Raw genomic sequence first — 57,671 nt, 5'->3', positions numbered from 1 at the left:
GGGAAGATTCAAAGGTGCACCTACCGCTTATCACATACCTAAACGGTGAGTTATTTGGCCGCCCGAATGCGGGTGTGGATATGACCTTTAACTTCAGTCAGTTAGTTTCTCATGTTGCTAAAACCCGTCCATTGGGTGCGGGCGCAATTATCGGTTCTGGTACGATTTCTAACTATGACCGCAGTGCCGGCTCAAGCTGCTTAGCTGAAAAACGTATGCTCGAAGTCATTGCCGATGGTAAAGCTAGCACACCGTTTATGCGTTTTGGCGACACAGTGCGTATTGAAATGCTTGATGACAAGGGAATGTCAATTTTTGGCTCTATCGATCAAAAAGTGGTTGAGTACAAGGCGTAAGGCTTTTTTATTTGAAAAGTGATAGATAATATCGACGGGGCTATTTAGCCCCGTTTTTCAGCATGACAAAAGGACAGCGTGAGATGAAACTATACGGTTATTGGCGCTCTAGCGCCGCCTATCGTGTGCGTATTGCCCTCAATCTTAAAGGTGTGAGCGCCGAGCAGTTATCGGTGCATTTAGTGCGTGATGGTGGTGAGCAGCACAAGGCGGACTATATCGCGCTAAACCCGCAGGAGCTAGTCCCCACTTTGGTGGTGGATGATGAGCAGGATGGGGATGCGTTATCCCAATCTTTAGCCATTATTGAGTATCTAGATGAACTCTATCCAAAGACACCGCTATTACCCGCATCAGCCCTTGAGCGTGCCCATGTTCGCGCCATGGCATTAACCATCGCCTGTGAAATTCATCCACTCAATAACCTGCGGGTATTGCAGTATTTAACTCAGAAGCTGAACGTTGACGAAGAAGCTAAAACCGCTTGGTATCACCATTGGGTGGCAACGGGATTTGCGGCACTTGAGACCCAACTGGCGCGCCATAGTGGCCGATATTGCTTTGGGGATAAGGTGACTATCGCAGATTTGTGTTTAGTGCCGCAGGTGTACAACGCGCAGCGTTTTAATGTGGATTTAACGCCGTACCCCAATATTATGCGAGTATGGGCTGAATGTAATTTATTGCCAGCCTTTGCGGATGCGGCGCCAGAGCGCCAAGCCGATGCAGTTTAACCTATCATTAACTGCTTATTAAGTGCGATGAAATCGATGATGAAGTGGCGTGAGTCGATGTCACTTCTGTGTTTCTAACTTATTAAAGCGGATATTGGCCATGACTGAAGCCGAATTAAATGCATTGTTATGCGCATGGCTAAGCCAAGATAAACAGCGGTTAAGGGCACTTGAATTAGCGCAGCAATGTGCCCAAGTGTATGATATTCCGCAGTGGTGCTTGGCGGCGGGGTTTGTCCGTAATCTGGTGTGGGACAAATTGCACGATATTAAGCCGCGTCCGTTAAACGATATCGATCTGATTTACTATTGTCCCTTGGATACTCTTCCTGAGCGAGATAGGGCGATAGAAGCCTACCTACAAACACTGGCGCCAGACTTACCTTGGTCAGTAAAAAATCAGGCGCGAATGCACCTTAAGCATCTCGACAATCCCTATCAATCGACACTGGATGCAATGTGTTATTGGCCCGAAATCGAAACTGCTGTCGGTGTGTCGCTTGAACAGACGCTTAAGTTTTCTGCTCCAGCCAATAAAGGCTTACATATTATCGCCCCCTTTGGCTTAGCCTCATTATTTGCCTTACAACTAACGCCCAATCCTCGGCGTCCTTTAGCGTTATTTCATCAACGGTTAGCCGCAAAGTCTTGGCTTAAACAATATCCGCGACTAGCTATAGCCTATTGAGCCATTTGGTTAAGATGAGTTTAGAGGCTTATTCTTTTATTCGCAGATGAGTGAGTGTAAACCGAAATAAGCACCTTCTAGGTCGATTCTTAATTCCTGTCTTTGCCTGCTTTTGGATTCTTTCGCGTTTTTTCTACTGAATATCGTCGAATTTCATCGGATTTTAATTTCAATTTATGTTGATTAAATGTAAATGGCGAAATTGGCAATTTTCCTCCTATTACCTCTTCGGGAGGTGATTAGTGATGGCTAATTAATGCGGTTGGTCACAAAAAATGAACCGGTATTGTCAATAAATGTTTAGATAACGTGACTTGTATCTCATGATTTATACCTCGAAATAAGTATCGCCGCCTAATCTTGATTTAGATCAATAAGGTGAATAATTTTATCTGGCAGTGTAGGCGTCAATTGTTAAGGATGTAATGTAAAACAAAAACCTATGTTGTACATATGGAGTATGATGATGAATAAAACTACTGTTTCTACACTGATCGCTGCCACCCTGTTAGCCGCTGGTTTCTCTGCTTCTGTTTCTGCCCATCAAGCGGGCGATATCATTGTTCGTGCCGGTGCTGTGGTTGTTGCGCCAAATGAATCGAGTGATGATGTTGCGGGCAATGGTGAATTCCAAATCAGCAATAACACTCAACTAGGCTTGAACTTTGGTTATATGCTGACCGATAACTTCGGGGTAGAGTTATTAGCTGCGACTCCATTTAGCCATGATGTCTCTTTAGGTGGTAATAAGATTGCTGAAACCAAACATTTGCCACCAACTCTAGTGGCACAGTACTATTTTGGTAATGCTCAATCTGCATTACGTCCATATGTAGGCGTGGGTGTGAACTACACTAACTTCTTCGACAATGAATTCACCAACGATTTAAATGGTGCCTTAACTGACTTAAGCATGAGCACCTCCTGGGGCCTAGCGGCGCAAGCGGGTATCGATTATCAAGTCAATAAAAACTGGTTAGTTAACGCCTCTGTGTGGTATGCGCAAATTAGCACCGATGTGAAGTTTAAGTTAGCGGGTGATACTAAAGTAATTGATACTGACATTAACCCATGGGTTTATATGGTCAGCGTGGGTTACACTTTCTAATCATCTGATTTTAAAGTAACAAAAAAAGGAGCCAGCGGCTCCTTTTTTGTTTTCGCAGTGTAATAAAGCTAAACGCGGAACAACACTACTTTTTAGCCTTTTTCGGCTTCCAGTGGCGAGTGTTATAGATAAACTCAGGCAGTAATTTAGTCAGCCAAGCCACTAAGCGCCAACGCTTGGTCACATAGACACGACGTTTACCCTGCTGCATGGCCTTAATGATCTGCGCCGCCACTTGCGGGAGCGGGGCAAGCCATAGGGTGCTTTGCTGCATGGCGGCCTTATCCAGTAAACCAAGTTGAATATCGGTAATAGTAATAGGCAACTTAAGCCGCTGGGCATGCATGCTTAAGCCTTCCAAATAGTTTTGCGCAAAGGCTTTAGAGGCATGATAAGCCACACTCGGGCCGCCGCGCAGACCAGCAATCGAGTTAATGGTGGCAAGCTGGCCGTAACCCTGTTCGCGAAATAATCTAAAAGCGGTATTACAGATAGCGGCAAAGCCCCGCACATTGACGTCGATAATGTCTTGCTCAGGTAACCATGGCAGCTCAGGGTCGTAGCTATTGAGTCCGGTATTCACCAAGACTAAATGAGCACCGCCGAGACTTTGCCAGACGTTTTCGAGTTGCTTGATGATGGCACTTGGCTGTTCAATTTGCAGTGAAAATACTTGTACTTTGGTAGGTAAGGTCGAGGCGAACTCGCGCAGCGATTCAACATCCTGTGCAAAAAGTGCTAATTCAACTTGCTGTTCGGCCAATTGTTTGGCAAGTTCGCGGCTTAAATGTGAGCTAGCGCCCACAATTATCGCAGTTGCTTGGGTCATAAATTTTTCGGCAACGAAATGGTGGCTTATCATAGGAAGATATGCCCAGCATGACAAGATTTATAGCTTGGGCGTATAGACATCCAGAAGTCTTTATGTATGATTAGGAGAAATGAAATGACACATGGGTTAAGGATTAGCGGACTGACATCTGCATGGCAAAAATGGGCGGCAATGGTATTACTCACTGTGACGACGATGATGACAGGTTGTGCCACACCAAATGCGGTTGTTGAGATTAAAGGTGAGGCCATGTATCGCGAACGTATCGCACTGCCTGCCGATGCCAAGTTGATTGTGCAGTTGCTTGATGTCTCTAAGATGGATGTACCTGCTGTGGTGATGGCAGAGCGTGAGAGTCAAGGCGCTAAAACCCCTACGCCATTTAGTTTTACTATAGGGCGCGATCAGTTTGAAGCAGGGCATACCTATGCCATTGGTGCAAGGATTATGCTCGGTGATAAGTTATTGTTTATTAATACTCAAGCCTATCATGTCGATCTCAATTCGACTGAGCCTATGACGATACTGCTTGAGAAAGTCGGCCGCTAATTTGTTTGCTCTTTGCTGAGTGGCATACGCGCGCCGGAACCCTTGATTGTTTGAACAGAAGAGGCGCGGTATGCCAGTTAAAATTCCAGATCATCTGCCAGCAGCAGGGATTTTAGAATCTGAAAATATTTTCGTAATGTCCGAAACTCGGGCCGCCAATCAGGATATCAGACCGATGAAGGTACTGATCCTGAACTTGATGCCCAATAAAATTGAGACCGAAACCCAGCTTCTACGCCTTTTAGGCAACACGCCCTTGCAGGTGGATGTGGATTTACTGCGTATTCACGATAAAGAGTCGAAGCACACTTCTATCGATCATATGAACACCTTCTACCGTGATTTTGAGGATGTGCGCCATAAAAACTACGACGGCCTAATCATCACTGGCGCGCCGTTAGGGCAAATTGATTTTGAAGATGTGACTTATTGGGACCATATCCGTGAAATTATCGATTGGTCACAGCAGCATGTTACCTCGGTGCTCTTCCTCTGCTGGGCGGCGCACGCTGGGCTTTACCATCTCTATGGATTAAATCGTAAAATCCTTGAGCAAAAGCGCTCAGGGGTGTTTGTCCATCGCCGCACCTGCCTGCATTTCCCGCTGCTGCGCGGATTTGATGATGAGTTCTTTGCACCGCATTCCCGCTTTGCCGAGATGGATATTGAGGAGCTTAAGCGACATCCTGAACTACAAGTGCTGGCAGAGTCCGAGGAAGCAGGAGCCTATTTGGTCCTCAGTCGCAATAATCGCAACCTGTTTGTCATGGGTCACCCTGAGTATCAAAAATCCACCCTAAACGATGAATATCATCGGGATTTGGCGCAGGGCTTAAACCCAAATGTGCCACAAAACTATTACCGTAACGATGATCCTAAGGCCGATGCCATTGCCCGTTGGCACAGCCATGGTAGCCTGCTAGTTAGCAACTGGCTTAACTATTACGTTTACCAATTAACGCCTTACGACCTGAGTGATATGACAGCGATGACACCATGGGAATCGCAGTAGGGACGTTGTTTTAGTTTGTCAGGCATTGACGGTTTCTTAAGCTCAATGCCTGTTGAATCACCTCGCTATGCTGTTTCTGTTTGCTTGAATTTTTTGAACTGACTAGGGCGTGTTGACGTTTCAGGGTTATTTTTGCAGCAATTAGGCTGGCTTTTATGCAAGGCAAAGTCCGTGCAGTGTAGTTATTCTACATAAACGGACGATAACGCAGCAGAAAAGCCAGCCAAATGCTGCCCGAAGGGTTCGTCTGGCAAGCCCTTGCTCTTTGTCGCTCGTCATTTGAGTAGAATAACTACACATCATTCCTCGTTTCGCGAGCACGAACTTGCCAGAACGAACAAAATCTAATCTCGAAACGTCAACACGCCCTAATAAATTTACCATTCGCTTAGCCACTGTTTGCTCGCCTGTTAACCTCATTTGTCTTTAGCGCTGTTCATCATCTGCTGGTAAGGTTTTGTTCCTGCTGCAAGGCAAGCGCTTTTATTGAGTCACTTCCTCCTTGTTACCATTTCAAATGCCGTTAAGGCCTCTCGACTGTAAATTCTGACTGACAATCTGACGTGGATAAAATCGATACATTAGACCAAGGAATACTTGCTTTACGTTCGCGTAAACGTCAGAGTGGTTTCATTGTTACTATTTATCCGCCGCTGGCGTGTGTTACCGCCAAGGCACATTTAGCTTGGAGTCCCCATGAGTACTGAACAATTTAACCAAGAGATCGTTATTGTTGCCGCTAAACGCACCCCAATGGGTGGCTTTCAAGGCAGTTTGTCTGGCGTAACGTCTCCGAGCTTAGCGGCCACCGCCATCAAAGCCCTGTTAGCTGATACCCAAGTTGCGGGTGATAAGGTTGATGAAGTGTTAATGGGCTGCGTATTGCCAGCGGGTCTGGGTCAAGCACCTGCGCGTCAGGCAACCTTAGGTGCAGGTTTACCCCTGTCTGTTGGCGCTACGACCGTAAACAAAGTCTGTGGCTCTGGGATGAAAACCGTGATGCTTGCCCACGATTTACTCAAAGCGGGCAGTGCTAAGTTGGTGGTTGCTGGTGGTATGGAAAGCATGAGCCAAGCTCCTTACTTGCTAGATAAAGCGCGCGCTGGCATGCGTATGGGCCATGGCAAGGTCTTAGATCATATGTTCCTCGACGGTTTAGAAGATGCCTACACTGGCGGCGCTATGGGCACATTCGCCCAGAAAACTGCCGATGAATACGGCTTAACCCGCGAGCAAATGGATGCCTTTGCCCTAAGCTCACTGGAAAAAGCCAATGCGGCTATTACTTCTGGCGCCTTCAAGGCGGAAATTGTACCTGTGACTGTGAGCGATCGCCGTGGTGATGTGACTATCGATACCGATGAGCAGCCTGGTAACGCTCGCCCTGAAAAAATCCCTGCACTGCGCCCAGCATTTGCCAAAGACGGCACTATTACGGCGGCAAACTCAAGCTCTATTTCCGATGGCGCGGCAGCGCTGATGCTAACCACCCGCGCCAATGCCGAGCAGTTAGGCTTAACTGTGCTGGCCACCATCAAGGGCCACACCACCCATGCCCAGGAGCCATCACTCTTTACCACTGCGCCCGTTGGCGCGATGGCAAAACTGTTGAGCAATGTCGGCTGGTCTAAGGACGAGGTTGACCTGTTCGAAATCAACGAAGCCTTTGCCATGGTGACTATGCTGGCCGTTTCTGAATTAGGTTTAGATATGGCCAAAGTGAACGTGAATGGCGGTGCCTGTGCCTTAGGTCATCCTATCGGTTGCTCGGGCGCACGTTTGCTGGTGACCTTAATTCATGCACTTAAAGCCCGTGGGCTTAAGCGCGGCGTAGCCTCACTCTGTATCGGTGGCGGTGAAGCGACCGCTATGGCAATCGAAGTCTAATCAAAGGCTTAATCGGGAATAACTGCTAAATCAACAAGACCAAGACTGAGCTGGCAAGGGCAAACATCCCACTGAGGATAAACATAATATCGCACCGCCAGCTCGACCCTAAACAAGGAAAAGGATTGCAACATGACCACACAAGTTAAGCATTACATCGATGGCGAATTCACCACAGGCACAGGAACATCACACGTGGTGACTAATCCTGCCAATAACGCGCCGATTGCCGTTATCAATAGCGCCACGACCGATGAAGTCCATGCGGCCATTGCTAGTGCTAAGGCGGCTTTTAAGACGTGGAAAGAAGTACCTGTGTCTGAGCGTGCCCGTGTCATGTTGCGCTACCAACACTTACTTAAAGAACACCACGACGAACTGGCGACTATCCTTGCCAAAGAAACCGGCAAAACCTTTGAAGATGCCAAGGGCGATGTGTGGCGTGGAATTGAAGTGGCCGAACATGCCTGCAACATTGCTTCATTACTGATGGGCGAAACCGTTGAGAATGTCGCGCGTTCAATCGATACCTACAGCTACACTCAGCCTCTGGGTGTGTGTGCGGGCATCACGCCGTTTAACTTCCCAGCAATGATCCCCCTGTGGATGTTCCCTCTGGCGATTGCCTGTGGTAACACTTTTATCCTTAAGCCATCAGAGCAAGACCCAATGACGCCGCAGCGCTTAGTTGAGCTGTTTGTCGAAGCGGGCGCGCCAAAGGGCGTATTGCAACTGATCCATGGTGATAAAACGGCGGTGGATATCCTGCTGGCCGATCCTGCGGTTAAGGCTATTTCCTTCGTCGGCTCTGTGGCTGTAGGTCAATACATCTACAAAACTGGTACCGATAACTTAAAACGCGTGCAAGCCTTTGCTGGGGCGAAAAACCACTGTGTGATTATGCCTGATGCGAATAAGCAGCAAGTGATCAACAACCTAGTGGGCGCATCGGTCGGCGCGGCGGGGCAGCGTTGTATGGCGATTTCTGTCGCGGTATTTGTCGGCGCGGCTAAAGAGTGGATCCCTGAACTCAAAGAAGCACTGGCGAAGGTTCGCCCAGGTTTATGGGACGATAAAGAAGCCGGCTACGGCCCGCTGATCAGCCCTGCCGCTAAAGCGCGCGTGCTCAAACTTATCGCCCAAGGTAAGCAAGAGGGCGCAGAGTGTTTACTCGATGGCAGCGATTTTACTGTGGCGGGCTATGAGTCAGGTAACTGGGTCGGGCCAACCATGTTCACTAAGGTCACGACCGATATGAGCATCTATAAAGAAGAAATCTTTGGCCCTGTACTGTGTTGCATGGAATCAGACTCCTTAGAAGCGGCCATCGAACTGGTTAACGCCAGCCCATACGGCAATGGTACCTCTATCTTTACCGCAAGTGGCGCCGCAGCCCGTAAATATCAACACGAAATCGAAGTTGGCCAAGTCGGTATTAACGTGCCTATCCCAGTGCCATTACCTTTCTTCTCGTTCACGGGTTGGAAGGGCAGTTTCTATGGTGACCAACACGCCTACGGTAAGCAAGCGGTACGTTTCTACACTGAAACTAAAACCATTACTTCCCGCTGGTTCGAGTCGGACATTGCGGTGGCAGCTGGCCCTAATATGAGCATTAACTTGCGCTAAGCGGTTTAAAAAACAGTTTAAACGCATTGTGAAACAGCAGGTGATTCAGTCTAAACGTGGCGCAGTTGGCGTCCATTGATGAAAGCCTGCTGATAAATTCACTGTGTATTACACAAAAGATATTGACGAAAGAAATGGCCAAAGAGTCATAGGAGAGCCAAATGGATTTTAATTTCAACGAAGACCAACGCCAATTTGCCGATCTAGCCCGCCAGTTCGCGGCGGATGAACTCGCCCCCTTTGCCGCCAAATGGGACGAAGAACATCATTTCCCGAAGGATGTGATCCAAAAAGCCGGTGAGCTGGGTTTCTGCTCCTTGTATTCCCCCGAGTCGGAAGGTGGCATGGGCTTATCACGCTTAGATGCCTCGATTATTTTTGAGGAGCTGGCAAAGGGCTGTACAGCCACAACGGCCATGCTGACGATTCACAATATGGCCACTTGGATGGTCACCACTTGGGGTACTGATACTCTGCGTCAAACTTGGTCTGAGCCTTTGACCACGGGTCAAATGCTCGCCTCTTACTGCTTAACAGAACCCGGCGCAGGCTCGGATGCGGCTTCACTGCAAACCAAAGCGGTGCGTGAGGGTGATGAATACGTGGTATCTGGCTCTAAGATGTTTATCTCGGGTGCAGGTTCAACTGAATTGCTGGTGGTGATGTGCCGCACGGGTCAAGCCGGGCCAAAGGGGATTTCGGCTATTGCCATTCCTGCTGACAGTGAAGGCATTATCTACGGTAAAGCTGAAGATAAAATGGGCTGGAACGCGCAGCCGACGCGCTTAGTCACCTTTGATAACGTGCGCGTGCCGGTTGCAAACCTACTCGGTGAAGAAGGCCAAGGTTTTACCTTTGCGATGAAAGGCTTAGACGGTGGCCGTATCAATATCGCTACTTGCTCTGTCGGTACGGCGCAGGCGGCTCTAGAGCGTGCAACCCAGTATATGAACGAGCGTCAGCAATTCGGTAAGCCGCTGGCAGCCTTCCAAGCGCTGCAATTTAAGCTTGCCGATATGGCGACCGAATTAGTGGCCGCGCGTCAAATGGTGCGTCTGGCCGCCTTTAAACTCGACAGTGGCGATCCAGAAGCGACCGCCTATTGTGCGATGGCGAAGCGCTTTGCTACTGATGTGGGTTTTCAAGTTTGCGATGCGGCGCTGCAAATTCATGGCGGATATGGTTATATCAGGGAGTATCCGTTAGAGCGTCACTTCCGTGATGTTCGTGTACACCAGATTTTAGAGGGCACTAACGAGATTATGCGCCTCATTATCGCCCGTCGTTTACTCGACGAAAATGCCGGACAAATCCTTTAAGCTGCCCTAATTGGACTGTAGGATTTGGCGATAACAGATTGGAAATATAAGGGAGCCGAAACAGATGGACTATTTAGTTGAGCGTATTGAAGGCCACACGGCCATTCTGACCATGAACAATCCGCCGGCCAATACTTGGACCGCCCAGAGTTTACAGGCGCTCAAGGCCAAAGTGCTGGAGCTTAATGCTAACAAGGACATTTACGCGCTGGTGTTAACTGGCGAGGGCAACAAGTTTTTCTCCGCGGGTGCCGATTTAAAACTGTTTAGCGACGGTGATAAGGGCAATGCGGCGAGCATGGCAAAACACTTTGGCGAAGCATTTGAAACCTTAAGCCAGTTCCGCGGCGTGTCGATTGCCGCCATTAACGGTTATGCCATGGGCGGCGGCTTAGAAGTCGCGCTGGCCTGTGATATTCGTATCGCCGAAACCCAAGCCGTGATGGCATTGCCTGAAGCGACCGTTGGCCTGCTGCCCTGTGCGGGCGGTACCCAAAACCTCACTGCTTTAGTGGGCGAAGGTTGGGCAAAACGCATGATCCTCTGCGGTGAGCGGGTGAATGCCGCCCAAGCGCTGAATTTGCGTTTAGTCGAGGAAGTGGTTGAAACGGGTGAGGCCTTAAATGCGGCGATTGCACTGGCCGCCAAAGTGGCGAATCAGAGCCCAAGCAGCGTCACCGCCTGTAAGACACTCATCCAAGCGGGGCGCCAAATGCCGCGTAGCCAAGCCTTACCGATAGAGCGTGAACTGTTTGTCGGTTTGTTCGATACTGAAGATCAGGCCGAAGGCGTGAACGCGTTTTTGGAAAAACGTAAAGCTGATTGGAAGAACCGCTAATGACAAATTTAGTAGATAAGGCTGCACACACGTCCACCACACAAAATGTGGTTTTTCAAACCTTAGCCACCGCCTCAGGTAAATTAGTTGGGGTGGTGACGCTCAATGTTGAAAAAGCCCTCAACGCCTTGGATCTCGATATGGTTCGAGCCATGACGGTGCAGCTCAATTTGTGGAAAAAAGATCCGTTAATCGCCTGTGTGGTACTCGATGGCAGCGGAGAAAAGGCGTTCTGTGCGGGTGGCGATGTGCGGGCGTTATATCACGCCTCAGTTGCTGCTAAGGGACAGGTGACTGAGGTCGCAAAAGTATTCTTTGAAGAAGAATATCGTCTCGATTATCTACTACATACCTTTGGCAAACCTGTGCTGGTATGGGGTGATGGCATAGTGATGGGCGGTGGTCTCGGCCTGATGGCGGGCGCGAGTCATAGAGTGGTGACAGAAACCTCTCGTATCGCTATGCCTGAAGTCACCATCGGGCTTTATCCCGATGTGGGCGGCAGTTATTTCCTCAACCGCATGCCGGGCAAAATGGGGCTGTTTTTAGGCTTAACGGCCTATCAAATGAACGCCGCCGATGCCTGTTACGTTGGCCTTGCCGATCATTATCTAAATCGTGACGACAAAGAGCTGATGTTCGATGCCATGGCGACTCTAGATTGGAGCGACACGCCAGCGCTGAACCATCAACGACTCGACTCGATGATCAACGAACTGTCGAACCAAGTTGATATTCCTAAAGGCGATAGTTTACTGGCCGAGAGCCAAGAGATTATCGATAGGCTGATGGCGGGCAGTTTAACCGATATCGTCAGCCGTATGTCGACCTTAAGCACCGATGAAGCATGGTTAAATAAAGCCTGCGCGACTATGTTGGCGGGCAGCCCTATCAGTTGGCATTTGGCGTATATTCAAACCCAACTCGGCACCAAACTGAGCCTAGCACAATGTTTTAAATGGGAATTAACCGTCAGCGTTAACACTTGTGCTAAGGGTGATTTCTGTGAAGGCGTGCGGGCACTGCTGATTGATAAAGACAGACAGCCCAAATGGCAATTTGCCGATGTGCAATCTGTGCCAAACAGCGTTATCGAGGACATTTTGACCTCACCTTGGGGAGAGGAACATCCCTTAAGCCAATTAAGCTAAGCCAATCGATGGCAGGTAAAGCTAGCACTTTGCCTGCCATTTTTATCTGGAATAACAACTATCTGGAATAATAAACACACCAGAACACAGGAGTGATGGCATGAGTACAGTAGCATTTATCGGTTTAGGTAATATGGGCGGCCCAATGGCGGCCAATTTATTAAAAGCGGGCATGACGGTACGTGTCTTCGACCTAGTGCCTGCCGCCATGCAAGCCTTGGCCGACCAAGGCGCTTTAGTATCGAGCACGGCATGCGGCGCCGCGGCGGGAGCTAATGTGGTGATCACTATGTTGCCCGCGGGCAAGCATGTCAGAAACTTATACTTAGGCAATGGTAGTGAGAAGGGGCTACTCGACGTAGTCGCTGGCGATACCTTGCTGATTGATTGCTCGACCATTGATGCCCAAAGCGCTCAATTGGTGGCAGCCGAAGCGGCTAAGAGTGGTATCGAATTTATCGATGCGCCAGTATCGGGCGGCACGGCGGGGGCTGCGGCGGGAACCTTAACCTTTATTTGTGGCGGTTCGGATATCGCCTTTGAGCGCGCGCAACCCGTACTCAATGCCATGGGCAAGAATATTTTCCATGCGGGCGGCGCAGGAGCCGGTCAGGTCGCTAAAATCTGCAACAACATGCTGTTATCTGTGTTGATGGTCGGTACTTCTGAGGCGTTGCAAATGGGGATTGACCATGGTCTCGACCCTAAAGTGCTGTCTGACATTATGAAGGTCAGCAGCGGTGGTAACTGGGCGCTTGAAAAGTACAATCCTTGTCCGGGCGTGATGGAGAATGTGCCTTCTTCTAAGGGCTATCAGGGCGGCTTTATGGTAGATTTGATGGTTAAAGATCTCGGCCTCTCCCAAGAAGCCGCATTATTGAGCAATTCGAGTACACCCATGGGCTCACTCGCGCGCAGCTTGTATGTGAATCATGCACGACAAGGTAATGGTCGCCGAGACTTCTCCAGTATTTTTGAACAATTTGCACCACTTAAAAAATAGATAAACAAGGGATAACCAGATGGATTTAAAAGATAAGGTTGTCGTCATCACTGGCGGCGCGGGTGGTTTAGGCTTAGCGATGGCGCACAATTTTGCGCAGGCGGGTGCTAAGTTGGCACTTATCGATGTGGATCAAGAAAAGTTAGAACGCGCCTGTGCCGATTTAGGCTCATCCACAGAAGTCCAAGGTTATGCGCTAGATATTACCGACGAAGAAGATGTGGTCGCAGGCTTTGCTTACATATTGGAAGATTTTGGCAAAATCAACGTATTAGTGAATAATGCCGGCATCCTGCGTGATGGTATGTTAGTCAAAGCCAAAGACGGCAAAGTGACTGACCGTATGTCATTCGATCAATTCCAATCGGTGATCAATGTTAACCTCACTGGCACCTTCCTTTGTGGCCGTGAGGCGGCTGCGGCGATGATCGAGTCGGGTCAAGCAGGGGTGATTGTGAACATTTCTAGCCTAGCTAAAGCGGGTAACGTAGGACAATCTAACTACGCGGCCTCTAAAGCGGGTGTCGCGGCGATGTCTGTGGGCTGGGCAAAAGAGCTGGCGCGTTACAATATTCGTAGCGCGGCGGTAGCACCCGGGGTGATTGCCACCGAAATGACAGCGGCAATGAAACCTGAAGCCTTAGAGCGTTTAGAGAAGCTTGTGCCCGTTGGCCGTTTAGGCCAAGCGGAGGAGATAGCCTCTACCGTACGCTTTATCATCGAAAACGATTATGTAAATGGTCGTGTCTTTGAAGTGGATGGCGGTATCCGTCTGTAACATGGTATCTTATTGATATTAAACAAAACCGAGCGTTTGCTCGGTTTTTTGTTGGCTAAAGTTAGCTCTCTTTTTTTAGTCTGTTCGCTTGGGTAAGAGTTGTTCGGAGGTTGACATTTACTGGCTATCCTTCAACAATCGCACGCTACTTTTTTACATAACTTTACAAATAGAGTTGACATTATCGTATTGGAGTTGATTATCTGAATGTCATGGCAGGATAAAGCCCTTTGGCTGGAAAAAATTACCAAGCGGATGATGCTGATTGTCGGTGCCTTAGGAGTCATAGTGATTTACGGAGGCTTCTTTTTTCTTCTCTTCAGTGGTCGTTCGTTCGCCGTGATCCCGTGGTTTTTTCTGTTATCACCTTGGATTTGTATTTACTTTGGTCTGACGCAAGTACAACAAGCTAGCGTACTGAAATGGTTTGTTAAAAAAGTCAAAAAATAAGCCCTTAAGGGGATTTGCATATTTACGGTTTGTTTTAGTTTGCAAACTTGGGGAACACAATGGGGTTAGGACGCTATTTTCCATTCTTGCTAAGTGCAGTGTTACTGCTACTCGGCGGGTGTGAGCGTACGGATACAAAAGATCAATCTGCCAAGGAAAGCGGCGACATTAAAGTTGCACCCTATGGCAGCTGGCAATCACCTTTGTCTGCTGCTGAGGTTTTTCAACGAACCGATGATATTGCTGAACTACAAAGTGTAGGTAATGCGATTTATTTTGCAGAATCGAGCGGACGTGCCCAAGGCAAAGTTGGTATCAAGCGTCTCGATGATCTTGGCAAGGTCACTGAAGTGGTTCCTCCTGATTTTAATGTTAAATCTACTGTGCATGAGTATGGCGGTGCGGCGTTTTTGGGCATAGGTCAGAGCCTATTTGCCACTAAATTGCAGGATCAGCTGTTTTACCGTTTTGCGCCTAATCAGCCACCATTGCCGTTAACTCCCAATGGTACCCGTCATGCCGATTGTGTGGCATATCCTAAGGGCTCACGGATTATTTGCGTGCGTGAAGATCACCGTCAGGGCGGCGAACCGAAAGCGAGCCTGGTGACTATCAATCTTAACTTTGCCGGTGAAGGCGATACCTTTGTTACGGGTCATGATTTTATTTCTTCCCCGACTATTTCACCCGATAACACCCAACTGGCTTGGATTACTTGGGAACATCCCTATATGCCTTGGGATAAGAGTGTGCTCTGGCTTGTGGATCTTGACCGCAAAGGTCAATTAAAAAATATTCGCAAGGTGAGTACGCCAGAGGACTCTTCGGTGACTCAGCCGTTATTTGGCCCAGACGGTAAATTATATGTGGTGTCCGATCTCAGTAACTGGTGGAACATTTACCGCGTCACCCCTAGGGAAACCCTAGAGCCTGTTTTGAGTAAAAATGCCGAGTTTGCGGTGCCGGATTGGCGTTTAGGTAACCATAATTATGCCTTTGAAAATGCTTCGACTCTCATCGCGAGCTACGTTGAAGGTAATCGAGCCGCATTGCTGCGTATGCACTTAGATTCCGGATTGACCGAATCTCTTGCCGTTGATTTTGCTGAGATCACTCAGGTGGTAAAGGGCGAAGATGGTGTTTATTTTGTTGGCGCTAAGGCAACACCAGAGAAAGGTATTTATCGCGTTGTTGGGCGTGGCACTGAGCTTGTGTACGCCCCAGCGCTCGCGAATCTTGATCCCAACTATGTCTCGCGGGCGAAAAATATTGCCTTCGCTACCGGTAAAAATCAGCAGGCCTATGGTTATTTTTACAGCCCTGTGAACCCTAATTACGTGGCGCCCCACGACACAAGGCCGCCGCTTATCGTGATGCTACATGGCGGGCCGACGGCGCGGGCTTCCCTGGCCTATCGCAGTGAAATCCAGTTTTGGACCAGCCGCGGGTTTGCGGTGCTGGATTTAAACTTTCGCGGCAGCAGTGGTTTTGGCCGCGCCTATCGCCAAAGCCTTTATGGCAAATGGGGTGAAAGCGATGTAGAGGATGCGGTTAATGCTGCAAAGTATTTAGTGGCTAAGGGCTGGGTAGACGCCAATAAGTTAGCGATTCGCGGCATCAGCGCCGGTGGCTTAACTGTGATGTCTTCGCTAGCGTTTTATGATGTGTTTCAAGCGGGTGTGAGCTATGAGGGGATCAGCGATTTTGAGCAGCTCGCTAAGGGAACCCATAAGTTTGAGTCGGGTTATTTAGACCAACTTATCGGCCCCTATCCAGAGAAGAAGGAACGCTACCGCGAGTTATCGCCACTCAATCACTTAGATGGTTTGAATGAACCTTTGCTGATTTTCCAAGGCTTGAGAAACAAGATTGTACCGACGGCGCAGTCGCGACAAATCTATGATGCCCTTAAAGCCAAAGGTGTGCCGACGGCCTATATCGATTATGGCGATGACGCAAGTGATGGACGCACGCCAGAACATAAAGCGGCGGGATTGGAAACCGAGTTAGCCTTTTATGGGCAAGTGTTTTCATTTACACCAGCGGGTAAATTGCCAGCGTTGCAGCTAGATAATGTGGCTGCGCTAAAGCGCTAACACCTTGGTATGAGTGACAACCCCATAAACAAGCCTGCATCCAAGCAGGCTTTTTTATGGCTGGGTTAATGCTGGTGGTTAAGGCTATCAATAATGGCGCAGTGGGGCTGTTCGCCGCCTTGGCACTCGCTGACCATTTGCTGTAACTGGCTACGAAGATTCTGCAATTTACCAATTTGATCCTCAACATAGGCCAAATGGTTGCGGGTGAGTTGCTTCACATCTTCGGCATTGCGGCTATCGTTATTACGCAAACCAAGCAGGAGTTTGCAATCCTCAAGGCTAAAACCTAAGTCGCGGCACTGGTGGACAAATTTCAGCGATTCGATATCCCGATGGCGATACACCCTGTATCCCGCCTCGTTACGCTCGCCACAGACAAGACCGATATCGTGGTAATAGCGTATGCTTTTGACGCTTAACCCTGTGTGCTTCGCGACTTCACCAATTTTCATACTGACCTCGGTTCTTATCTGTTCTAAAGACTCGTGCAGACAAGTGTGATACTTGCCACAAAAACACCCTTGACTCTCCCGTGATGGGAGACTTTATCTTAATCCTATAGCGGTTAAGTTCAAGTGAGGGATCTTCCATGTCGCAGATAAAACTCTATGTCGCCACCATGAATTGTGCAGGGTGTGTGGCCAAAATTGAAAAGGCCTTTGCGGCCGAGCCGAATGTGAGTGCCCGTATCAATCTCGCCGATAAGCAAGTGACTGTCGATGGCAAGATGAGCAGTGATGCGGCGCTGGCTGTTATGGATAAGGCGGGTTATCCCGCTCAATTGATCGTGGACGCAAAGGCGGCCGCAGAGGAAAAGCGGGTCGAAGATGCGGTGGAGTATCGCCTGCGGATGCGTCAGGCTATCGCTGCGCTCGCGGTTGGTATCCCTATGATGTTATGGGGATTACTGGGCGGTGAAATGATGATTAATCGCCCTAGCATGCAGCTTGGCTGGGGCATTATGGGCTTACTCACTTTAGCACTTTTAGTCGGTACCGGGCGCCATTTCTATCAGGGAATGTGGCGCGCGCTTAAAGCCAAAACCACCAATATGGATACCTTAATCGTGTTAGGCACCAGCACGGCATGGATCTATTCCATGCTGGTGGTGCTTATCCCGAGTGCGTTTCCAATGGACACTCGCCACGTGTACTTTGAGGCTAGCGTGATGATCTTAGGCTTGATTAACTTAGGCCATGCCCTCGAACTCAAAGCTCGGGGCAAAACCAGCGAAGCGGTGCAGCGCTTGCTCGGCCTGCAATCCTCCACTGCGATTCGTATTGGCGACAATGGCGATGAAGAGGTGGAAATCGACCAGCTTAAACTGGGGGATAAACTCAGACTTCGCCCCGGCGACAGGGTCGCACTCGATGGCGTGGTGGAGTCCGGCCAGTCATTACTCGATGAGGCCATGCTAACGGGCGAACCTATTCCGGTGCCAAAGCATGTTGGGGATAATCTGAGCGCGGGAACTGTCAATGGTAACGGCAGTTTAGTCTACCGAGTGACCGCTGGGCAGCAGGATACGCGCCTTGCCAAAATCATCGCACTGGTGCAGGAGGCGCAAACCTCTAAGATGCCGATTGGTCGTCTGGCCGATAAAATTTCGGCGGTGTTTGTACCAACAGTTGTGGTTATCGCCTTACTCGCAGCGGCGATTTGGTATTTTGTTGGGCCAGAACCCGCGCTCAGTCATGCGCTTGTGGTGCTCACCAGCGTGCTGATCATCGCCTGTCCCTGTGCCTTAGGCTTAGCCACACCTATGTCTATCATGGTGTCCGTTGGCCGCGCCGCTCAAATGGGCGTATTGGTAAAAAATGGTGAAGCACTGCAAAGCGCCAGCAAGGTCGATTGTGTGGTGCTTGATAAAACTGGCACAGTGACTCAGGGTAAACCCCAAGTGACTGATATCCATTGGATTGAAGGTAATGACCAAGCTCCTAATGACCAAAAATTCAGTGATGAAGACAAGCGCGCACTGCTTGGCGCTATCGCCAGTCTTGAGCAGCATTCAGAGCATCCGCTGGCCAGCGCAATGGTCAGCTATGTTAAGCAAGCCTCGATTCCATTGCCCGCAACCGAGATTTTTACTAATCATCAAGGTAAGGGCATCGAAGGGCGAGTCGATGGCGCCGACTTTTTAGTGGGGAATCAAGCCTTAATGGCGGCATTTGATGTGCCTTCAGGGGAGGGGGTGGCAGGCCGCAGCTCAGGTATTACGGTAGAAGCCGCCGCGCAATTTGCCAAACAGGGTAAAACACCGATTTATGTCGCCAAGGCGGGTAAGTTAGTGGCCACTATCGCGATTGCCGACCCGATAAAAGCCGATGCGAAAGAAGCGATTAGTGCAATACGCTCACAGGGCATTCGAGTAGTGCTGCTGACTGGAGATAATCCACAAACGGCGCAGGCGGTGGCAGCTCAAGTAGGCATAGAGGAAGTGATTGCGGGTGTGTTACCCGAACAAAAGCAGCAGCATATTAAAGCCTTACAGCAGCAAGGCCATGTGGTTGCCATGGTAGGGGACGGTATCAACGATGCGCCCGCCTTGATGAGCGCCGATGTGGGGATCGCTATGGGATCGGGTACAGAGGTGGCGATCGAAAGCGCGGATATGACACTGTTGTCACATCAGCTGATAGTGATTGCTAACTTATTGGCACTTTCCCGCGCGACCATTAGCAACATTAAACAGAACCTGTTTGGGGCCTTTATCTACAACAGTTTAGGTATCCCAGTGGCGGCGGGCGTGCTTTATCCGCTCACAGGGATGCTGTTAAGCCCTGTGATTGCCGGGGCAGCGATGGCGCTGTCTTCTTTAACTGTGGTCACCAATGCGAACCGTTTAAGACAGCAAAAACTGTAACGTATTGGTATTGTTTATCGGCCCGCGAGTGAGCGGGGGCTTACAAATACCGCCCAGTTCAGTGGGCGGTATTTGGATTGTCTGGCTAAAAATGCAATGTTAATTCAGTTGTCATCCAATAGGATTATCTTGGGTTGTATTTGTAAAAATTCAGGTTAAATAAACAGTTATCTTTGGGTTACATGGCTCAGAATCGCTTAAGCATTCGCGGCTAACGGGGCCTTTTTAGTTGATAATTTAACCCAAACTGCTATAGTGCCACGTTTATTTTTACCCCCTCAGGCTGGTGGAAATTGGTTTATGCTTATATGCACTGCCAATAGTCTGGCCAATATTACTCGATTTGGAAGTTCATTTTGATCACAACAGCGAATATCACCATGCAGTTTGGCGCTAAGCCACTGTTTGAAAACATCTCAGTTAAATTCGGCGGCGGTAACCGTTACGGTCTTATCGGTGCGAACGGCTGCGGTAAATCAACCTTCATGAAGATCCTTTGCGGTGATCTAGAGCCGAGCAGCGGTAACGTATCTTTAGACGTCAATGAGCGTCTGGGTAAACTCAGCCAGAACCAATTCGGTTACGAGGAATACACGCTGATTGACACCGTTATCATGGGCCACCGTGAACTGTGGAAGGTCAAGCAAGAGCGTGACCGTATCTATTCTTTACCTGAAATGAGCGAAGAAGACGGCATTGCCGTGGCAAACCTTGAGATGGAATTTGCCGAAATGGACGGTTACACCGCCGAATCTCGCGCTGGTGAACTGCTACTTGGCGTAGGTATCGGTATCGAAAGCCATTTCGGTCTAATGTCTGAAATCGCCCCAGGTTTAAAACTGCGGGTATTATTGGCGCAGGCGCTGTTCTCCGATCCTGATGTACTGCTACTCGACGAACCTACCAACAACTTGGACATCGACACTATTCGCTGGTTACAGGACGTCTTGAACCAACGCGATAGCACCATGATCATCATTTCGCACGACCGTTACTTCTTAAACTCAGTCTGTACCCATATGGCAGACTTAGACTACGGTGAACTGCGTGTTTACCCAGGTAACTACGACGAATATATGCAAGCAGCGACTCAGGCCCGTGAGCGTTTGCTGGCTGACAACGCCAAGAAGAAAGCGCAAATTTCTGAGCTACAAACCTTCGTTGCGCGCTTCTCTGCTAACGCTTCTAAGGCAAAACAAGCGACTTCTCGTGCCCGTCAAATCGATAAGATCAAGCTGGATGAAGTTAAAGCCTCTAGCCGTGTTAACCCATTCATTCGTTTCGAGCAGGAAAAGAAACTGTTCCGTAATGCGTTAGTGGTTGAGAATTTGGCGAAAGGTTATGACACGCCACTGTTTAAAGACTTAAACCTGATTGTCGAAGTGGGTGAGCGTATCGCTATCCTCGGTGAGAACGGTGTGGGTAAAACTACCCTGCTGCGTACTTTAATCCATGATATTCCACAGGATGAAGGCCATATCCAATGGTCTGAAAACAGCAATATCGGTTATTACGCGCAGGATCATGAGTCTGATTTTGCTAACGACATGACGCTTTTTGAGTGGATGAGCCAGTGGCGTAAACCTGAAGATGACGACCAAGCGGTACGCGGTATTTTAGGTCGTATGCTGTTTAGCGCCGACGACATTAAAAAGTCTGTCAAAGTGCTCTCGGGTGGTGAAAAGGGCCGTATGTTATTTGGTAAGCTCATCATGCAAAAACCAAATATCCTGATGCTCGACGAACCGACCAACCACATGGATATGGAATCGATCGAATCCTTAAACAACGCCTTAGAGAAATACGAAGGCACCTTGTTATTTGTGAGTCACGACCGTGCATTCGTATCGTCACTGGCCAACCGTATCCTTGAAATTACTCCTAACGGCGTGAATGACTTCAAGGGCACCTATGATGAGTTCCTCGCGAGCAAGGGCATCGAAGGCTAATTACTTGTTTTAAATAGCCTTAAGTGATCAGATAAAAAACGCCGCTTATTGAGCGGCGTTTTTGTTTATGGTGTTTACCTTGAGTGTTAGCCTCGGCTTAGCGGTTATTGTTTTGCCTCGGCTTGTTGTTCGACATAAATCAAGCTGTCAGTGTCAAAGCCGCGGGCGCTCGCCATGTCGACAAATTGCTTAATCACCTCAGGGGACACGGTTGGAGTTCGGGCTAGTAGCCATAAATAATCCGTATCTGGCCCCGAGATAAAGGCGTATTGATAATTTTGTTGGTCGAGCCCAAAGACTACATACGAACCATAAAACGGCCCGAAAAAGGAGACTTTTAAGTAGGCTTCGTTCTCTCCATTCACAAAATAGGCTTTACCTTCGGCTTCTTTCCATTCCTGTTTGGCGGCAGAATAGCCCCGATTAATGACTTTAACGCCGCCATCGGGCTTAAGGCTGTATTCGGCAGAAACTTGGGTTAATCCGCGCTCGAAGGAGTGGTCAAGCCTCGCAATCTCGTACCATTTGCCTAAATAGCGGTCGAGTTTAAAATCTTTAACGGGTTCGACGTAGTTAGGCATTCCTAGACAGCCTGTCAGGACCAAAGCACTGATCATTAAGAGTAGTTTTTTCAAGTGATGCTCCTATCAAAAAGATTTAGTTTATATTTTACTCATTTATTCATGGTGGCAAACAGAGGGATTTTCAGGGCTTTTTAGGGCTTTGTATTGGCTTAACCAACCTTGTGCTATACCCGCCAGCATTATCAGTGCCACACCTATCAATTGCTGTGCGGTTAATGTTTCATTAAATAACCACCACGCCAGAGTGACCACCACCACAGGCTCCACATAGGAGAGTGTGCCGTAGGTGATTGATGGCAATTGATTTAGAGCTTTTACTGCAAACAGAATAGCTAAAAATCCCGGAAAGAACCCAATTGCCAGCAGCCAAGCAAATTGATTCAGGCTGGGTACTAAGGGTGTGGTTAACACTAAGGGAAGTAGGCATAAAGCGCCAACACCTAACTGTACCAGCGTACTTTGATAGGGCGAGGCGACACTCGGTTTGCGGTTGATTAGGATAAAGCCACTATAGGTCAGTAACGACAGTAATGCATAAAAATATCCCAATATTTCAGAATCATATAGCGATTGGCTCGATGTCACGGGGAGCATTAATATAAAGCCTGCTAAGGCGAGTACCACACTTGCCATACTGAATCGGTTGAGTCTTTCATTAAACACAAAGTGCGCAAAGAGTGACGCTACCACAGGTGCGAGGTAGATGATCATAATCACGGTTGCCATTTGAGTGTATTGAATAGCCTCGATATAAAAAGCCATAAATCCGGCGAGCATAGCGCCATTTATCAAGGTGCGTTTGCTCGGTTTATGGCGAATTTGCTGTCTTTTTCCCGTTAACAACATATAGACCATTAAAAACAGCGCGCCGAGTAGCAGGCGGTAAAAGGTAATATGTTCGGCTGGCAGAGCTGCAAAGCGTGCGAATACGCCAATCGTGCCCATTAAGGTGGCAGCCAATAGGGCAAAGAGCAAGGCCAAAGTAGGAGGTGGATTCATGTGTCACCTTTAGCGTACAGTCCAGTACTGTAGAAACAGTCCAACGGGTAAGGACGCTGAGTTTGCCCTAAAATATCTAACTAGGCTAGCGAGGTATTCGACTGTACTTTGGGTATCGTGCAAACTAGCTGTTTCGAAGGGGGCTTTTCATGACCCAGGCTATAACGGGGATAGCTTCAGTCTTTAAGTGCTCATCCGCTTGTCGGAGCGAGCAACGATCAATCCTAGGATTTTAATAATCCTTAATAAAGCGCAGAGCGTGTTTGGCTAGCGTAAAATCGGTATTTTCACTGATACGAATTTCGGCGATTAATCGACTAGAAGTAGATTGACTGATAAAGCAATCAAATGTCAGTTCGTTGGTAAGCTGCAAATGAACACGGGAACGATTAGGTGTGAGAGATTTTAATATATCAAAATTTAACGCAATATCGGGATCCTCTTCGTAAAAATAATTAGCATGATAAATAAAGTGTGGCCAATTTTGATTATTTGATTCAATTATATAAGCACAACGATCATTGGCTGGAATAATATTAGATAGCTGTTTTTTGAAATTATTTGTGGTTAGATTGTTTTTAATGAATTTATATTTAGTATCATTAAAAATAACTAGCATCACATCTTGCCTTGTTGAGTTAAGTGGGTTTGAATGAATGTTTTTTAGGGAATGTTTATCTTGTGCAGTATAAATATTGTTTTCGGTGATAGATGACTGACTATCAGGTTGCAGATAATAATTTAGGATTTGATAGTCTGTTAAGTAGTGTTCAATTAAACTGATGTTAGTCATTTCTCCTTCAAAAGATAATGCGTTATTGGACATAGCCTTTAATACACGGTTATCTGTTAAAGGGATAATTTGCTGTTGAACTTCGATTTCATCGCCATCGATATAACATTTTAGCTTATGATATTGGTAGCTGATGGATAATAAATGCCAATAATCATCATTTAAACCACCTGACATCGAAGCCATTTCAATCGATAATAATCGGCTATTAACAACCGATTCAATATTGCCAAGTGCATTTATCTTCACAATAAAGCCCGTATGATTAAATTCACAACAATATTGAAATACTAGTCCTCCATGTTGGTTTTTTATCCAAGCTTGCCAAGTGAAAATATCGAGTGTTTTCGTGCCTAATAAAACGACTTTAGCCGTATTTTCTGATGTTTCTTGAGCGAGGTCTTGAACTAAGTTATTCGAGCTTAAACAAATGTTTTTTGAGGTTTTCATGGGTGACATCCTTGTGGTTATGTCATGCATAAACCTTTGGTTTTATTTCAGACAAATATCATCACAGCGAGGTATTAATTCTATCGCGACCATCGGCCTTGGCGCGGTAAAGCGCGGTATCGGCGGCGCATACCATGGCGAGTGAGGTACGGAACTGGCCATTGACTTCACTGGCAATCCCTTGGCTGGCACTTACCGAGACATAATCCCTGAGCCCTTGGTCAGTAAAACGAATATTATTAATCCCTTGCTGAATTTTTTGCGCTATGGTCAGCGCCATTTTGGCATTGTGATTAGGTAGGATCAGCGCAAACTCTTCGCCGCCGTAACGGGCCGCAAGACCGATGTCGATAGGCACAATAGTGGCGATCACTTTGGCAATTTTTCTAAGGCATTCATCACCTTGGATATGACCAAACTGATCATTAAACACCTTAAAATAATCCACATCGATAATGACTACGCTGATAGGACGCAGTTTGGCGGTGCATTCTTCCCAGTGTTGTTGCAGCATTTCATCAAAATAGCGACGGTTCGCCAGTTGGGTGAGGGAGTCGGTTGCGGCCAACTTGCGCAGCTTTTGGTTTTCCGCCTTATGCTGAGTTAAATCGTGCATCACCATCACAAACACAGGTTCATGGCTGGGAATATAAGAGATAGACAACTCCACATCTTTGGCCTTGCCAGAGGCGCAGATCAGTGTGGTTTCCTGCGCTGGGTGCTGCACGGGGTGACCACAGTTGGTGCCTAATTGCACATCGTGGCTCAGGAGATTGTCATAGCGCGCTTGATGATGTTCGGTCAAAAAATTGCGCCAGTCTTGGCCCTTTAAAGTCGCCTGCGGGCAATCGAGCAGCTCAGCACTGCGCTGATTGCACGAACGGATAAAGCCATTGGCATTCACTAAGATCACGGCTTCGGTTAAATGTTGAATAAAGAGCTCAATTGTCTCGAGGGAAGAATGCTCGAAAAAGTTCAGCGGTAGCTCGGCACTCTTTGCAGGTTGAGTTGCGGGCAATGCAGCATCATCGACAATAGATAAGGCGGGTTGTTGGCGAGCCAGTTTCGGTGAGTTTGTCATTGTTATCTTTCTCCGTGAACTTTAATCATCTGCGCTAGGCGCTTTTCTGAGGATGACTTTATTCTGGTGGAAGAAAAGATACCTTCTGCTTACCTTCTGGTGTAATTATTTGATTTTAAATGTTTTAAATTTTGCCTTCTGAGTCGTTTTGTCTGCAATTAGGATCATGGTTAGCTAGGCGCTTGTTTACATCTCGCAAAATTGAGACTAGATAGCCCCCAATCTTAAGCATTAAGATTGAGTCGAATATTTGTTATTGGGGCAATTTAACGCAGTGTAAGTCCATTAATTTGCTCGGGATGTAGTGCTTGGCTATGGGATTTTCCTCGGCACCATTTGCCACCTTGCTTGTGTTTAAATGCACACATTGCATCCCATCGACCGCTTACACCACTGTACTGGCGACGAAACTCCTTGGCTGAAAGTAACCAGGCATCGGATGCAATCCCTAACTCATTAAGCAACTTAGGTCGTAGGTTATCGATAAAGCCTTTTTTATCATGGCGGATGGCGCGGCCAGTCCAATCGATAAGCTCAAGATAATCGGCAAAATGAAAGGGGATGCCCGTTTGCTGATGGAGATGCGTTGCACCCTCAAATTTTGCAAGGGATTTGCGTGGTAATGGTTGAGTGTTATCTACAGGGGGTTGGGTTATCAGTGGTGTGACGCTGTTAGGGGAAAGTGCATTTAGACGTTCTTGAATCGATGTAAAATCAGAGGATTGCAAAGAATCGGCAATCCCTGCTCGAATGGGGTTTAAATCTACGTACATCATACACGCCAGTAAAGCTTGCTCATCTAGTAACGCTTGGGATTTGAAACGACCTTCCCAAAAGGCGCCTTTACACTCATCTTCTCGATTGGCTTTACGGGCGATCTCTTCATTTAAGCATCGCATAAACCAAGAGATACTACTTAATCGCTCTTGCCACTCGGCAATTAAGGCATCGAGTAACATGCGTTCGCCGTCGATTAATGCATCACCATTCATATACTTAGTGGCAATGGCATGGCCTTTAGTGATTTGGCACCAGCGGCTGATAATATCTTTTTGCGTTAACGATTTGGCCTTCTCGACATCAATTTTAAGCACTAAATGGTAATGGTTGTTCATCACTGCATAGGCGCAAATGTCGATACAAAAGATGGTGGATAATGCTTTGATTTTATAGACAATCCAGCCACGTCTATGCTCATAACTGCGGCCAGTGAGTTTATCCTCACCGCACAGAAAAGCCCTTCTGACACAGCGATTAATCACATGATAGAAGGGTGTTGTATTGGCATCGATAAGCATTCTTCTGGCCGAGGTCATTATCCGCTCCAAACAGACAAGGTGAAGATAATTTAAAGACTAGTAGAAGAGGGGACAAAGCACAAAAAGACATGGCTGTCCCCGCTTTTAAGGCTGTAGACCTCAGTTTTTAGGATGATTGATAACTTGCGGATCTGGGCTTAACACAAGTAAGGTATTTGTTGTATTACTCAACACAAATTGGAATTTAGTGGTGCCTGGGGTTCTATCTAGGTCAACAAGTTGCACTAACATACCATCGCTGCTGATGGTGACTGCATCAACAATTTCATCAAACGGGGTCACAAAACCTACACCGACAAATTTTAGCCCTTTACCGGTTTGGTCATTGAGCAGGTAAGTTACAGTACCCGCTTGAGTAATGGTCACATCACCTGGGCACTGCTGCCCGTTTGCATCGGTATAGATAAATACAGGTTCTCCATTTTCTAGGGTGACATTCACTTTAATAAATTGTGCAAAGCCTTGTGGTGCCGTCATGTTTATTTTCCTTCTGTGGTTAGAATCGAATATTTTTAATATCTTTTTTTTCTAAAAAAAGAATAAGTTCTTTATGTGTATCAAGTTCCCCTAAACAATCTAGCGATTTTGCATAGGAAATCATAAATATTGGGTCTTTGTTTTTTTCAGTAAAAGGCTTTATTTGTTGTTTTACCTTTTTACATAACTCGATGCTGTAAGGTGATTGGCCAAGTTTTTTATAGATGCTAGCTTGTAGTAACTCACTTATAGCAAGGTTTGCTATGTAGGTGATTTCTTGATTAAAATCGTTTACTAATTCTCTATATGATTCGGTTGCTAATTTTGCATGTCGCAAACTCTCATTTAAGTTCCCAATATTTAGCATGAGTTTTGCTTCGGATAAGAAGATTTTTGCAGAGATATCTTTGTATGTTGAGGACTTGACCAATAAAGATTTGTCATCAAAATTGATGTTAGTTGATTTTTCAATTTCCAAATATTGGCTTTTACTTGTGCTTAATTCAAGAAGTTGTGAATAAGAATAATATTTTAATCTTTTCCAACGCTCATTTTCAGGGTCTTGTTTAAATGCAAACTCAATAGTAGCAAGTCCCAAAGAGGCTTTATTCAACGCTTCTGTTAGGCGACCTTGATAACTTAAAAGTGTGGCGATGTTTTGATAACTTCCTGTGAGCCTATCGAGCAAATAAGGTTGTTTTTCAAGATTTTTGGTTGCCAAGGTTTTTTGTATTTCCTCATGGATTTGGATAGCCGTATTTATATCTCCTTGTGATACAGCTGCGCTGGCTAACCAAGAACGAGTATCGGCCACATCGGCAATCAGTTGGCTATCTTCGGGGGCTTTGGCCAGTGCCAATAGCTTTAATCGTAATGACTCCTCAAAATCTTGCTGCGCGTTAGCAAATTCCTGTTGGTTTATGGAAACAGAACCCAGCGAGTTATGGGCATAGGACAGCTCCATCAGCGCATCTTTATCCTCTGGCGCTAGGGCATACATGGTTTGGCTATAGGCTAAGTACTGCTCGAAGAACGGGCGCGATGCGGCCCAATCACTCACATCATATTTAAGCTGTCCCAACCAAAAGGCATTGGCACCTAAGGTTTTTAGTAGGGCTAAGTTGTCTGGCTGCAATTCGAGCAGCGGCAGCATTTTTTCCTGCGCGGCGAGTAGGGCGCTGCGGGCTTCATCGATTTTATTGCGTGAATAGGCGACTTCGCCCATGGCCTCTAAGGTCTGCCCATGTTGGAAGCGGGCATCGAAGCTTAAGTACTTCTCATCGTCTTGGCTGGAGAAATCCGTGAAATATTCCAATGCCTTATTACTGATGCCATCGAGTAAGTCCATCCGGCCGATGCCGCGCATCTTATCGGCGAAGTCACCCACCATAAACCCGAGTAGATCTTCGGCGGCGAGGCGTTTTTGCTGGGCCAGCTTTTCGGCTTCGATACTGCGAACACTCATAATGACCGAGGTTAAGGTGAGTACGCACAGCAGGGCGACTGTGATGCGTCTCGTCCAGCGCAGCATAGTGGCGCGTTTGCTGGAGGCGGCAATAAAGTCGGTTTCTCGCTCGTCTAAGTCAAATAAGGGATTTTGCCTAAGGCTTTGGGCCTCTTTTAAGGGTTTACCCTCGGCCAGCAAATAGGCGCTGTGTTTGGCTTCGCTTAGCCAGCGCTGGGATAAATGCTGTAGTCGGCTCTTAATACTGAGGCTGTCGTTATGTTCGCTGATCCACGCCGTCGCCCTTGGCCAGCGGCGCAGCAGGGCTTCGTGGGCGATGCTAAAACAGGGTTCACCATTTTGCAGATGGGACACAAATAAGCGGCTATCGACCATGGCTTGCACTAGGGCGGTTTCGGCCGCGCTTTGCAACTGCGACCAGCGGGCGGTGCGGCTGGTGATGGATTTTTCATCCTCACGCAGGGTGACTAACAGGGACAAAATCCGCGGCAGACTGGCTTTTTCGGCCTCAGTTAAATGGGAGATGGCCTGCTCGGCATTTTTACCGATAGCGCCTTCGATGCCGCCCAAGGTGCGATACACAGAGACCAATAGTTTGTCATCGTCACTGCGTTGTAAATACAGCGCCTGTAAGGTGTATTGCAGCATGGGCAGCGCATCTGGATTGCTGGCGGCATCGCTACAGAGCATTTCATCGAGCGGCATGGCGGTGTCGCTGTCAATGTCCCAAGTTAAATTGGCGGCAATCGCCGGCAGGCGGATCATTTGCAACAGCTCGGTGCGCGTGGGCGGCGCTAAGTCGAAATGGGCACCGCGGGCTTTGCCCGCCATCAGGCTGGGGTAATTGACCAGCAACGGATAAAAATCGTTGCGACAGGCACTTAGAATCAACACCGCATGGGAAGTGGCAAGACGCTCTAACAACTCGATAAAGGCACTGCGCTCGGCGTCGCTAAACAGCGGCGATGATAATAGCACCTCTAATCGATCGATAAATAAGCTAAAGCGTGGCGTCGCATAAGCATGATTTTTAAGGCTTTGTTTGCATATCTCGACAATGCTCTGCGGATCTTGCTCAAGCTTGGCTGCAAGCGTATCTGCGCTCATGCCCTCAAATACTGGGGTGTCGTTTAGTTCCCAGTCGAGCATGGCGCTAGCCAAATCGGTGAGCAGTTGTCCCTTGCTGACATCGGCAAAATCGAGGCTGCTATAGGCCACAACCCCAACGCCATTAAAGCCATTGGCGGCCATGAGGTTAGGCAATACGCCGGCATTAATTAAGGAGGATTTACCGCTACCACTGGGGCCTAAAATTAAGCAGAAGGCGCGGCCAAAATGGATTTGCTGGCTAATGCGATTCAGCAACGTGCTAATTTGTTCGCTACGGCCGAAGAACACGTCGGCATAGTTGGCGCTGTAGGCTTGCAGGCCTGGAAACGGCGAACCACCTTGCCAAGTTTGTGGCGTGGCGCTGGCCTCGTGGCCGACGGGAAAGCGCACCTCGGCTAAGGTGCGATAACCACGTTTGCGAATGGTCTCAATGTAACGGGATTCGGTGGCACTATCGCCTAAGGCGCGACGTAACTGGTTGATAATCTTATGCAGTGGATTGTCGCCCGTGTCGACCCCAGGCCAGCAATGGCTGACAATTTCGTCACTGCTGACCACTTCACCGGCGTTTTGGCAGAGAAATAACAACACATCCATTGCCTTAGGTTCAAGTTGTTTAACTTGTTTACCAAGGAGTAGGCTGTTGGCGCTGGGATTGACTTGCCATTCACCAAAAAAAAATGTGCTGTCACTCATAGGATTTCCATTGCTTGAGCATCGACTAAGGCGGAGGAATCGCGGTGCCGTTAGCCATTGTTATTTTTATATTCCATTTGCATATGTTGCTATGGGGTTTTGCGTCAAAACATTGGCATTATGCCTAGACTCCTTGTTATTTAAAAGAAGTAAGCTTTTATAATCAATGTAAATTTTATCTTGAAATTGTGACAGCATGTTGTGCTGATACCCATGTGTTGTCACAGGGTTGGGGGATTGCGCGATAATTGCACTTTCGCTTGGGTAAACGCTTGGCTTGGCAGCACAAACTCGGATGACGGGTAAAAAAAGAGTGCCCAAGGTGGGCACTCAAAGCGGTTGGGAAGGGAGAAATAGGTTAGGCTAAATTGAGTTAGCGCGTAAGCACCAGTGCGTTGGCCTGAAAACTTAACCGTGCCATTTGCCCTTGGTCTTGCAGCTCTAGCTCGTTGAGTTCAAAGGGCGGTTGTAGACCGGAGGCTTGGATAAGTTTGGGGTCAAACATCAGCTTGAGTTTGGGGGATTCGGGCGTTAACCAAGTCGCCGCTTGGGTGCGCATGATCGCGACCTTTTGGCCCTCGGCATTGGTGCCCGTGAGCACGCCACTCAAACCAAAGCGTCCCGCCTCGGCGACAGTTAGCTCAAAGTTGACTTGATTTGGCACGCCTTTATCCCAGATGGTCAATACTTCTGGTTTGATGCTGGCGGAATTGACATAGGACTTAAAGGCGGTTTTCACCGTGCGCAGCACTGGGCGGCCATCGACTTGAGTCTGGACTGTAACTTCGATTTCACTCAGCCCCGCATTGCTGCTGGCGAGGGGCAAGTCTGCGGGCACTAAAGCCTGCCATTCATCCCCCTGTTTCACCATGGCCAGCGCTTGCTCTGTACCATCGGCTTGTTTGAGTTTGGCCTTAGGCGCAAATTGATTATCGCTTTGGCTTAAGGCGAGTTTTACCCCAACCGTTTGGGCATCGGCCGCAATTGCGCTGGGCGCCTTGATGCTTAGTTGATAGGGCGAGCCTTTTTCCTTCACGTTGACCAAATAGTTCGCCTTAGCGACCAAGGGCTGGCTGACTTGTAGGCGATATTCTCCGGCCGTGGCTTTTTCAGACATTTGCAGGGCGCTGGAGTCATCGGCTAAGCCTGCGCTTGCTAGGGCGTCGGCGCTCACCAGCGATTTAACCAAGGATTCCGTGGCTTGCGGACTGGCGTTTTTCCCCTGCGGCGTTTGGCCTATCCGCTGAATTTGCACCCGCTCGGGGGCAACGGCATCGGCATGCATTAAGGCGCCTGTGCTGACATCGCCACGGGGCGCAATCCGCACTAAGCTGCCCGCTTGGCTTAAGTTGAGCTGCACGCCAGCATTTAGCTCGGCGCCGGTGACATTTAGCCAATACTCATCACTTTGGCTTGCCTGCTCAAGCACGGGTTGACTGGCTTGGTATTCACCATAGAGCGGAGTGATAAAGCTGACGTAATCGGTACTGGTATTAATTGGCGCGAGAGTTGGCGAGGCGATATTAGTATCGACAAGGTCGCTCTGCGTCGGCGCGGCTAAGGTTAAGCCCTTGGCATACATTGGGCTGGCTTCTTTTTGTGGCTCAGGCGTGGGTGAATCATCCTGACAGGCACCGAGCAGGCTAGCAAAGATGACCAAGCTGACCGCTTTGCTTAAGGTGCGGAGTGTAAAAGGTGGCATAGTGAGCTCCTTAAATATGATTGCGGATCAGCGTGTCTAAGTTAAAGCAGGCACGGCGACTCTGCTGATGGCTTAACGGTTCTTGGCCTCGGGTCTTTTGTTTATCGGTGAACCAGACTGTGCCTGCGGCTTTTTGGGAGCTGCAATTTAAGAAGCCGTCGGAGCAGCTATCGAGCCAGTTTTGGGTGGTTTCGAGGGCGACCTGATATTGATAGCCAGCGCAGTAGCTGTCGCTGTCCCAAATGGCGGAATCCACATCCGAGCCGACAACCACCTCGAAGGGCTTACCTAAACTCGGGCGACCCGAGGTGCCATAGAGCCAAGTGTTGTTGTAGTTTGCCATCCAGCCGACTTGCTGCTGTTTGACTGCATTGCTGCCATAGCCTAAGAGCCAACCTAGAGTCGTTTCGAACACATTGCCTTGATTGACTGCATCGGCCAGCGGCGTGCCGCCACTCGATGGCGCGAGGGCGATGACTCTGGAGGTGGCTTTGATCACCGCAGGATAACGGCTGTCCCAGGTGGGGTTTGATAAAATCCAGCGCACCACATTACCGCCATTAGAGTGGGTGAGCAGGATTAAATCATCAATATTCTTCGCTTGAATAAAGCTATTGAGCTGAGTGGCGAGGCAACCCGCGGCGGCTTCTTCCCACATATATTGGTCGAAGTCACAGTTGATGACAGTGTAATTATTGGGGACGGGTATCCCTTGGCGCACTGAGTTAACAAATTCCGAAGTCCAATAGTCGGCTAACGCATTGGTTTGTTTTCCGGTTCCGTGAACAAAGGCGATACCTGTTGCGGCAAAAACCGCGGGGCTGACAGCTAACAGACCCAAGAGCATTAAGGTGTTTTTTATCTTCATGGGTGTTTCTCATCTCTAGTGATTGAGCGCGGCCTTACAGTGCATTGCAATCGTGAACATTAATCAGGTGTCTGTGTCGATTGACATCGCTGCACTCTGGTGCAAGGCAATCTTAGGCTGGTTTTAAGGAATGCTGCGCAGTAAAACCACTGGGAGTAAAAGTTTACAAGCTGAGTGACCTTGCTATGGTGGACAGGGTAGACTCTTACTCTGGCTTATTAACCTAGTCGCAACATTTGGGGCTGGCAAGCAAAAATTCGCTATACAATTTAATGACATAGCGACAATCTTTTGACTTTGTTTTAATATGACCTAACCGACAGCTAATTGCTTGATCAGTAAACGCTAATAAAACGTATAGCGTATTTAGCCGTTTGAATTGGCTGGGATGGCTCAAAAATTATTTTTACTTTAACGTTTTGGATCGTTATTGGTTCTATAGCGTTTTCACACTTATTGGGAGGCACCTTTGGCCATCACACAACAGGAAATGAGCCGCTGTTTAACCGAACTCAATTGCCGTAGCAATTTTTCGGTGAAGAGCATTACCGAATATATGTTGCCAGGTACTAAGGAAGCCTTTTACCTGCATATGGATGGCAAAACACCGCAACTGATTATTCGCCCCGCGTTTGAGATATTTTCGGGTGAATTTACCACCTTAGCAGGCGTGCATGCTAAATATGACTATTACCACAGCGCGGAAATGACGCGATTTCCCAAACGTTTACATAAAAGTCTGACTGAAACCCACTATGGATTGGCCTTTAGTTTTGATTCCATTGAGGCGGTGCAGCAATTTATTGAGCGTTTAAGCGCTATCGTCAAAGGGGCTTAGGATTTCATCAAAGATAAATACAAGCCTTAAGAGTGGTTTTAAACCTCTGATATTTTAGGCTTAAGCTTTTAGGTTAAATTCCTCAATTTTAACCAAAATGAGGAATTTAACTGCTGCCTTTTCCAGCAGCTTTTCAGTATATTCATCAATAGATGAATTCTGCCGGAGAGGCTTATGTCGCTTATCCCTCGTCGCCCAAGAGGTGTGGTTCCCTTTGCCGCCCAATCTGGGCTGTCTATGGCTGCGGGTCGTCCGAAGGGCAACTCTGATGCACGTCAACGGCTGATCACCGCCGCGGTGACGCTCTTTAGTGAACGCAGTTATCCCACTGTTTCTACCCGTGAAATAGCCCGTGAGGCCGAGGTGGATGCGGCGCTTATTCGTTATTACTTTGGCTCTAAGGCTGGGCTATTCGAGCAGATGGTGCGTGAAACCCTCGAGCCTGTGATTGCGCGTTTGCGTGAAATCTCCTGCGCTCAAGCACCTAATGATATTGGCGAACTGATGCAGATCTATTATCGGGTGATGGCACCTAATCCCGGATTACCCCGATTAATCGTGCGTGTGTTGCAGGAAGGCGATGGCACCGAGGCCTATCGGATCATGTTGTCGGTGTTTGAGCAAATTCTGTCCCTCTCGCGCCAATGGGTTGAGTCGGCATTAGTGAATGCTGGATTACTCAAAGCAGGGTTAGACCCCAATTTAGTGCGCCTGAGTTTTATCAGTTTGATGGTGTTTCCGCTGATTGCTCCCCCGGTTTTAATGCGTCAGTTTGGCCTGTTTAGTAGCAATGCCGAGGACTTACAACGTTTGGCACTGCACAATATGCAGGTGTTTACCCAGGGCGTTTTGCGTGAACCTAGGAGTGAATGATGAGTGTATCTAATGGGTTAGCTGTGATGTCGGTTAAGGCGCGACGACTATATCCCCAAAGATGGGGCAAGCTGGTGACGAGTCTATTGGTCGCGGCGCTGTTGCTGCAATTGACGGCCTGCGGCGATGAATCCCCCCGAGTGCTGGGTACGGTTGAGCGCGATAGGTTAACCCTCACCGCCCCTGTGGGGGAGTTGATCAAGCGGATAAATGTGGTCGAAGGCCAGCAAGTGCAGGCGGGGGAAGTGTTACTTGAGCTTGACAGCACCGCCGCTCAGGCGCGCCTTAGCCAGCGTCAGGCCGAGCTTAAGCAAGCCAAGGCAAAGCTGGCGGAAGCGGTAACGGGGGCTCGCTCGGAAGACATAGATAAAGCCCGCGCCGCCCTTGATGGCGCCAATGCCAGTGTTAAAGAGGCGCAGCAGAGTTTTGAGCGTACGCAGCGGTTATTTAAGACTAAGGTGCTCAGTCAAGCAGATTTAGATGCTGCGCGCGCGGCGCGTGATACCAGCCTTGCCAAGCAAGCCGAAGCCGAGCAGAGCCTAAGACTGCTGCAAAACGGCACCCGCAGCGAGCAACTCGAGCAAGCCAGAGCCGCAGTCGAGGCGGCCATGGCTGGCGTGGCGCAGGAGCAAAAAGCCCTCAAGGATTTAAGCCTAGTGGTGGCGAGAGCCGCAATGGTGGATACCTTGCCTTGGCGGGTGGGTGACAGGGTGGCCGCAGGTAGCCAACTTATTGGTTTATTGGCAATTGAGCATCCCTATGTGCGGGTATATCTACCTGCGACTTGGCTCGATAGGGTCAAGGCGGGTAGCCAAGTGAAGATCCTTGTCGATGGCCGCACGCAGCCTATTGCAGGCACTGTGCGTAATATTCGCAGTCAACCGGCTTACACTCCTTTTTATGCCTTAAATGAACGCGATAGGGCACGACTGATGTATCTGACCGATATTGATATTGCGCTAGAGGGGCAGGATTTACCCACGGGAATGGCCCTTGAGGTACAACTGCCATGAGTGCACAACAGGCTTCAGCAGGGGGAACAGTCGCTGGGACATCAGCGGCTGAAACATCAACCGCGGCATCTGAGTTTGCTATCGAAACCCGTGGTATGACCCGCGCCTTTGGCGGCATCAATGCGGTAGAAAATCTCGATTTGGCGATCCCTAAGGGCACAATTTATGGTTTTTTAGGCCCCAATGGTTGTGGTAAATCGACCTCTATTCGGATGTTGACTGGGCTGCTTAGTCCGACCTCGGGGGATATTCGGGTGCTGGGCGAAACCTTGCCCGGCGCCGAGGAAAAACTGCGCCGCCGCATTGGCTATATGACGCAAAAATTCTCCCTCTACGACAACCTGTCGGTGCGGGAAAATCTCGAGTTTGTGGCGCAAATTTATGGGCTGAATCGTCGCCAAACTAAGGCGCGTTTGGCCGAGTTATTAAGCTTGTACGATTTGGCGGGGCGCGAGAAGCAAATGGCGGGCTCCATGAGTGGCGGGCAAAAACAGCGTTTAGCCTTGGCCGCCGCGACCTTACATCACCCCGAGCTGTTATTTCTCGATGAGCCGACGTCGGCGGTCGACCCTGAAAATCGCCGCGAGTTTTGGGAGCGGCTGTTCGACCTCTGCGCCCAAGGCACCACGATTTTAGTCTCAACCCACTATATGGATGAGGCCGAGCGTTGCCATGGTCTGGCGATTTTAGAGCGTGGGATAAAACGCGCCGATGGCTCGCCGCAACAACTCATGGCGGCCATGGGCGCGCGGGTCATTGAAGTGTCGGGGGAGGATTTACGCAAGCTTAAACAGTCGCTTATCAGCGATGCCAATGTGTTATCGGCGGCGCAGATTGGCAGTCGTTTACGGGTATTAGTGCAAAGTTCGATTGCAGATCCGCTGGCTTGGTTAAGCCCAAGGGTTGCTGGGCGGGCACTGACCGAGGTGCGCCCAAGCCTTGAGGATGTGTTTGTGACTTGCACGGGCGGACGTGCCCAACTGGCGCCGCCAAACGGCAGTCAGGCCACGATAGTGGAGACTCAAGATGCTAGGTAGAATTTGGGCCGTGGTGGTCAAAGAACTCAGACAGTTATCGCGGGATCGCATGACCTTCGGCATGATAGTGATGATCCCCTTAGTGCAGTTGATGCTGTTTGGGTATGCTATCAATACCGATGCGCGTCATTTGCCCGCAGGTTTAGTCAATTTAAGTGACTCCGCCTATAGCCGTGCTTTAGTCAAGGCGGTAGAAGCGACCCAAGTCGTTGATTTTAAAAATCGCTATTTGAGTGTCAACGAGGCGGAAGCAGCGATCACCCGCGGCGAAGTGAAAGCCGTGCTGTATTTAGGTGCCGATCTTGACGAGCGTTTAGTACGGCATCCGGCGTTTGCAGGGCAGACCTATTTTGCCGAGCCTGTCGGTCAATGGTTGGTGGATGGCTCGGATACTGTGGTCGCCTCCACCATTCGCAGTTTAAGACAAATGCCGCTGGATGAAATTGCGGGCAGGGCGGTCAAATCCAATCCCCCCAGTTTTGAGGTGGTGCAGTATTTTAACCCTGAGCAGCGATCTGTGGTGAATATCGTCCCCGGCCTCTTAGGGGTCATTTTGACTATGACCATGGTGATGTTTACCTCGGCCGCGATTGTGCGCGAACGCGAGCAGGGCAATATGGAGTTTTTAATCACCACACCTGTGAGGCCGCTTGAGCTAATGCTAGGAAAAATCACGCCTTATGTGTTAGTCGGCTTTGTACAATTGGCGATTATTCTTAGCGCTGGGCATTTGCTGTTTGCCGTGCCGATTCGCGGTGGTTTGGACTCGATTGCGCTGGCGGCCATGTTGTTTATCTGCGCCAGTTTGACCTTAGGCCTAGTGATTTCGACCATAGCGAAAACCCAGTTACAGTCGATGCAAATGACGGTATTTATCCTGCTGCCATCGATTTTGTTGTCGGGTTTTATGTTCCCCTACGAGGCCATGCCCGTAGCGGCGCAGTGGATTGCCGAGGCGTTACCCGCGACTCACTTTATGCGCATGTCCCGCGCGATTGTGCTTCGGGATGCCGAGGTGAGTGACTTGCAATTTGATGCCTTGTGGATGATTGGTTTTACCTGCTTGGGGCTGCTGGTGGCAAGCCTGCGCTTTTCTAAACGTTTGGATTAAGGGGCTGACTCACGCTTTAGGCGCGAGTTTTGATTTAACGCAAATTATGCGTAAAGATTTGGACTAAGTAGTTGAAATGGATGTTAGTTACTTTAGAACTCGCTTACACTGCTGCTAACAAAATGTTCCTTTTATGTGATGGCTTAGTGTGTCCCTTCGCGCGATTTATGCAGACCGATTTGTGTAAATCGATACCTGAGGTTATCAGCTCAGTGAATGTGAAGGCCTATTCGGCTGAGCAGCGCGATGCGCATCAACGTTGCATCATACACAAAAGGAATAGAGATTTAGCTTAGCGAAGGAATTCTGTATGCCTGCGATTGTGTGTCAAAGTGCCCTCGAAGCGGTTTCACTGATCCAAAGTGGCGAAACCCTGTGGACCCATTCCATGGGCGCAACTCCAAAAGTCCTATTAGATGCGCTGGCAAAACATGCGCTCACCCTTGAAAATCTCACCTTATTACAGTTACATACCGAAGGTGCTGAATCCTTAAGTCATCCCGATTTACGTGGGCATTTGCGCCATCGCTGTTTTTTCGGTGGGGTGCCTACAAGGCCGTTATTACAAAGTGGCGATGCCGATTATGTGCCGATTTTCCTCTCTGAAGTGCCTAAACTATTCCGCTCCGGCGAGCAAAAAATCGATACCGCGATTATCCAAGTGTCGCCGCCGGATAAACATGGCATGTGTTCCTTAGGAATTTCGGTGGAGGCCACTTTAGCCGCCTGCCAAGTGGCGGGTAAAATCATTGCCCATATTAATCCACAAATGCCCCGCACCCACGGCGATGGTTTTATTCATATCGACCGTTTTGCCGCCGTGTATGAGCAAAGCGCCAGTTTACCCATTCATTCGTTTGCCACTGGCGATGCTGTGAGTCTGGCGATAGGGAAAAATGTGGCTGAATTAGTCCGCGATGGTGATTGTTTGCAGATGGGTATTGGCGCGATTCCCGATGCGGTATTGTCCTGCCTGACCGAGCACAAAGACTTAGGCGTGCATACCGAATTGTTTTCCGACGGGATTTTGCAATTAGTTGAAAAGGGCGTGATTAACAATAGTAAAAAGCGCTTTTACCCCGGAAAACTGGTTACCGGTTTTGCCTTAGGTAGCCAGAAGTTATATGACTATGTGGATGATAATCCTGCGGTTATCTTTATGGATATCGAGCAAGTTAACGACACGTCTATTATCCGTAAAAACCCCAATGTAATGGCGATTAACTCGGCGCTGCAGGTCGATCTCACAGGGCAAGTGTGTGCCGATTCCATTGGCACTAAGATCTATTCGGGCGTGGGTGGCCAGATGGACTTTATCCGCGGCGCAGGGCTGTCCGAAGGTGGCCGCTCTGTGATTGCGCTGCCAAGTACGGCCTCTGGAGGTCGGGTTTCTCGCATCGCTAGCGTGTTATCTCCTGGGGCGGGGGTGGTAACTACCCGCGCCCATGTTCATTACATAGTGACCGAATATGGCGCGGCTAATCTTCGTGGCCGCTCGCTACGTGAACGGGCACAGGCCTTGATTAATATCGCCCATCCGGATTTTCGTGAGCAACTTTGCCGCGACGCCTTTGAAGTGTGGGGATTAAGTCTCTAGCCTTGTAAATCATGGCGTTATTACTTAATGCCTATTGCTGTGTTGTTATGCCTTTCAATGCTGAGATGAAGAAGCGTAAAGCGAGAATTTATTCAAGGAGGCTTTTGAACTGAGTTTAGCTTGTATTCTTGCTTCATATACCAACAGCCTTCAACTCACTCTTAATGTAAAAAATCAGCACAAGTGCTGATTTTTTACATTGAAATAAGCTTTGTTAAGCTTATTTGCCTGAGCAACCATAGGTGGTGAGGTAAGTATCGGCCGCTTTAGCATTGACGATACCATAACCAAAGTAGATATCTTTACCTGCTGCGCCCGCATCCATTGCGGTTGCTTTTAACGCTTTGCGAATTTGGGCTCCAGTACATTGAGAATGGTTAGACCACACGAGTGCTGCAATACCCGATACCGCAGGGGTTGCCATCGATGTTCCGCTCATAAAACCATAGTCAACTGCGCCAATCGAGATCGTCGCATTTTGTGCGGCAACAAGGCGAGCTCTATCTTCAAGCGCTGCACCTACTGCCGGAATACTGGTGGCATTAGTATCTCCCAAAGTGCCGTAGAGCATACCGGCGGTGTTATTGATCAGAATTGCACCCACGCCACCAGAGTTTTCGCAGTTAAGTACTTTATCATGGAAGGAGATCACACCGCGGTCGATCACACAGATCTTACCGTTAGCGCTAGAGTCTACTGCTTGAGCTGTTCCCATAAAGTAAGTATTGCCCGTGGCTGAACCAGCGTTTTCCATCGCTGAGGAGACTACATTCGCGCCATCGACGCTTAAGGTTGATGCCGTTGCCATCCCAGCTGGGTAGGTTGAGAGTGTATCGACACCGCCTGCGGTGACTTCGACACAGATACCGTCATCATTGACAGCTTTTTTACCGCGACCACTTAAACAGCTGGGATATTGAGAGAAATCGGCAATCTTATTGTTCGCATCGTTAGCGCCGATCATCATGACGGATGGATATCCCGCAGGGTAAGATCGTACTGAATTACCGTCATTACCAGCAGCGGCTACCACTAAGCCTCCGGCAGCAGTAAAGGCATCAAAGGCATTCTTTTCGGTATTGTTTGCCGCACCACCACCTAAGCTCATGCTGATAATCTTAGCGCCCGCATTGCTACATTTGTTGGCTGCATAGGCTAAATCAGATGAATAGCCCCAACCCGATGCATTGAATACTTTTACGATGTGCATAGGTACGCCAGGTGCCATACCGACGACACCAATATTATTGTTGGCGGCGCCAATGGTGCCCGCAACGTGCGTGCCATGTGGGCCACCATTTTGGAACCAATTTCCTGTACCTGAATCGTTATCGCCAGTAATGTTGTTCCAGTTAAAATCGGGGTTTGAGCTATCTAATCCTGAGTCAATAATACAAACCTTCATGCCTGCATTTGGGTTAAAAGTCACTTGGTTTGCACGGGATTGATATACCGCATATGGCGTGACTTGTTGGGTCATAGGATTACCCGCATCATCGTTATACTGCGCCATAGGATGACGACGAACGTCTTCTTCAATCAGGGTAATATGAGGATTATTTAATAGGCCTTTGACTTGGGCGAGATCTTTACCTGTAAAAGTTGCAGCAATAAATTCATCCCCTTCAAGATTTATTTCACCACCAAGCTTTTTAGCGAGTGCTTTAACAATACCTTTATGGCCTTCTTCGACTTGAATGACATAACGATTGTCATCCGCATGGGCTTGGGTAATAACGCCTACAGATACGGCAATAACGGCACTGGCTATTTTGGTTAATTTCATTGTGCTTGCTCCATTTGTTATCAAGGTTATAAGACCTAAGTGACACGGAGCATCTACTTGCGCTCCTATGCGCAGACGAGAGTCTGCTGACTTAAGCGAATTCAACCTAACACAGGAAATTGTTTTTAACAAACAAATTACAAATGTAGCAATTTGTAAACATTTGAGCGGTAAGCAAAGGGTGACAATGAGCGCAGCGTTAATAACTAAGCCATGCAGGGGTAATATATTGGCTAATTTTCTTTAAGTTATTTAAATATATTTATTTTTTGTTGATAAGGCCTTGGGGTTAGGGTTTGTGACTGCTTGGTTTGCACTGCTCGCCAAGCAAATCTCACTTCATGATTTGATGGGTTTTATACCAATAATTACCAACTTTAGTGCGGTAAAGGTCGTAACTTCTGGGGTTTTCTTGCAAAGTTTAATGGCTGTGATCATTCTCTTTGAGTTGCAAATCAACTTTAACAATAAGAGCAGAGCCGAAGTTTATATCCACAGCAGTAATGTTGAAGATGAGTATCTGTTTGCGCTAAAAAAGCCTATGAATGGCGTATCAATAGCGATAAAAATCGCCGCTATGGCAATAAGAAATGGAGCATACAAATCCTTTGATTGGGCTCAACTCGACACTAAAAGTAAACAAATGCTAAAAACCATCGGGCTGGATAAGGTCGACTTAAAGTCAGCGATACAACGAAATTTGAAATAATGTTGTGCCGTTAGAAAATCTCTATGCCATTAGATAACACGCTTGTTACTCCGTTCAAAGCCACACTAACACATTGAATTTGAATAGTATTTCTTAAATCATCCACATAAAACCTTTTATGTCTTTTCATTTGATGTCTATGCCGGATAAGCTGAATTAACTCTGTTTTAATACCGAATCGGATTGCCAGTATTGCTGAGCCCATTCCCCGTCGGGAGAATAGTCTGCGTCATACCAAAGCCCTGATACCATCTAAAAGCTTCGTTGATACGATATGTTGGATATTTTGCAGCCATTACACTGATGGTGTTGATTTAACTTTTTGTTTTTATTTTATAAATTCCGTTTAATTACTTGCCGTGCTTTCTCCTGCCTCTGACTTCCACAATATACTGTTGATTTAAATGTTATACATATAATGTATTTTACTGATTGGTTAACTAGGTCAATAAACGGTCATGGGAAAATTATTACAATTGCACTGGATTTGTTTACTCATCTTTAAAATTGATACGGGGTATTTAAATGGAAGGTTTGCGCCGCTTGCTAGGAAACATGACAGTAACCAATAAGTTAAGGCTTGGTTTTGGGATCTTGTTATTGCTGATATTTATTGTAGCAGCGGCTGGATACAGGGGACTTACCTCAATCGATATCAGTAGTCGTCGGTTAGAGTTTATTGCCAATGTCGATAAAACCTTGCTTGCGGCCAAGGCCGTGCGATTAGAATTTATCGCAAATGGCGATTTAACAAAATTAGATGAACTCCAGAGCTTAATTGAAAATACAAAAAGTGGTTTACAGCAACAATTGTCAGAGTATAGCGATGCCTACGATAGACAGTATCTTCAAGAATCATTAGTGGCGATGGAACGATATCATCAATCAATAAATCAGTTTAGTGATGTGTTTAAGCATAAACAGGCATTAAAAGTCACAGGTGCCCAAGTGGGAGCAAAGTTGGTTGCCACTTATGCGGAATTGGTAGATAGAATGACCAACAAGGCTCAAGCGACCCAAAATACTGAATTATTAAAAGATGCCTTAAGTGTTAGCCAGCAAATGACCATGTTACGTTATCACATTCGAGGCTATGTCTATGATGCTAGTGATCTTAATTTAAAAACGGCAAAAGATGCGATTGCCAGATTATCTCAGACTATTGCCACTCTTAAGGGGGAAGATACTGCGCAAGCCATACAGATACTGGATCGGTATGACCAAGATATTGATGCGTTGGTCAATGTTAACCGTGATATGGCTAACCTAACACAGTCAATGGGCGAGGCTGCACAAACATTGATGGTGAATATTCGTGAATTAGTTGACATCCAAAAGCATCAGCGGGCAGACGCGGATGCTCAAGCCAAGGAGGTGGTACTCGGTACATTAATTGTTGCCTTGGTCGTCGGTCCCTTACTGGCTTGGTTAATCAGTGGACAAATTGTTGGGCCACTTAAACAAACCCTTGTTACAGCGAGAAAAATTGCCGAAGGTGATTTAAGTAGCACTATTCACTCAGAGCGTCAGGATGAGATGGGAGAACTATTGCGTGCTATGGATGAAATGAATAGCACCCTTAGGCAAATGTTGGCACAAATAGGTGATAGCGTGGTGCAGTTGGCTTCATCGGCTGAGGTGCTTTCTTCGGTCACAGTACAAAATAGTGTGGGGATGCAAAATCAGCGTAGTGAAACTGACCAAGTCGCTACCGCGATTAATGAAATGGCTGCGACAGTACAAGAGGTCTCAACGAGTGCTGAAAATGTTGCATTAGCCGCTAAAGAGGCGGATCACACCACTGCGGTAGGTAATAAAAAAGTTATCGAAGCGGTTAGCCAAATCGAACTTTTAGCCAAGGAAATAGCGACCACTGCACATGCAATGGAGCGCTTACAATCGGAAAGTGTCAGTATTGGTGCCGTCCTTGATGTGATCAAATCGGTTGCACAGCAGACTAATTTACTCGCACTAAATGCGGCCATTGAAGCTGCAAGGGCTGGTGAGGCGGGACGGGGATTGGCAGTGGTGGCCGATGAAGTGCGAAGCCTTGCGAGCCGCACACAATCCTCTACCGAAGAAATTGAAAATATGATTGTTAACTTGCAAAAAGGGACATCGGAGTCGGTACAAATGATGACCAAAAGCCGAACATTGAGTGATGGCGCAGTGTCATTATCCCGCGAAGCCGGTGAGATGTTAGTGGATATTGCCGTTGCGGTTAGCCGTATTCAGGATATGACACATCAAATCGCTGCAGCCTCGGAAGAACAAAGCGCTGTGGCAGAAGATATTAATAAAAGTATCGTGAGAGTGAGGGATATTGCCGAACAAACCGCTGATGGCGCAGCAGAAACAGCAAGCTCCGCCGATAATCTTGCTAGCCTTGGCGTTACGCTAAAAGGATTAGTAACACGTTTTCAGTTATAGGTTCGACTGATCTTATTCGTGAGTATTACTGACTATGACAAACAGGCCGTAGATATCCTTAATGTGATGATTTATAGCATTTAAATTTCTACGGCCTACTTCTTATGTTAGTAGGCCATAATTTCTAGTTGCTCGACGATCTGGTTGCCTTGCTCAAGCCCTACATGATTCACAATCTTCGCTTTAATTAACTCAACATAGTTTGGCTGGATATTGTCGTCATCATCAAAAAGAGCGTCGCCTGCGTCGGAGATTAGTGCTGCTAACGCATTAAAACAGCGAGACATTTGGGCTAAATCGGTAAAAAGAAGGTTGGGCTTCCAACCACATGCGCCATGGCGAGCGAAAAGAATGTGTTCATCCTTTAAATGATAAATTAAGGGATCGCCATAGGAGCTTGCCAGTACTAGCCAATTATCATCCCAAGTAAGCTCCCGCGCTTGGGTGATACCATGCCAGCGATAACCCATTTGAAAATCGATGAGGTCTTCAAATCTTGGAAATTCAAATAGGGCAAAACCGATGTCGAGTTGGCGTGAGTCTGGTATCTCTGTGCTAAAAAAGGGCTTTAATGCTGATGGGATAATCAAGTCCATCGTGATTACATTCCGTTGTCGTAAGCAATGAGCAGATTGCGATGCGGCGCATGTGCTATTCGCCGTGATTAAGCTATTTCCCCATGCACTCTGCGAGTAATTTAATAAAAAACTCGCTACCTTTACGTTCACAAAACTGAATATTGCGCTCGGGGATGGATTCAGGGTCGTTATAGTTAGCCAGGGCTAACTCCATACTGGCTTCGCGAATAATATGCAGGGTTGGGTAGGGCGCGCGGTTGGTAAAATTGGCGGCCGAGTCCTGTGGTTCATCCTCAAAACAATAGTCGGGATGAAAATGCGCGAGCTGATAAATCCCTTCATAGTCGTTGTCGAATAAGGCGTCGTTCGCCATATCGACAAGATCGAGGTAAGTGTAAAAGCCCTCAAAACCCCGCGGCAGAATAAACAGCGAGGTTTCGTGCTCTGGGTGGGCATCCAGGTATTGGCATTCTTCAATCAATGCCTTAAGCACTAGCTTGACTTTGGTTTGTTCAACAACAAGATAGCGAATACTGCCGCGCTCGACCTCACGTCTGGCGAAGGGGCAAATATTGTATTTCATGATCACTTTTTTCACCCAGTTATCGGTTTGTTCAATGATCAGTTCTATCTCATTCATGCTAGTGCTTAACTCTTACGGCCAAAATTAGGGGGCGATCATAGGGATGATAGACGCCACAAGCAAGATGGCCATAGTGATATTAAAGATCTTCTGCTGGCGTTCGTTTTTCAAAATACGTTTAAGTGCTACACCAAACCCAAGCCAGACCACGGCACAGGGAAAAGCCACACATAAAAACACTGTGGCAATAGTAACCACTTGAGGTGTGAGATCCTGTTGTACCGAGGTAAAAGTGGCAATCGCGCCTACGGCCATAATCCAGCCTTTAGGATTAACCCATTGAAATGCCGCGGCTTGCAGAAAACTAAAAGGTTTAGCGATGCTCTTGCCCTCCATCTTGCTACTGCTATTGGCTATCAACCATGACAGGTACAGAAGGTAGACAATCCCAATGACTTTAATCACTTGGTGGATAATCGGGTAGGCTTGAAATAGGGCGCTTAAGCCTAGGCCGATGGCGAGGATCATGGTAGGAAAGCCAAGGCTAATCCCCATCAGATGCGGAATACTGCGTCTAACGCCAAAGTTGACCCCTGAGGTCATCAGCATAATATTGTTAGGCCCTGGAGTGATCCCCGATGAAAAGGCAAACAATGCGATAGCCAGTATTAACTCCATAGATAAATTCCACACCTTTTATTTATTGTCATTTTTAGCATTGTAATAGGGATATTACTCTCGAATTTAAGCGTCGAGGTATTACTATCACTGACGTTGAGCGAGGCATTCTAGCGGGTAAATTGAATCGCGCCTATACGCTGTACGGGCTTTATAAAGTAACAAATCATAACTATGTGGTGCACACTAAGGTTTCTGAGCAATATAAGTGCAGCGGTTGCCGAACGTTGCAATTTAACACTATGATGAATATCGACTTTCAGTCTGAGAAATAGCAACTATCCTTAAGCTGTAAAAATTGCCATAAGGGAAAGAGCATGTATTTACCACAAAAAATAAGACGTGTACTGACAATTGTAAGCTTGAGTTTGCTAGGTCTTACCGCCTGTGTAAGTGTGAACGATGATTCGCAAGCGCTACGAACTACTGTCGTAACTTCGGGGGATTTGAGTCAATTATCGCCGAGCGCCATGACCTATAGTTGGCATCCCACACTACAGAAGATCTTTGTTGACCGCAGGCTCGATCAGCAACAAGTCTTACAACATATGCAGGACACCCTTAAAAAAGTGCTGCTGACAAAAGGTTATCGCTGGGTTGAAGACCCGCAACTGGCGGACTTTCAAGTGGGGTTCGGCATCGCCATGGGCACACAAATGTCGGATGAGCAGATACTTGCCGCCGCAGGCTTAGTGCCGGGGCTGTCGAATCAAGGTGTTGATCTTAAAAAATACGATAAAGGCTCAGTGTTGATTAGCTTTTTTAAGCCAACGGGTATTGCGGGTCAGCCTTATGAGATGGTATGGCGAGTTCTTGGCCAAGGCTTTGCCAATATTAAGGATATGGATGAAGTCAAAGCCCGCTTCGATGGCTCAATCGAGGAAATGCTGCTATCGCTGCCCGCCACCCATGCGGTGCAATAGGGCGGATATCTTGGCGCAGTAATCAGTAAAGTCTTAAGGTGAGTCAGATGCTCGCCTAAAGAGCTCGCTGGAGCACGAGTTTAGGATGTTGCAATGATTGACTAGACAATTCAGTTAGCTATTTACTTACCTATCTACAGATTAGAGGTATTTTTACCGGACTAGGATGTACGTCCGCAGAGGACTTATAAAGGGAGATTATGATGGCACAAAGTATCTTTGTTAATTTGGCGGTTGAAAGTGTTCAACAATCAAGGGCTTTTTACGCTGGTCTAGGGTTTGGCATCAATGAGCAATACAGCAATGAGCAGGCTGCTTGCGTGGTGATCGCGGGCAATATTTATGTGATGCTGCTGGCGAAGCCTTTTTTTGCTGGTTTTACCGATAAGGTGATTGCTGATGCCCATGCCACGACAGAGGTACTCAATTGCCTAGACTGTGACAGTCGAGAACGTGTCGACCAATTGGTAAAACTTGCTGAACTGCATGGTGGCAAAGCCTATCGTCAAGCACAAGATCAAGGGTTTATGTACGGCCATGCGTTCGAAGATCTCGATGGACATATTTGGGAACTTGTCTATATGGAAGCGCAAGTTAGTTAGTACATTGCCTTTTAAGCCAAGCGTTGCTAAGCCAAGAATAGCGCGCGTTGTGTAGGGCTTAGCCTTAGCACAACGCGGCGCAAGCTAGTTGCTTAAGGATACACTCACTTCATAGGCCGTAAATTTGCGGATATTAATCACGCCCGTATCGAACAGTAAATATTGGCCTTTGATGCCCTGTAAAATTCCGCTGACCACGGCGTCTTTATCAAAATTGTGTGAGCTGATTTTTTTGGGGAAAACTTCAATCGGATAATGAATGGTTTGAATGTCTTCCTGCAATCGCTCGATGCTGTAATCGCCTTTTTGCATAGCGATTTCATGCAGTTTAGCTTCGATGTGAGGGATCAGTTCCGCAGCCTTAGCGTTCAAATCGATATCATCGGCATGGCCCTTTAACATGGCTTGCCAGTGCGTTTTATCGTTGATGAGCTTGGCTAATTCCACTTCTACTAAACCCGAGATTTGTCGTGTCGACACTTTGAAAATCGGTAAACCTTGGGTGGCGCCTTGATCTATCCAGCGGGTGGGCAATTGTGTGTGGCGGGTGATGCCGACCTTAATGCCTGAAGTATTGGATAGATAAACATAATGCGGCACAAAACAATGGCTTTGCGCCCACTCTGGCTCCCGGCAAGTACCTTGGTCAAAGTGACAGGTTTCGGGCTTCATGATGCACATATCGCAACTGGCGAGCTTTTGCATACACACAAAGCAATGGCCTTGCGAATAGCTTTTTTTGGTCTTTTTGCCACAGTTACAGCAGAAGATGTTACCCGTGTGGGTAAGTGTCAGTGGCTTGCCAATTAAGGGATTCAGTGGCAGCAACTCGTCGCCAACAACCAGTTGATACTGTACTTGTTGCGCCTCATCTAAGTGTGCGCGCAGCTTTTTTAGCGTTCCTAACATAGGTGTTCCTAGTTTTTATTGTGTCACTGGGTTGGGCAAGGCTTCCCAGCGCACTTATGCATTCGTCATTGCTTGGTGTGCAGTATACAAGATTATCTAGTCGAGTTTAGATAGGAATTTTCGATTGATACCCCAACTTGATTTAAATGTACGGCGGTTAACGGGGGTCAATGAACTGTCAATTAACTTGTGGTGAGTGCGTCAGTTTGTTATTCACTTGTAGGTTATTTTGGACAAGCGTCCAGCATCTCGGTAATCTTGTCATCCTTTTTAATCATTGAGACAGTATCTTGCCTGCCAATTTTTTACTCTTGTTAGCCGCTGCCATTTGGGGCTTTGGTTTTGTCGCGCAAACCTTAGGAATGGAGCATTTATCGCCCTTTGCATTCAACGGGCTACGTTTCTTAATCGGTACGCTGTCACTCGTTCCACTGGTGTGGTACTTGGCTCGGCAAGGTAAAATTCATCTCGGTACACCTAAAGATTTTGCCATTGGCTGCGTGGCGGTAGGCGGATTGCTGTTTGCTGGCGCCTCATTGCAACAGGTGGGGCTGCTGTATACCACCGCGGCCAATGCGGGCTTTATCACTGGGCTTTATATCGTGTTAGTGCCGATTTTGGGGCTGGCGCTGAAACATGCTACTGGCGCAAATACATGGTTGGGGTGTGCCGTTGCATTAGTGGGGCTGTATTTTTTAAGTATTAAAGACGGCTTTCACATTGGTTATGGCGATATGCTGCAATTGATTGGCGCACTGTTTTGGGCGATGCACATTTTGGCGGTAGATCATTTTGCCAAGCGGATTTCGCCAGTGTTACTCGCCATGATGCAATTTTTGGTGTGCGGCGTATTAAGCCTGCTGGTGTCTGCGGCCATTGAGGTCACGACAGTCGATAAGGTGGTCGCCGCCTGGGGCTCACTGGCCTATGCGGGGCTGATTTCAGTGGGTATTGCCTATACTTTGCAGGTGCTGGCGCAAAAGCATGCGCATCCTGCCCATGCGGCAATTATTTTGAGTTTAGAAACTGTGTTTGCGGCCATCGGCGGTATTTTGTTCCTTGGGGAGAGCTTAGGGCTGCGCGCCTTGGTTGGCTGCGGTTTGATGCTGCTCGGTATGCTGATTTCACAAGTGCCGCTGCGTTATTTGATTAAGTCTCGGCACCAGAACGTTAGCTAAGTCTCTATAAAAAAACGCCGCTGGCAGTGCCCGCGGCGTTTTTTGTTAAAAGTGTTGAAACCTAACGGCTGAGTTTATCCAGCACTAAGTCATCACCGAGGGCATAGAGGGATTGCATCAGTTGCTCCTCTTGAGCAAGGTCGGTCAAGCCTAAACCTATGGTGGCGCGAAAGAGGGCGATGCCAGTATGGCCAGCGGTTTCAAATTGACTGCTAAATTGCTCGATATTGATACCAAGCGCGGTGATCCGATTGGAGATATCCAGCACTAATCCGGGTCTGTCGTAGGACACTAAACTGTAGGTCAGCCGCTTAATGGGTTTGAGGGCGACTGAGGTTTTAGCATAGGTGAGGGTGAGCCCGTCGATACACTCTAAGGCTTCAATCAGCTCGTCCATTTTCAGGGAAGGTACTTCGAGTAACAAAATGGCGGCAAAAATCCCGTCGATATGGCGCAATTCTGAGTCGAGCCAATTGCCGCCATGGCGACTCACGGCGTGGGCGATTTGCTCTACTAATCCTTTTCTATCAGGTGCTTGAAGCGTGATTAAATATCGTAGCATGGCGACTGACTCCTATTTTTTGTAAAAGGCACCTGTTTTACAACGGGGTGTAACACAACTGTCATCTTTGCGTCATATAATTCAACGCACTTAGAATGAAGGGTGTTGTTATTGCTCAGTTTATGCTCAAACAGTGTAAGCATAGCATTTCGCAATTCCTAGCGAAAAAACTCACAGGCTTTAATAATAGAGGTTCTTAATGGAAAGTCAGGTCATTCAACCTGGTTCTGCGCCGCACAGTATGCTGAAAGGCGGACGTTCAAGTCGCAGGGCATTTAAGGATAAAGCGGCTCAAATTGGGGTCACGATTGGCGGCACTATGGTGTTTGTCGCCTTATTGTTGATCTTCTTCTATTTGTTATACGTGATTAAACCCATTTTCGACAGCGCGGATGTGACTCCAGTAAAAAGCGTGAGTTATCAACATGCTGAAGTCGCGACCCTGATGGTCGGTGCTGATGAGCAAAATGAGGTAATGTATCGCGTAGCCGCCGATGGCCAAGTGGATTTCTACACTGTTGCCGATGGCAGCTTACTCTCCAGTTTTACCCCGCCATTACCTGCTGGTGTGAGCGTAACCAGCGCCGCCATTGCCGCGCCGAGTGAGCAACGTTTTGCCCTAGGTTTGAGTAACGGCCAAGCCTTAATCGTGGGTATTGAGTTTGGGTTAAGCTATCCCAATAATAAACGTCTTATCACGCCAAAACTGCGTTATAGCGCAGGTGAAACGCCGATCACGATTGATGAATCCGGTAGTGCTATCAACCATTTAGCCTTTAGTTTCAGTAGCGATAAAATCTCCTTTGCCTACCAAGATAATAATGGCATTTGGCGTTTAAGCCGTCTTGAAGGTCAAGAAAACATGATGACCGAAGAGATTGAGTGGACAACGACGAGTGCACTGCTCCCAGATGCCCCTAAAAAGGCGGCGCACCAATTAATGACCCCTGATCAACGCCAACTGATGTTGCAGATGGGCAATAAGGTGTTTGTTTACAATATTCGTGACATTGAAAATATCGATTTAATTCAAGTTATCGATGCCGAAAAGGACAAGTCTAAGGTTAATAATATTGCCTTGCTCGCAGGTGCTAGCTCGATTTTAGTGAGTTATGACAGCGGTGTGGTGACCCAGTACTTCCAAGTAAATGGTCCAAAAGGCCGTTTATATAAAGAAATTCGTGAGTTTTCGGGCTTACCACCTGTTGCCTCTATGGCTTCTGAGTTTTACCGTAAAAGTTTTGCTGTGGTGAGCCCCGAAGGTGAACTATCACTGCTTTACACCACCAGTGAGCGTGAACTGTTTGATAAAACCTTTGACCTTAAAAATCCGGGAGCCATGGGGTTTAGCCCACGTTCGAATGGCTTAGTCGTCGAGGCGAACAACCAGCTAAATATTTTCCACGTCGAAAACGCTCATCCCGAGGTATCTTGGAGCGCGTTGTGGAATAAGGTGTGGTACGAAGGTTACCCTGAGCCTAAATTTGTGTGGCAATCCACCTCGGGCAGTGATGACTTTGAAGCTAAGCTGAGCTTAATGCCATTGGCCTTTGGCACCATGAAGGCCGCATTTTACGCCATGTTATTTGCAGTACCATTAGCGATTGCAGGCGCGATTTATACCGCTTACTTTATGTCGCCTAAGGTGCGCGGCATTGTTAAGCCAACCATCGAAATCATGGAAGCTTTACCGACGGTTATCTTAGGTTTCCTCGCAGGACTTTGGTTAGCTCCGCTGATTGAAGAACACTTGCCGGGCATCTTAGTGCTGCTGATCTTGCTGCCGACCTCGATTTTGCTTTCAGCCTATTCTTGGAGCAAGTTACCCGGTAAATGGAAACAACGTTTGCCTGAAGTCTATCAGGAGCTGATGCTGATCCCGGTTATCTGCTTTGTGGGTTGGTTCTCCTTTGCCATCAGCCCGATGATTGAAGTGGCATTGTTTGATGGTAACACTCGCCAATTTATCACTAACGAATTAGGCATCACCTTCGACCAACGTAACGCGCTGGTGGTGGGGATCGCCATGGGCTTTGCGGTTATTCCAACCATTTTCTCGATTGCCGAAGATGCGATTTTCTCTGTGCCACGCCATCTATCTAACGGCAGTTTGGCGCTGGGCGCGACGCCTTGGCAAACTCTGACTCGTGTTGTGCTACTGACCGCAAGCCCAGGGATTTTCTCTGCGGTGATGATGGGCCTTGGCCGCGCGGTGGGTGAAACCATGATCGTACTAATGGCAACGGGTAACACCGCCATTATGGAATGGAGCGTGTTTGAAGGTATGCGGACATTAGCGGCTAACATTGCGGTAGAAATGCCTGAATCGGCAATTGGTAGCTCACATTATCGTGTGCTGTTCCTCGCAGCCTTTGTACTGTTCGTATTCACCTTCTTCTTTAACACCATTGCCGAAGTGGTAAGACAGCGTCTGCGTGACCGCTATAGCTCGCTGTAATGGAGATAAGATAATGATACTAAATACTATTTCGCCAATGACCTTGAGAGGTTTGTGCAATGGGTAAGTGGGTAAAATCAGGCTCGCCATGGATTTGGATGACAGGTGGCGCGGTGAGCATCAGTTTGATTGCAGTATTAGGTTTGTTACTGCTGATTGCATGGCGCGGATTAAGCTTTTTTTGGCCTGCGACGATTTATCAATGGGAACTTGAAGATAGCTCGGGTGTACGGTCAACCTTAATCGGTGAAATCTACGATAGGGAAGAAGTGCCGACCGAGCGCTTAACCGCCGCAGGCCATGTGTTTAAACTGCCACCCGGTGAGTTTGTGACCCGTTATTTAGTCAAGACCGGTAACCGTGAATTTGTGGGCCTAGATTTCCGCTGGATTTTAGCGACTGACATTATTAGCCGTAGTGAGCCAGCTGATGTCGCAATGCTTGAGCGGACGAAAAACGGTAACTTTTACGGTTACCCAGTGGCCGTGATTGAAAACGGTAAACGCTTAGAACTTAAAAACGATGCGCTTGAATCCTCCTTAATGGAGCATATTGAGCGCGCAGTCGAACTGTCTGACAAAGCCTTATCACTGCAAAAACAAGATATTGGCTCGATTAACTACAACATCGAAAAACTGCGTCTAAAAGAGCGCCGTTACGAGTTAGATGGTGAGCTGACCGATAGTCGCAAGCAGGAGTTAGCCGCGGCGAAACATTCGCTCGAACAAGACTATAAAGTACTCGAAAAACAGCTGTTTGCCCTGCGTGATGAAGCGGCTCGCGACGCTGTGATTGTACGTGATATGCGCGGTGTTGAGGTGGAACTTAAATTAGACACTGTGCTAGATGTTACCTACGTCAACCACTTAGGCTTGATGGGAAAAATCGGTAAATGGTTTGTCGGGGTTGGCCGTTTCCTGCTGGATGACCCACGCGAAGCCAACACTGAAGGGGGGGTATTCCCTGCAATTTTCGGCACAGTATTTATGGTGATCTTAATGGCCATTATTGTTACGCCATTTGGGGTGATTGCCGCGATTTACCTGCACGAATATGCCAAAAAAGGCCCAATTACTAAGATGATCCGCATTGCGGTAATCAACTTAGCGGGTGTGCCATCGATTGTGTACGGGGTGTTTGGTCTCGGGTTCTTCGTATACATGATGGGCGGCTCGATTGACCAACTGTTTTACGCCGAAGCCTTACCATCACCGACCTTTGGTTCGCCAGGGGTGATTTGGTCGGCGCTGACATTAGCGATTCTGACCCTGCCAGTGGTGATTGTATCGACCGAAGAAGGCTTAAGCCGTATTCCGAGTGCGGTGCGTCAAGGTAGTTTGGCACTGGGCGCGACTAAGGCCGAAACCCTGTGGCGGATTGTGATCCCGATGGCAAGCCCTGCGATCATGACGGGTCTGATTTTAGCCGTGGCCCGTGCTGCGGGTGAGGTAGCACCGTTAATGCTGGTGGGTGTAGTGAAATTAGCGCCGACATTGCCACTGGACTTAAACTTCCCGTTCGTGCATTTAGAACGTAAATTCATGCACTTAGGGTTCCATATTTATGATGTGGGCTTCCAGAGTCCTAACGTTGAAGCAGCACGTCCTCTGGTATACGCCACCTCCTTCTTGCTGGTTACAGTGATTGTGGCACTGAACTTAACCGCGATTAGTGTGCGTAACCACTTACGTGAAAAATATCGTTCGCTTGAGCATTAATCAGCGATTATCCTGAAAGTATTAGGACTGAATATGATTTCTATAGATTCGACAGCCATGAAAACCAATAACTTTGACTTAGCCAACTTGAGCCAAAACGATACCGCACTGGAGATCCGCAACTTAGACCTGCGCTATGGCAATAAGCAAGCGCTATTCAATGTGTCGATGAAGATCCCCAAAAAGCAAGTCACGGCGTTTATCGGCCCCAGCGGTTGTGGTAAATCCACTTTATTGCGCTGCATTAACCGCATGAACGATCTGGTGGACAACTGCCATATCGACGGCGAGATTTTGCTGCACGGTCAAAATATTTATGACAAAAAGATCGACGTTGCCGCACTGCGCCGCAACGTAGGTATGGTGTTCCAGCGTCCTAACCCATTCCCTAAGTCGATTTACGAAAACGTGGTTTATGGTCTGCGTCTGCAGGGCATTAACAACCGCCGTGAACTCGACGAAGCGGCCGAGCGTTCGCTACGCGGCGCGGCGATTTGGGATGAAGTGAAAGACCGCCTGCACGATAACGCCTTTGGCTTATCCGGTGGTCAGCAGCAACGTTTGGTGATTGCCCGTGCTATTGCCATTGAGCCAGAAGTATTACTGCTCGACGAACCTACTTCGGCACTCGACCCGATTTCAACCTTAACCATCGAAGAGCTGATAACCGAGCTTAAGACTAAGTACACAGTGGTTATCGTTACCCACAACATGCAACAGGCGGCGCGGGTATCGGACCAAACGGCCTTTATGTATATGGGCGAATTGGTGGAATACGCCGATACCAACACCATTTTCACTACACCGAAAAAACGTAAGACCGAAGATTACATTACCGGCCGTTACGGTTAATCACCTTGCCCTTGGCAGTGGTTATGTGAGTGATAAGCGATTAACGAAATAAGCCACCGCCTAGAACAGAGTTAAGCATTGCAAACTCCATCTAGGCGTTGATACAGTTGAGTAAAAGGTTGGCAAAATGGAAAATATGAATTTAAACAAACATATCTCTGGGCAATTTAACGCCGAGCTAGAAGATATTCGTAACCGTGTACTCGCTATGGGTGGCTTGGTTGAGCGTCAATTAGAGCAAGCCATCGACGCCTTAAGCACCTTAGATGCCGAATTAGCGCAAAAGGTGATCTTAGGTGACCATAAAGTCAACGGGATGGAAGTCTCGATTGACGAAGAATGCACCCGTATTATCGCCAAGCGCCAGCCCGCAGCGAGCGACTTGCGGATGATCATCGCAATTTCAAAATCCATCGCTGATCTTGAGCGTATCGGTGACGCCTGTGTGCGTATTGCCAAGGCAGCATTAGATAAGCGATTGAATAATCAGCAGCCGTTATTAGTCAGTATTGAAAATATGGGCCGCCATGCGACTCGTATGCTCCACGCCACTTTAGATGCATTAGCCCGTATGGATGCAGAGTCTGCATTGGAACTGCACAAGGAAGACGCTAAACTCGACCGTGAATATGAAGGTATTATCCGTCAATTAATGACCTACATGATGGAAGATCCACGCTCAATCCCCGATGTATTAGACGTACTCTGGGCAGCGCGCGCCGTTGAGCGTGTCGGCGATCGTTGTAAAAATATCTGCGAATACATTATTTACTACGTGAAAGGTAAAGACGTCCGCCATACTTCCTACGAAGATATGGAAAAGGATATGAAGGACTAAACGCCTTTTATCACAAGGCGTTATCCACAAACGCTCTGCCTAATCCGCAGAGCGTTTTTGTTTAGATGTTTAACTTGAAGAGGGCACTTGATAGTCGTTGCTGATTCTGATTGGTAGGTGAGACATAGCATTTGTTTAACGATACGGTGAATAGAAACCTAGGGTTTCTAAGATTATGAATGAGAGCAATGGTTGTTCTCATGCATCCCTGCATTGCACGACATTCAGGCGTCATGCCTATCAGATGGCGAGCTGACAGTTATGGAAGTTGTTCAAGCAGTCCTTGGATGCTCGCCCAGTCTGATGTCAATGGATTCACAAATGCCGCAATGGCATGGATGTCCTTGCTCTAGTTGTTCAAACCATTTGAGCTAGAACGGGTTGTAGGTAACCTAAAAGTGCATTATGTTTTTGATTTAAAATTGGTGGCCGATTTATTTGGTTTACTGGTACAGGTGATGAAATATTGGGTAGCCTTGCTAAGTCAACGATAGATATGGCTGCTACACAAGCAACACTAAATGAGTATACGGAAAAACTTGAAGATGCAATTAAAGAAATTAAAGACTAAATCAAATATTGCAGGTTTATTTTTAATAATATCCATAACGGCATTTTTTTGGTTTTCATTTATTAATTCTATTTTAATTTCAAATGAAAAAATTGAAGGGGTTCTGTTTGGATATGACTGCAAAATAAATTCTAGGTTTAATAAAAAGTATGATTATGATATTTATATTGAAAATGGAGGACGTTATAGTAGTTTGAACAGTATTGACTGTAAGTCTCTCGATGGTGTGATTGTTGGAGAAAAAGTATCTTTGATAGTCAGAGGAAAGGAAGTTTTATCCGTATCACAAAATGAAATAGAATTAGTTAGCTATTCAAGTTTGAGTAAAAATCATATGAATAGACTAGCAAGTACTTTGATTGCAGCGCTACTTCTTACAATGTTTTCAATTTGGAGATTCAAAAGCATTTTCGATAACAAAAGCTAAACAGTACAGGCATACTGTTCTGGTCAACCCAAACTGGACACTTTTACTTGAGAATTTTCAAACTCTACAGCTGACAGATCGTCATTAGCAGAATGCAGCCGCTCCAAGTTGTAATATTTCATGTAAGCAGTAACATCTTGCTTCATAAACTCCCTTGTTGGTTGATTAACTTTAAAAATCCAATCGTGTTTTAAGCTGTCAAAGAATCGCTCAACAACGGCATTATCCCACAACTGCATGGATGTAGGAGGTAGAGCAACGCAGTAGCAGTTGCCGAACACGCACCCACATCACCCATGCTGGCTCGGATACCATAGCTCGATAGCAGCCTACTGAATTGCTTACTGGTATATTGCGAGCCTCGGTCACTGTGAAATACCAACCCTCGCGCTGGTTGTCGCAGGTTGTAGGCTTTTATTAATGCCTTAGATATACTCGGGGAGCCCATGTCTGTCATAACCTGTCAATTCACCTGCGTTAGATTTTTTTGCGATATAACTACAGTGACTATGTGCTTTTAGTAAGTCGAGTACAATTTCATGGTTTATTTCGAACCACTCCCCAATTACGCGTTGATCTTTGTACTTCTGGTGTAGTTGTGTTTCAAG

The 57,671-nt window shown here is 47.6% G+C and carries 51 protein-coding genes and 1 pseudogene (2 of these 52 only partly in view); 33 read left to right on the top strand and 19 right to left on the bottom strand.

The window, feature by feature from the left end:
* The 4 genes from CEQ32_RS07870 to ompW form a co-directional block, all read left to right on the top strand.
* Window positions 1–356, top strand: the 3' end of a protein-coding gene (locus CEQ32_RS07870) for a fumarylacetoacetate hydrolase family protein (protein WP_047539177.1). 631 nt of this gene lie to the left of the window's left edge; 356 of the gene's 987 nt are visible here — the last part of the coding sequence; the start codon falls outside the window, past its left edge; the stop codon is at window positions 354–356.
* A gap of 83 nt (window positions 357–439) precedes the next feature.
* Window positions 440–1,090, top strand: coding sequence for a maleylacetoacetate isomerase (gene maiA, locus CEQ32_RS07865; protein ID WP_037416829.1), 651 nt, complete (start codon window positions 440–442; stop codon window positions 1,088–1,090).
* 100 nt (window positions 1,091–1,190) lie between these two features.
* On the top strand, window positions 1,191–1,778 hold the full coding sequence (locus tag CEQ32_RS07860; RefSeq protein ID WP_088585807.1) for a nucleotidyltransferase family protein: 588 nt from the start codon (window positions 1,191–1,193) through the stop codon (window positions 1,776–1,778).
* A gap of 463 nt (window positions 1,779–2,241) precedes the next feature.
* A complete protein-coding gene (gene ompW, locus CEQ32_RS07855) occupies window positions 2,242–2,886 on the top strand; it encodes an outer membrane protein OmpW (RefSeq protein WP_037416836.1) in 645 nt (214 codons plus the stop codon).
* Between the two features lie 85 nt (window positions 2,887–2,971).
* Here ompW and CEQ32_RS07850 read toward each other — a convergent pair whose 3' ends face one another.
* A complete protein-coding gene (locus CEQ32_RS07850) occupies window positions 2,972–3,715 on the bottom strand; it encodes an SDR family NAD(P)-dependent oxidoreductase (protein WP_088586961.1) in 744 nt (247 codons plus the stop codon).
* A 117-nt stretch (window positions 3,716–3,832) separates the two neighbouring features.
* Here CEQ32_RS07850 and CEQ32_RS07845 point away from each other — a divergent pair, with 117 nt between their 5' ends.
* From CEQ32_RS07845 to CEQ32_RS07790, 11 genes are all read left to right on the top strand, one after another.
* Window positions 3,833–4,267, top strand: coding sequence for a YbaY family lipoprotein (locus tag CEQ32_RS07845; protein ID WP_037429152.1), 435 nt, complete (start codon window positions 3,833–3,835; stop codon window positions 4,265–4,267).
* 70 nt (window positions 4,268–4,337) lie between these two features.
* On the top strand, window positions 4,338–5,279 hold the full coding sequence (gene metA / locus CEQ32_RS07840) for a homoserine O-acetyltransferase MetA (protein ID WP_037429149.1): 942 nt from the start codon (window positions 4,338–4,340) through the stop codon (window positions 5,277–5,279).
* Window positions 5,280–5,975: 696 nt separating this feature from the next.
* Window positions 5,976–7,166 (top strand): thiolase family protein, encoded by a 1,191-nt coding sequence (locus CEQ32_RS07830; RefSeq protein ID WP_055647771.1) that lies wholly within the window; start codon window positions 5,976–5,978, stop codon window positions 7,164–7,166.
* A 132-nt stretch (window positions 7,167–7,298) separates the two neighbouring features.
* Window positions 7,299–8,795 carry a CoA-acylating methylmalonate-semialdehyde dehydrogenase gene (locus CEQ32_RS07825; RefSeq protein WP_055647772.1) on the top strand — a complete coding sequence of 499 codons (1,497 nt, stop codon included), beginning with the start codon at window positions 7,299–7,301 and terminating at the stop codon, window positions 8,793–8,795.
* A 161-nt stretch (window positions 8,796–8,956) separates the two neighbouring features.
* Complete coding sequence (locus tag CEQ32_RS07820; RefSeq protein WP_055647773.1) at window positions 8,957–10,114, top strand: acyl-CoA dehydrogenase family protein; 1,158 nt, start codon at window positions 8,957–8,959, stop codon at window positions 10,112–10,114.
* Between the two features lie 64 nt (window positions 10,115–10,178).
* Complete coding sequence (locus CEQ32_RS07815) at window positions 10,179–10,952, top strand: enoyl-CoA hydratase (RefSeq protein ID WP_037416854.1); 774 nt, start codon at window positions 10,179–10,181, stop codon at window positions 10,950–10,952.
* Window positions 10,952–12,103, top strand: a complete 1,152-nt coding sequence (locus CEQ32_RS07810) for an enoyl-CoA hydratase/isomerase family protein (RefSeq protein ID WP_037416857.1) — start codon at window positions 10,952–10,954, stop codon at window positions 12,101–12,103. The genes CEQ32_RS07815 and CEQ32_RS07810 overlap by 1 nt, the downstream gene beginning before the upstream one ends.
* A gap of 100 nt (window positions 12,104–12,203) precedes the next feature.
* Entirely contained in the window at window positions 12,204–13,106 is a 903-nt protein-coding gene (gene mmsB / locus CEQ32_RS07805) for a 3-hydroxyisobutyrate dehydrogenase (protein ID WP_055647774.1), read from the top strand.
* Between the two features lie 19 nt (window positions 13,107–13,125).
* The gene (locus tag CEQ32_RS07800) at window positions 13,126–13,884 is read left to right on the top strand and encodes an SDR family oxidoreductase (RefSeq protein ID WP_055647775.1); all 759 of its coding nucleotides are present in this window, start codon (window positions 13,126–13,128) and stop codon (window positions 13,882–13,884) included.
* A 207-nt stretch (window positions 13,885–14,091) separates the two neighbouring features.
* Window positions 14,092–14,334: a hypothetical protein gene (locus CEQ32_RS07795; RefSeq protein WP_055647776.1), complete on the top strand. Its 243-nt coding sequence runs from the start codon at window positions 14,092–14,094 to the stop codon at window positions 14,332–14,334.
* Window positions 14,335–14,393: 59 nt separating this feature from the next.
* On the top strand, window positions 14,394–16,430 hold the full coding sequence (locus CEQ32_RS07790; protein WP_055647777.1) for a prolyl oligopeptidase family serine peptidase: 2,037 nt from the start codon (window positions 14,394–14,396) through the stop codon (window positions 16,428–16,430).
* Window positions 16,431–16,495: 65 nt separating this feature from the next.
* Here CEQ32_RS07790 and CEQ32_RS07785 read toward each other — a convergent pair whose 3' ends face one another.
* On the bottom strand, window positions 16,496–16,885 hold the full coding sequence (locus CEQ32_RS07785) for a MerR family transcriptional regulator (protein ID WP_055647778.1): 390 nt from the start codon (window positions 16,883–16,885) through the stop codon (window positions 16,496–16,498).
* A gap of 137 nt (window positions 16,886–17,022) precedes the next feature.
* On the opposite strand from CEQ32_RS07785, the gene CEQ32_RS07780 reads away from it, so the two are divergent.
* Together CEQ32_RS07780 and CEQ32_RS07775 are read left to right on the top strand one after the other, a co-directional pair.
* A complete protein-coding gene (locus CEQ32_RS07780; protein ID WP_088585805.1) occupies window positions 17,023–19,299 on the top strand; it encodes a heavy metal translocating P-type ATPase in 2,277 nt (758 codons plus the stop codon).
* A 356-nt stretch (window positions 19,300–19,655) separates the two neighbouring features.
* On the top strand, window positions 19,656–21,248 hold the full coding sequence (locus CEQ32_RS07775) for an ABC-F family ATPase (RefSeq protein ID WP_080612461.1): 1,593 nt from the start codon (window positions 19,656–19,658) through the stop codon (window positions 21,246–21,248).
* A 104-nt stretch (window positions 21,249–21,352) separates the two neighbouring features.
* Here the strand turns inward: CEQ32_RS07775 and CEQ32_RS07770 are convergent, their stop codons facing one another.
* The 9 genes from CEQ32_RS07770 to CEQ32_RS07730 all read right to left on the bottom strand — a co-directional run bounded on the left by CEQ32_RS07770 (window position 21,353) and on the right by CEQ32_RS07730 (window position 32,792).
* The gene (locus CEQ32_RS07770; protein WP_088585804.1) at window positions 21,353–21,883 is read right to left on the bottom strand and encodes a lipocalin family protein; all 531 of its coding nucleotides are present in this window, start codon (window positions 21,881–21,883) and stop codon (window positions 21,353–21,355) included.
* A 42-nt stretch (window positions 21,884–21,925) separates the two neighbouring features.
* On the bottom strand, window positions 21,926–22,831 hold the full coding sequence (locus tag CEQ32_RS07765; RefSeq protein ID WP_088585803.1) for a DMT family transporter: 906 nt from the start codon (window positions 22,829–22,831) through the stop codon (window positions 21,926–21,928).
* Window positions 22,832–23,063: 232 nt separating this feature from the next.
* Window positions 23,064–24,074, bottom strand: a complete 1,011-nt coding sequence (locus CEQ32_RS07760) for a hypothetical protein (RefSeq protein ID WP_088585802.1) — start codon at window positions 24,072–24,074, stop codon at window positions 23,064–23,066.
* Window positions 24,075–24,135: 61 nt separating this feature from the next.
* On the bottom strand, window positions 24,136–25,155 hold the full coding sequence (locus tag CEQ32_RS07755; protein ID WP_047539132.1) for a diguanylate cyclase: 1,020 nt from the start codon (window positions 25,153–25,155) through the stop codon (window positions 24,136–24,138).
* Window positions 25,156–25,421: 266 nt separating this feature from the next.
* Window positions 25,422–26,471 carry a transposase gene (locus tag CEQ32_RS07750; protein WP_088585801.1) on the bottom strand — a complete coding sequence of 350 codons (1,050 nt, stop codon included), beginning with the start codon at window positions 26,469–26,471 and terminating at the stop codon, window positions 25,422–25,424.
* A gap of 102 nt (window positions 26,472–26,573) precedes the next feature.
* Complete coding sequence (locus CEQ32_RS07745) at window positions 26,574–26,951, bottom strand: DP-EP family protein (protein WP_055646971.1); 378 nt, start codon at window positions 26,949–26,951, stop codon at window positions 26,574–26,576.
* A 19-nt stretch (window positions 26,952–26,970) separates the two neighbouring features.
* Window positions 26,971–30,222 carry a winged helix-turn-helix domain-containing protein gene (locus CEQ32_RS07740; protein ID WP_055646970.1) on the bottom strand — a complete coding sequence of 1,084 codons (3,252 nt, stop codon included), beginning with the start codon at window positions 30,220–30,222 and terminating at the stop codon, window positions 26,971–26,973.
* A gap of 373 nt (window positions 30,223–30,595) precedes the next feature.
* Window positions 30,596–31,924 (bottom strand): DUF4785 domain-containing protein, encoded by a 1,329-nt coding sequence (locus CEQ32_RS07735; protein WP_055646969.1) that lies wholly within the window; start codon window positions 31,922–31,924, stop codon window positions 30,596–30,598.
* 10 nt (window positions 31,925–31,934) lie between these two features.
* On the bottom strand, window positions 31,935–32,792 hold the full coding sequence (locus CEQ32_RS07730; RefSeq protein ID WP_037431013.1) for a hypothetical protein: 858 nt from the start codon (window positions 32,790–32,792) through the stop codon (window positions 31,935–31,937).
* Window positions 32,793–33,282: 490 nt separating this feature from the next.
* Here CEQ32_RS07730 and CEQ32_RS07725 point away from each other — a divergent pair, with 490 nt between their 5' ends.
* From CEQ32_RS07725 to CEQ32_RS07695, 6 genes are all read left to right on the top strand, one after another.
* The gene (locus CEQ32_RS07725) at window positions 33,283–33,630 is read left to right on the top strand and encodes a hypothetical protein (RefSeq protein WP_037416982.1); all 348 of its coding nucleotides are present in this window, start codon (window positions 33,283–33,285) and stop codon (window positions 33,628–33,630) included.
* 174 nt (window positions 33,631–33,804) lie between these two features.
* Complete coding sequence (locus CEQ32_RS07720) at window positions 33,805–34,503, top strand: TetR/AcrR family transcriptional regulator (RefSeq protein WP_088585800.1); 699 nt, start codon at window positions 33,805–33,807, stop codon at window positions 34,501–34,503.
* On the top strand, window positions 34,503–35,516 hold the full coding sequence (locus tag CEQ32_RS07715; RefSeq protein WP_122040750.1) for an HlyD family secretion protein: 1,014 nt from the start codon (window positions 34,503–34,505) through the stop codon (window positions 35,514–35,516). Before CEQ32_RS07720 ends, CEQ32_RS07715 begins: the two co-directional genes overlap by 1 nt.
* Before the next feature lie 95 nt (window positions 35,517–35,611).
* A complete protein-coding gene (locus tag CEQ32_RS07710) occupies window positions 35,612–36,553 on the top strand; it encodes an ATP-binding cassette domain-containing protein (RefSeq protein ID WP_088586960.1) in 942 nt (313 codons plus the stop codon).
* Window positions 36,543–37,664 (top strand): ABC transporter permease, encoded by a 1,122-nt coding sequence (locus CEQ32_RS07705; RefSeq protein WP_122040749.1) that lies wholly within the window; start codon window positions 36,543–36,545, stop codon window positions 37,662–37,664. The genes CEQ32_RS07710 and CEQ32_RS07705 overlap by 11 nt, the downstream gene beginning before the upstream one ends.
* Window positions 37,665–37,974: 310 nt before the next feature.
* Entirely contained in the window at window positions 37,975–39,261 is a 1,287-nt protein-coding gene (locus tag CEQ32_RS07695; protein ID WP_047538971.1) for an acetyl-CoA hydrolase/transferase family protein, read from the top strand.
* A gap of 220 nt (window positions 39,262–39,481) precedes the next feature.
* On the opposite strand, the gene CEQ32_RS07690 is transcribed toward CEQ32_RS07695, so the two are convergent.
* Window positions 39,482–41,047, bottom strand: coding sequence for a S8 family serine peptidase (locus tag CEQ32_RS07690; RefSeq protein WP_088585798.1), 1,566 nt, complete (start codon window positions 41,045–41,047; stop codon window positions 39,482–39,484).
* A 298-nt stretch (window positions 41,048–41,345) separates the two neighbouring features.
* Here CEQ32_RS07690 and CEQ32_RS07685 point away from each other — a divergent pair, with 298 nt between their 5' ends.
* Both CEQ32_RS07685 and CEQ32_RS07680 read left to right on the top strand, forming a co-directional pair.
* Window positions 41,346–41,756, top strand: a complete 411-nt coding sequence (locus CEQ32_RS07685) for a hypothetical protein (protein WP_088585797.1) — start codon at window positions 41,346–41,348, stop codon at window positions 41,754–41,756.
* A gap of 555 nt (window positions 41,757–42,311) precedes the next feature.
* Window positions 42,312–44,186, top strand: a complete 1,875-nt coding sequence (locus CEQ32_RS07680) for a methyl-accepting chemotaxis protein (RefSeq protein ID WP_226871889.1) — start codon at window positions 42,312–42,314, stop codon at window positions 44,184–44,186.
* 107 nt (window positions 44,187–44,293) lie between these two features.
* On the opposite strand, the gene CEQ32_RS07675 is transcribed toward CEQ32_RS07680, so the two are convergent.
* The 3 genes from CEQ32_RS07675 to CEQ32_RS07665 form a co-directional block, all read right to left on the bottom strand.
* Window positions 44,294–44,782, bottom strand: a complete 489-nt coding sequence (locus CEQ32_RS07675; RefSeq protein ID WP_047538977.1) for a hypothetical protein — start codon at window positions 44,780–44,782, stop codon at window positions 44,294–44,296.
* Between the two features lie 73 nt (window positions 44,783–44,855).
* On the bottom strand, window positions 44,856–45,404 hold the full coding sequence (locus CEQ32_RS07670; RefSeq protein ID WP_088585795.1) for a DUF1415 domain-containing protein: 549 nt from the start codon (window positions 45,402–45,404) through the stop codon (window positions 44,856–44,858).
* A gap of 27 nt (window positions 45,405–45,431) precedes the next feature.
* Window positions 45,432–46,025: a LysE family translocator gene (locus CEQ32_RS07665; RefSeq protein ID WP_055646962.1), complete on the bottom strand. Its 594-nt coding sequence runs from the start codon at window positions 46,023–46,025 to the stop codon at window positions 45,432–45,434.
* Between the two features lie 317 nt (window positions 46,026–46,342).
* Here CEQ32_RS07665 and CEQ32_RS07660 point away from each other — a divergent pair, with 317 nt between their 5' ends.
* Complete coding sequence (locus CEQ32_RS07660) at window positions 46,343–46,948, top strand: DUF4136 domain-containing protein (protein WP_088585794.1); 606 nt, start codon at window positions 46,343–46,345, stop codon at window positions 46,946–46,948.
* Window positions 46,949–47,151: 203 nt separating this feature from the next.
* The gene (locus tag CEQ32_RS07655) at window positions 47,152–47,550 is read left to right on the top strand and encodes a VOC family protein (protein WP_088585793.1); all 399 of its coding nucleotides are present in this window, start codon (window positions 47,152–47,154) and stop codon (window positions 47,548–47,550) included.
* An 84-nt stretch (window positions 47,551–47,634) separates the two neighbouring features.
* Here CEQ32_RS07655 and CEQ32_RS07650 read toward each other — a convergent pair whose 3' ends face one another.
* Window positions 47,635–48,459: a DUF2797 domain-containing protein gene (locus CEQ32_RS07650; protein WP_088585792.1), complete on the bottom strand. Its 825-nt coding sequence runs from the start codon at window positions 48,457–48,459 to the stop codon at window positions 47,635–47,637.
* A 290-nt stretch (window positions 48,460–48,749) separates the two neighbouring features.
* On the opposite strand from CEQ32_RS07650, the gene CEQ32_RS07645 reads away from it, so the two are divergent.
* A complete protein-coding gene (locus CEQ32_RS07645; protein ID WP_037416935.1) occupies window positions 48,750–49,637 on the top strand; it encodes a DMT family transporter in 888 nt (295 codons plus the stop codon).
* A 61-nt stretch (window positions 49,638–49,698) separates the two neighbouring features.
* On the opposite strand, the gene CEQ32_RS07640 is transcribed toward CEQ32_RS07645, so the two are convergent.
* Window positions 49,699–50,199, bottom strand: a complete 501-nt coding sequence (locus CEQ32_RS07640) for a glycine cleavage system protein R (protein ID WP_037416937.1) — start codon at window positions 50,197–50,199, stop codon at window positions 49,699–49,701.
* A gap of 199 nt (window positions 50,200–50,398) precedes the next feature.
* Here CEQ32_RS07640 and CEQ32_RS07635 point away from each other — a divergent pair, with 199 nt between their 5' ends.
* The 5 genes from CEQ32_RS07635 (at window position 50,399) to CEQ32_RS07615 (ending at window position 57,063) form a co-directional block, all read left to right on the top strand.
* Window positions 50,399–52,657: an ABC transporter permease subunit gene (locus CEQ32_RS07635; protein ID WP_088585791.1), complete on the top strand. Its 2,259-nt coding sequence runs from the start codon at window positions 50,399–50,401 to the stop codon at window positions 52,655–52,657.
* A 59-nt stretch (window positions 52,658–52,716) separates the two neighbouring features.
* Window positions 52,717–54,375, top strand: coding sequence for a phosphate ABC transporter permease PstA (gene pstA, locus CEQ32_RS07630; protein WP_122040748.1), 1,659 nt, complete (start codon window positions 52,717–52,719; stop codon window positions 54,373–54,375).
* 33 nt (window positions 54,376–54,408) lie between these two features.
* The gene (gene pstB, locus CEQ32_RS07625) at window positions 54,409–55,227 is read left to right on the top strand and encodes a phosphate ABC transporter ATP-binding protein PstB (protein ID WP_037416943.1); all 819 of its coding nucleotides are present in this window, start codon (window positions 54,409–54,411) and stop codon (window positions 55,225–55,227) included.
* Between the two features lie 127 nt (window positions 55,228–55,354).
* Window positions 55,355–56,065 (top strand): phosphate signaling complex protein PhoU, encoded by a 711-nt coding sequence (gene phoU / locus CEQ32_RS07620; RefSeq protein WP_069454650.1) that lies wholly within the window; start codon window positions 55,355–55,357, stop codon window positions 56,063–56,065.
* Window positions 56,066–56,610: 545 nt separating this feature from the next.
* Window positions 56,611–57,063 (top strand): hypothetical protein, encoded by a 453-nt coding sequence (locus CEQ32_RS07615; protein WP_140907652.1) that lies wholly within the window; start codon window positions 56,611–56,613, stop codon window positions 57,061–57,063.
* 23 nt (window positions 57,064–57,086) lie between these two features.
* On the opposite strand, the pseudogene CEQ32_RS07610 reads toward CEQ32_RS07615, so the two are convergent.
* A pseudogene (locus CEQ32_RS07610) lies at window positions 57,087–57,511 on the bottom strand (DDE-type integrase/transposase/recombinase); the annotation flags it as partial.
* Window positions 57,489–57,671, bottom strand: the 3' portion of a protein-coding gene (locus CEQ32_RS07605) for a GIY-YIG nuclease family protein (protein WP_200923580.1). Its footprint extends 159 nt past the window's final position; 183 of the gene's 342 nt are visible here — the last part of the coding sequence; its start codon lies off the right edge, out of view — the gene reads right to left on this strand; its stop codon occupies window positions 57,489–57,491. The pseudogene CEQ32_RS07610 and the gene CEQ32_RS07605, both read right to left, overlap by 23 nt.

The sequence above is a fragment of the Shewanella sp. FDAARGOS_354 genome, from assembly GCF_002209245.2.
GTDB lineage: Bacteria > Pseudomonadota > Gammaproteobacteria > Enterobacterales > Shewanellaceae > Shewanella > Shewanella xiamenensis.
The sequence above is the reverse complement of the archived record's forward strand: the minus strand, read 5'-3'. Positions and strand labels throughout refer to the sequence as shown.

Coding starts and splice junctions, on each gene's coding strand:
- CEQ32_RS07650 (WP_088585792.1), bottom strand. CDS start 48,459: ATGTTAGGAACGCTAAAAAAGCTGCGCGCACACTTAGATGAGGCGCAA.
- phoU (WP_069454650.1), top strand. CDS start 55,355: ATGGAAAATATGAATTTAAACAAACATATCTCTGGGCAATTTAACGCC.
- CEQ32_RS07615 (WP_140907652.1), top strand. CDS start 56,611: ATGCAATTAAAGAAATTAAAGACTAAATCAAATATTGCAGGTTTATTT.
- CEQ32_RS07815 (WP_037416854.1), top strand. CDS start 10,179: ATGGACTATTTAGTTGAGCGTATTGAAGGCCACACGGCCATTCTGACC.
- CEQ32_RS07725 (WP_037416982.1), top strand. CDS start 33,283: ATGAGCCGCTGTTTAACCGAACTCAATTGCCGTAGCAATTTTTCGGTG.
- CEQ32_RS07755 (WP_047539132.1), bottom strand. CDS start 25,155: ATGACAAACTCACCGAAACTGGCTCGCCAACAACCCGCCTTATCTATT.
- pstB (WP_037416943.1), top strand. CDS start 54,409: ATGATTTCTATAGATTCGACAGCCATGAAAACCAATAACTTTGACTTA.
- CEQ32_RS07825 (WP_055647772.1), top strand. CDS start 7,299: ATGACCACACAAGTTAAGCATTACATCGATGGCGAATTCACCACAGGC.
- CEQ32_RS07675 (WP_047538977.1), bottom strand. CDS start 44,782: ATGGACTTGATTATCCCATCAGCATTAAAGCCCTTTTTTAGCACAGAG.
- CEQ32_RS07690 (WP_088585798.1), bottom strand. CDS start 41,047: ATGAAATTAACCAAAATAGCCAGTGCCGTTATTGCCGTATCTGTAGGC.
- CEQ32_RS07745 (WP_055646971.1), bottom strand. CDS start 26,951: ATGACGGCACCACAAGGCTTTGCACAATTTATTAAAGTGAATGTCACC.
- metA (WP_037429149.1), top strand. CDS start 4,338: ATGCCAGTTAAAATTCCAGATCATCTGCCAGCAGCAGGGATTTTAGAA.
- CEQ32_RS07715 (WP_122040750.1), top strand. CDS start 34,503: ATGAGTGTATCTAATGGGTTAGCTGTGATGTCGGTTAAGGCGCGACGA.
- pstA (WP_122040748.1), top strand. CDS start 52,717: ATGGGTAAGTGGGTAAAATCAGGCTCGCCATGGATTTGGATGACAGGT.
- CEQ32_RS07720 (WP_088585800.1), top strand. CDS start 33,805: ATGTCGCTTATCCCTCGTCGCCCAAGAGGTGTGGTTCCCTTTGCCGCC.
- CEQ32_RS07780 (WP_088585805.1), top strand. CDS start 17,023: ATGTCGCAGATAAAACTCTATGTCGCCACCATGAATTGTGCAGGGTGT.
- CEQ32_RS07705 (WP_122040749.1), top strand. CDS start 36,543: ATGCTAGGTAGAATTTGGGCCGTGGTGGTCAAAGAACTCAGACAGTTA.
- CEQ32_RS07640 (WP_037416937.1), bottom strand. CDS start 50,199: ATGCTACGATATTTAATCACGCTTCAAGCACCTGATAGAAAAGGATTA.
- CEQ32_RS07665 (WP_055646962.1), bottom strand. CDS start 46,025: ATGGAGTTAATACTGGCTATCGCATTGTTTGCCTTTTCATCGGGGATC.
- CEQ32_RS07810 (WP_037416857.1), top strand. CDS start 10,952: ATGACAAATTTAGTAGATAAGGCTGCACACACGTCCACCACACAAAAT.
- CEQ32_RS07830 (WP_055647771.1), top strand. CDS start 5,976: ATGAGTACTGAACAATTTAACCAAGAGATCGTTATTGTTGCCGCTAAA.
- CEQ32_RS07635 (WP_088585791.1), top strand. CDS start 50,399: ATGGAAAGTCAGGTCATTCAACCTGGTTCTGCGCCGCACAGTATGCTG.
- CEQ32_RS07660 (WP_088585794.1), top strand. CDS start 46,343: ATGTATTTACCACAAAAAATAAGACGTGTACTGACAATTGTAAGCTTG.
- CEQ32_RS07670 (WP_088585795.1), bottom strand. CDS start 45,404: ATGAATGAGATAGAACTGATCATTGAACAAACCGATAACTGGGTGAAA.
- ompW (WP_037416836.1), top strand. CDS start 2,242: ATGATGAATAAAACTACTGTTTCTACACTGATCGCTGCCACCCTGTTA.
- CEQ32_RS07800 (WP_055647775.1), top strand. CDS start 13,126: ATGGATTTAAAAGATAAGGTTGTCGTCATCACTGGCGGCGCGGGTGGT.
- CEQ32_RS07850 (WP_088586961.1), bottom strand. CDS start 3,715: ATGACCCAAGCAACTGCGATAATTGTGGGCGCTAGCTCACATTTAAGC.
- CEQ32_RS07735 (WP_055646969.1), bottom strand. CDS start 31,924: ATGCCACCTTTTACACTCCGCACCTTAAGCAAAGCGGTCAGCTTGGTC.
- CEQ32_RS07740 (WP_055646970.1), bottom strand. CDS start 30,222: ATGAGTGACAGCACATTTTTTTTTGGTGAATGGCAAGTCAATCCCAGC.
- CEQ32_RS07710 (WP_088586960.1), top strand. CDS start 35,612: ATGACCCGCGCCTTTGGCGGCATCAATGCGGTAGAAAATCTCGATTTG.
- CEQ32_RS07765 (WP_088585803.1), bottom strand. CDS start 22,831: ATGAATCCACCTCCTACTTTGGCCTTGCTCTTTGCCCTATTGGCTGCC.
- CEQ32_RS07785 (WP_055647778.1), bottom strand. CDS start 16,885: ATGAAAATTGGTGAAGTCGCGAAGCACACAGGGTTAAGCGTCAAAAGC.
- CEQ32_RS07730 (WP_037431013.1), bottom strand. CDS start 32,792: ATGAAGATAAAAAACACCTTAATGCTCTTGGGTCTGTTAGCTGTCAGC.
- CEQ32_RS07820 (WP_055647773.1), top strand. CDS start 8,957: ATGGATTTTAATTTCAACGAAGACCAACGCCAATTTGCCGATCTAGCC.
- CEQ32_RS07760 (WP_088585802.1), bottom strand. CDS start 24,074: ATGAAAACCTCAAAAAACATTTGTTTAAGCTCGAATAACTTAGTTCAA.
- CEQ32_RS07750 (WP_088585801.1), bottom strand. CDS start 26,471: ATGACCTCGGCCAGAAGAATGCTTATCGATGCCAATACAACACCCTTC.
- maiA (WP_037416829.1), top strand. CDS start 440: ATGAAACTATACGGTTATTGGCGCTCTAGCGCCGCCTATCGTGTGCGT.
- CEQ32_RS07790 (WP_055647777.1), top strand. CDS start 14,394: ATGGGGTTAGGACGCTATTTTCCATTCTTGCTAAGTGCAGTGTTACTG.
- mmsB (WP_055647774.1), top strand. CDS start 12,204: ATGAGTACAGTAGCATTTATCGGTTTAGGTAATATGGGCGGCCCAATG.
- CEQ32_RS07680 (WP_226871889.1), top strand. CDS start 42,312: ATGACAGTAACCAATAAGTTAAGGCTTGGTTTTGGGATCTTGTTATTG.
- CEQ32_RS07860 (WP_088585807.1), top strand. CDS start 1,191: ATGACTGAAGCCGAATTAAATGCATTGTTATGCGCATGGCTAAGCCAA.
- CEQ32_RS07655 (WP_088585793.1), top strand. CDS start 47,152: ATGGCACAAAGTATCTTTGTTAATTTGGCGGTTGAAAGTGTTCAACAA.
- CEQ32_RS07795 (WP_055647776.1), top strand. CDS start 14,092: ATGTCATGGCAGGATAAAGCCCTTTGGCTGGAAAAAATTACCAAGCGG.
- CEQ32_RS07695 (WP_047538971.1), top strand. CDS start 37,975: ATGCCTGCGATTGTGTGTCAAAGTGCCCTCGAAGCGGTTTCACTGATC.
- CEQ32_RS07845 (WP_037429152.1), top strand. CDS start 3,833: ATGACACATGGGTTAAGGATTAGCGGACTGACATCTGCATGGCAAAAA.